Annotated in this window: 57 protein-coding genes and 1 pseudogene (2 of these 58 cut by a window edge); 47 read left to right on the forward strand and 11 right to left on the reverse strand. The window is 71.3% G+C overall.

Translation table 11 applies throughout. The features are described from left to right. The 20 genes and pseudogenes from rpsE to ACGFMK_RS05120 all read left to right on the forward strand — a co-directional run. A protein-coding gene (gene rpsE, locus ACGFMK_RS05025; protein WP_013222614.1) for a 30S ribosomal protein S5 crosses the window boundary here: on the forward strand, positions 1-140 show its 3' portion. The gene continues 508 nt to the left of window position 1, outside the view; only the last 140 of its 648 coding nucleotides appear in the window; its start codon lies off the left edge, out of view; the stop codon is at positions 138-140. A 1-nt stretch (position 141) separates the two neighbouring features. Continuing rightward, complete coding sequence (gene rpmD, locus ACGFMK_RS05030; protein WP_005166796.1) at positions 142-327, forward strand: 50S ribosomal protein L30; 186 nt, start codon at positions 142-144, stop codon at positions 325-327. Next, positions 324-770 (forward strand): 50S ribosomal protein L15, encoded by a 447-nt coding sequence (rplO, locus tag ACGFMK_RS05035; protein ID WP_323329526.1) that lies wholly within the window; start codon positions 324-326, stop codon positions 768-770. The genes rpmD and rplO overlap by 4 nt, the downstream gene beginning before the upstream one ends. 108 nt (positions 771-878) lie before the next feature. Beyond that, positions 879-1,508, forward strand: a complete 630-nt coding sequence (locus ACGFMK_RS05040) for a hypothetical protein (RefSeq protein ID WP_392758502.1) — start codon at positions 879-881, stop codon at positions 1,506-1,508. Between the two features lie 358 nt (positions 1,509-1,866). Then, on the forward strand, positions 1,867-2,811 hold the full coding sequence (locus ACGFMK_RS05045) for a hypothetical protein (protein WP_392758504.1): 945 nt from the start codon (positions 1,867-1,869) through the stop codon (positions 2,809-2,811). A gap of 45 nt (positions 2,812-2,856) precedes the next feature. Beyond that, positions 2,857-3,447, forward strand: a complete 591-nt coding sequence (locus ACGFMK_RS05050) for a hypothetical protein (protein ID WP_392758506.1) — start codon at positions 2,857-2,859, stop codon at positions 3,445-3,447. A 41-nt stretch (positions 3,448-3,488) separates the two neighbouring features. Beyond that, positions 3,489-4,118, forward strand: a complete 630-nt coding sequence (locus ACGFMK_RS05055; RefSeq protein ID WP_392758508.1) for a LysE family translocator — start codon at positions 3,489-3,491, stop codon at positions 4,116-4,118. 284 nt (positions 4,119-4,402) lie between these two features. After that, a complete protein-coding gene (gene secY, locus ACGFMK_RS05060) occupies positions 4,403-5,710 on the forward strand; it encodes a preprotein translocase subunit SecY (RefSeq protein ID WP_392758509.1) in 1,308 nt (435 codons plus the stop codon). Next, on the forward strand, positions 5,707-6,261 hold the full coding sequence (locus tag ACGFMK_RS05065; protein ID WP_323329532.1) for an adenylate kinase: 555 nt from the start codon (positions 5,707-5,709) through the stop codon (positions 6,259-6,261). Before secY ends, ACGFMK_RS05065 begins: the two co-directional genes overlap by 4 nt. A gap of 44 nt (positions 6,262-6,305) precedes the next feature. Next, entirely contained in the window at positions 6,306-7,082 is a 777-nt protein-coding gene (map, locus tag ACGFMK_RS05070) for a type I methionyl aminopeptidase (protein WP_392758511.1), read from the forward strand. A gap of 307 nt (positions 7,083-7,389) precedes the next feature. After that, the gene (gene infA / locus ACGFMK_RS05075; RefSeq protein WP_004558881.1) at positions 7,390-7,611 is read left to right on the forward strand and encodes a translation initiation factor IF-1; all 222 of its coding nucleotides are present in this window, start codon (positions 7,390-7,392) and stop codon (positions 7,609-7,611) included. 96 nt (positions 7,612-7,707) lie between these two features. Then, a complete protein-coding gene (rpmJ, locus tag ACGFMK_RS05080; protein ID WP_004558882.1) occupies positions 7,708-7,821 on the forward strand; it encodes a 50S ribosomal protein L36 in 114 nt (37 codons plus the stop codon). Between the two features lie 205 nt (positions 7,822-8,026). After that, positions 8,027-8,407: a 30S ribosomal protein S13 gene (gene rpsM, locus ACGFMK_RS05085; RefSeq protein WP_004558883.1), complete on the forward strand. Its 381-nt coding sequence runs from the start codon at positions 8,027-8,029 to the stop codon at positions 8,405-8,407. Continuing rightward, positions 8,404-8,589 (forward strand): hypothetical protein, encoded by a 186-nt coding sequence (locus tag ACGFMK_RS05090; protein WP_323329534.1) that lies wholly within the window; start codon positions 8,404-8,406, stop codon positions 8,587-8,589. The genes rpsM and ACGFMK_RS05090 overlap by 4 nt, the downstream gene beginning before the upstream one ends. A gap of 18 nt (positions 8,590-8,607) precedes the next feature. After that, positions 8,608-9,015: a 30S ribosomal protein S11 gene (rpsK, locus tag ACGFMK_RS05095; protein ID WP_004558885.1), complete on the forward strand. Its 408-nt coding sequence runs from the start codon at positions 8,608-8,610 to the stop codon at positions 9,013-9,015. 23 nt (positions 9,016-9,038) lie between these two features. Beyond that, positions 9,039-9,644 (forward strand): 30S ribosomal protein S4, encoded by a 606-nt coding sequence (gene rpsD / locus ACGFMK_RS05100; protein ID WP_364723166.1) that lies wholly within the window; start codon positions 9,039-9,041, stop codon positions 9,642-9,644. Between the two features lie 105 nt (positions 9,645-9,749). Continuing rightward, the gene (locus tag ACGFMK_RS05105; protein ID WP_004558887.1) at positions 9,750-10,820 is read left to right on the forward strand and encodes a DNA-directed RNA polymerase subunit alpha; all 1,071 of its coding nucleotides are present in this window, start codon (positions 9,750-9,752) and stop codon (positions 10,818-10,820) included. 44 nt (positions 10,821-10,864) lie between these two features. Beyond that, positions 10,865-11,288: pseudogene (gene rplQ, locus ACGFMK_RS05110) on the forward strand (50S ribosomal protein L17); the annotation flags it as partial. A 319-nt stretch (positions 11,289-11,607) separates the two neighbouring features. After that, a complete protein-coding gene (truA, locus tag ACGFMK_RS05115) occupies positions 11,608-12,441 on the forward strand; it encodes a tRNA pseudouridine(38-40) synthase TruA (protein ID WP_392758629.1) in 834 nt (277 codons plus the stop codon). Positions 12,442-12,513: 72 nt separating this feature from the next. Beyond that, a complete protein-coding gene (locus ACGFMK_RS05120) occupies positions 12,514-12,642 on the forward strand; it encodes a hypothetical protein (RefSeq protein WP_392758515.1) in 129 nt (42 codons plus the stop codon). Between the two features lie 223 nt (positions 12,643-12,865). Here ACGFMK_RS05120 and ACGFMK_RS05125 read toward each other — a convergent pair whose 3' ends face one another. Beyond that, a complete protein-coding gene (locus ACGFMK_RS05125) occupies positions 12,866-13,591 on the reverse strand; it encodes a hypothetical protein (protein WP_392758517.1) in 726 nt (241 codons plus the stop codon). Further along, on the reverse strand, positions 13,588-14,823 hold the full coding sequence (gene eccE, locus ACGFMK_RS05130) for a type VII secretion protein EccE (RefSeq protein WP_392758519.1): 1,236 nt from the start codon (positions 14,821-14,823) through the stop codon (positions 13,588-13,590). The genes ACGFMK_RS05125 and eccE overlap by 4 nt, the downstream gene beginning before the upstream one ends. Before the next feature lie 621 nt (positions 14,824-15,444). On the opposite strand from eccE, the gene eccB reads away from it, so the two are divergent. From eccB to ACGFMK_RS05145, 3 genes are all read left to right on the forward strand, one after another. Next, a complete protein-coding gene (eccB, locus tag ACGFMK_RS05135; protein ID WP_392758521.1) occupies positions 15,445-17,079 on the forward strand; it encodes a type VII secretion protein EccB in 1,635 nt (544 codons plus the stop codon). Between the two features lie 65 nt (positions 17,080-17,144). Next, a complete protein-coding gene (locus tag ACGFMK_RS05140) occupies positions 17,145-17,462 on the forward strand; it encodes a hypothetical protein (RefSeq protein WP_392758523.1) in 318 nt (105 codons plus the stop codon). After that, positions 17,462-18,565: a WXG100 family type VII secretion target gene (locus ACGFMK_RS05145; RefSeq protein WP_392758631.1), complete on the forward strand. Its 1,104-nt coding sequence runs from the start codon at positions 17,462-17,464 to the stop codon at positions 18,563-18,565. The genes ACGFMK_RS05140 and ACGFMK_RS05145 overlap by 1 nt, the downstream gene beginning before the upstream one ends. A 24-nt stretch (positions 18,566-18,589) precedes the next feature. Here ACGFMK_RS05145 and ACGFMK_RS05150 read toward each other — a convergent pair whose 3' ends face one another. Together ACGFMK_RS05150 and eccD are read right to left on the reverse strand one after the other, a co-directional pair. Beyond that, positions 18,590-20,224, reverse strand: coding sequence for a S8 family serine peptidase (locus ACGFMK_RS05150; protein WP_392758525.1), 1,635 nt, complete (start codon positions 20,222-20,224; stop codon positions 18,590-18,592). 20 nt (positions 20,225-20,244) lie between these two features. Next, positions 20,245-21,609, reverse strand: coding sequence for a type VII secretion integral membrane protein EccD (gene eccD / locus ACGFMK_RS05155; RefSeq protein WP_392758526.1), 1,365 nt, complete (start codon positions 21,607-21,609; stop codon positions 20,245-20,247). A 426-nt stretch (positions 21,610-22,035) separates the two neighbouring features. Here eccD and eccCa point away from each other — a divergent pair, with 426 nt between their 5' ends. The 5 genes from eccCa to ACGFMK_RS05180 all read left to right on the forward strand — a co-directional run bounded on the left by eccCa (position 22,036) and on the right by ACGFMK_RS05180 (position 29,579). Beyond that, positions 22,036-26,049 (forward strand): type VII secretion protein EccCa, encoded by a 4,014-nt coding sequence (gene eccCa, locus ACGFMK_RS05160; protein WP_392758528.1) that lies wholly within the window; start codon positions 22,036-22,038, stop codon positions 26,047-26,049. Positions 26,050-26,263: 214 nt separating this feature from the next. Then, positions 26,264-28,276, forward strand: coding sequence for a type VII secretion-associated protein (locus ACGFMK_RS05165; RefSeq protein ID WP_392758529.1), 2,013 nt, complete (start codon positions 26,264-26,266; stop codon positions 28,274-28,276). 14 nt (positions 28,277-28,290) lie between these two features. Further along, positions 28,291-28,647 carry a hypothetical protein gene (locus tag ACGFMK_RS05170; RefSeq protein WP_392758531.1) on the forward strand — a complete coding sequence of 119 codons (357 nt, stop codon included), beginning with the start codon at positions 28,291-28,293 and terminating at the stop codon, positions 28,645-28,647. Positions 28,648-28,899: 252 nt separating this feature from the next. Continuing rightward, positions 28,900-29,223, forward strand: a complete 324-nt coding sequence (locus ACGFMK_RS05175; RefSeq protein WP_392758532.1) for a WXG100 family type VII secretion target — start codon at positions 28,900-28,902, stop codon at positions 29,221-29,223. Between the two features lie 62 nt (positions 29,224-29,285). Continuing rightward, positions 29,286-29,579 (forward strand): WXG100 family type VII secretion target, encoded by a 294-nt coding sequence (locus tag ACGFMK_RS05180; RefSeq protein ID WP_392758534.1) that lies wholly within the window; start codon positions 29,286-29,288, stop codon positions 29,577-29,579. Positions 29,580-29,658: 79 nt separating this feature from the next. Here the strand turns inward: ACGFMK_RS05180 and ACGFMK_RS05185 are convergent, their stop codons facing one another. Continuing rightward, positions 29,659-30,372 carry a DUF4333 domain-containing protein gene (locus tag ACGFMK_RS05185; RefSeq protein ID WP_392758536.1) on the reverse strand — a complete coding sequence of 238 codons (714 nt, stop codon included), beginning with the start codon at positions 30,370-30,372 and terminating at the stop codon, positions 29,659-29,661. A 41-nt stretch (positions 30,373-30,413) separates the two neighbouring features. Then, positions 30,414-31,307: a hypothetical protein gene (locus ACGFMK_RS05190; protein ID WP_392758538.1), complete on the reverse strand. Its 894-nt coding sequence runs from the start codon at positions 31,305-31,307 to the stop codon at positions 30,414-30,416. 263 nt (positions 31,308-31,570) lie between these two features. Here ACGFMK_RS05190 and rplM point away from each other — a divergent pair, with 263 nt between their 5' ends. From rplM to glmM, 3 genes are all read left to right on the forward strand, one after another. Further along, positions 31,571-32,023: a 50S ribosomal protein L13 gene (rplM, locus tag ACGFMK_RS05195; RefSeq protein ID WP_323329550.1), complete on the forward strand. Its 453-nt coding sequence runs from the start codon at positions 31,571-31,573 to the stop codon at positions 32,021-32,023. 14 nt (positions 32,024-32,037) lie between these two features. Further along, entirely contained in the window at positions 32,038-32,607 is a 570-nt protein-coding gene (gene rpsI, locus ACGFMK_RS05200; protein ID WP_392758539.1) for a 30S ribosomal protein S9, read from the forward strand. Between the two features lie 188 nt (positions 32,608-32,795). Continuing rightward, on the forward strand, positions 32,796-34,130 hold the full coding sequence (gene glmM, locus ACGFMK_RS05205; RefSeq protein WP_392758541.1) for a phosphoglucosamine mutase: 1,335 nt from the start codon (positions 32,796-32,798) through the stop codon (positions 34,128-34,130). Between the two features lie 35 nt (positions 34,131-34,165). On the opposite strand, the gene ACGFMK_RS05210 is transcribed toward glmM, so the two are convergent. Beyond that, on the reverse strand, positions 34,166-35,056 hold the full coding sequence (locus ACGFMK_RS05210) for a cytochrome P450 (protein ID WP_392758543.1): 891 nt from the start codon (positions 35,054-35,056) through the stop codon (positions 34,166-34,168). A gap of 30 nt (positions 35,057-35,086) precedes the next feature. Between ACGFMK_RS05210 and ACGFMK_RS05215 the strand changes: the two genes are divergently transcribed. The 5 genes from ACGFMK_RS05215 to ACGFMK_RS05235 all read left to right on the forward strand — a co-directional run bounded on the left by ACGFMK_RS05215 (position 35,087) and on the right by ACGFMK_RS05235 (position 40,461). Next, complete coding sequence (locus ACGFMK_RS05215; protein ID WP_392758545.1) at positions 35,087-36,646, forward strand: fatty acyl-AMP ligase; 1,560 nt, start codon at positions 35,087-35,089, stop codon at positions 36,644-36,646. Then, positions 36,639-36,899: an acyl carrier protein gene (locus ACGFMK_RS05220; RefSeq protein ID WP_392758546.1), complete on the forward strand. Its 261-nt coding sequence runs from the start codon at positions 36,639-36,641 to the stop codon at positions 36,897-36,899. Before ACGFMK_RS05215 ends, ACGFMK_RS05220 begins: the two co-directional genes overlap by 8 nt. Before the next feature lie 150 nt (positions 36,900-37,049). Next, positions 37,050-37,361: a hypothetical protein gene (locus tag ACGFMK_RS05225; protein WP_392758548.1), complete on the forward strand. Its 312-nt coding sequence runs from the start codon at positions 37,050-37,052 to the stop codon at positions 37,359-37,361. Continuing rightward, the gene (locus tag ACGFMK_RS05230) at positions 37,361-39,949 is read left to right on the forward strand and encodes a hypothetical protein (protein ID WP_392758550.1); all 2,589 of its coding nucleotides are present in this window, start codon (positions 37,361-37,363) and stop codon (positions 39,947-39,949) included. The genes ACGFMK_RS05225 and ACGFMK_RS05230 overlap by 1 nt, the downstream gene beginning before the upstream one ends. A 44-nt stretch (positions 39,950-39,993) precedes the next feature. Further along, entirely contained in the window at positions 39,994-40,461 is a 468-nt protein-coding gene (locus tag ACGFMK_RS05235) for a hypothetical protein (protein ID WP_392758552.1), read from the forward strand. A 314-nt stretch (positions 40,462-40,775) separates the two neighbouring features. Here the strand turns inward: ACGFMK_RS05235 and ACGFMK_RS05240 are convergent, their stop codons facing one another. Continuing rightward, positions 40,776-41,600 carry a dienelactone hydrolase family protein gene (locus tag ACGFMK_RS05240; protein WP_392758554.1) on the reverse strand — a complete coding sequence of 275 codons (825 nt, stop codon included), beginning with the start codon at positions 41,598-41,600 and terminating at the stop codon, positions 40,776-40,778. 219 nt (positions 41,601-41,819) lie between these two features. On the opposite strand from ACGFMK_RS05240, the gene glmS reads away from it, so the two are divergent. The 8 genes from glmS to tsaE all read left to right on the forward strand — a co-directional run bounded on the left by glmS (position 41,820) and on the right by tsaE (position 51,262). Beyond that, positions 41,820-43,682: a glutamine--fructose-6-phosphate transaminase (isomerizing) gene (gene glmS / locus ACGFMK_RS05245; protein WP_392758555.1), complete on the forward strand. Its 1,863-nt coding sequence runs from the start codon at positions 41,820-41,822 to the stop codon at positions 43,680-43,682. 15 nt (positions 43,683-43,697) lie between these two features. Further along, entirely contained in the window at positions 43,698-45,134 is a 1,437-nt protein-coding gene (locus ACGFMK_RS05250) for an NAD(P)H-hydrate dehydratase (RefSeq protein WP_392758557.1), read from the forward strand. 79 nt (positions 45,135-45,213) lie between these two features. After that, a complete protein-coding gene (locus ACGFMK_RS05255) occupies positions 45,214-46,047 on the forward strand; it encodes a DeoR/GlpR family DNA-binding transcription regulator (protein WP_392758558.1) in 834 nt (277 codons plus the stop codon). After that, positions 46,037-47,467, forward strand: coding sequence for a xylulokinase (gene xylB, locus ACGFMK_RS05260; protein ID WP_392758559.1), 1,431 nt, complete (start codon positions 46,037-46,039; stop codon positions 47,465-47,467). Before ACGFMK_RS05255 ends, xylB begins: the two co-directional genes overlap by 11 nt. Positions 47,468-47,470: 3 nt before the next feature. Beyond that, entirely contained in the window at positions 47,471-48,562 is a 1,092-nt protein-coding gene (locus ACGFMK_RS05265; protein ID WP_392758560.1) for an ABC transporter ATP-binding protein, read from the forward strand. Positions 48,563-48,591: 29 nt separating this feature from the next. Then, positions 48,592-49,710 (forward strand): alanine racemase, encoded by a 1,119-nt coding sequence (alr, locus tag ACGFMK_RS05270; protein WP_392758562.1) that lies wholly within the window; start codon positions 48,592-48,594, stop codon positions 49,708-49,710. Then, entirely contained in the window at positions 49,707-50,804 is a 1,098-nt protein-coding gene (locus ACGFMK_RS05275; RefSeq protein ID WP_392758563.1) for an alpha/beta fold hydrolase, read from the forward strand. Before alr ends, ACGFMK_RS05275 begins: the two co-directional genes overlap by 4 nt. Then, the gene (tsaE, locus tag ACGFMK_RS05280; protein ID WP_392758564.1) at positions 50,801-51,262 is read left to right on the forward strand and encodes a tRNA (adenosine(37)-N6)-threonylcarbamoyltransferase complex ATPase subunit type 1 TsaE; all 462 of its coding nucleotides are present in this window, start codon (positions 50,801-50,803) and stop codon (positions 51,260-51,262) included. Before ACGFMK_RS05275 ends, tsaE begins: the two co-directional genes overlap by 4 nt. Positions 51,263-51,577: 315 nt before the next feature. On the opposite strand, the gene ACGFMK_RS05285 is transcribed toward tsaE, so the two are convergent. Next, on the reverse strand, positions 51,578-52,912 hold the full coding sequence (locus ACGFMK_RS05285) for a carboxyl transferase domain-containing protein (RefSeq protein WP_392758566.1): 1,335 nt from the start codon (positions 52,910-52,912) through the stop codon (positions 51,578-51,580). After that, entirely contained in the window at positions 52,905-54,329 is a 1,425-nt protein-coding gene (locus ACGFMK_RS05290; RefSeq protein WP_392758568.1) for an acyl-CoA synthetase, read from the reverse strand. The genes ACGFMK_RS05285 and ACGFMK_RS05290 overlap by 8 nt, the downstream gene beginning before the upstream one ends. Positions 54,330-54,487: 158 nt before the next feature. Here ACGFMK_RS05290 and tsaB point away from each other — a divergent pair, with 158 nt between their 5' ends. Genes tsaB through tsaD form a run of 3 tightly spaced genes read left to right on the forward strand, consistent with a single transcriptional unit; the run spans position 54,488 to position 56,675 of the window. After that, positions 54,488-55,153, forward strand: coding sequence for a tRNA (adenosine(37)-N6)-threonylcarbamoyltransferase complex dimerization subunit type 1 TsaB (tsaB, locus tag ACGFMK_RS05295; RefSeq protein ID WP_392758569.1), 666 nt, complete (start codon positions 54,488-54,490; stop codon positions 55,151-55,153). After that, the gene (rimI, locus tag ACGFMK_RS05300; RefSeq protein WP_392758570.1) at positions 55,150-55,629 is read left to right on the forward strand and encodes a ribosomal protein S18-alanine N-acetyltransferase; all 480 of its coding nucleotides are present in this window, start codon (positions 55,150-55,152) and stop codon (positions 55,627-55,629) included. Before tsaB ends, rimI begins: the two co-directional genes overlap by 4 nt. Then, entirely contained in the window at positions 55,629-56,675 is a 1,047-nt protein-coding gene (tsaD, locus tag ACGFMK_RS05305; RefSeq protein WP_392758571.1) for a tRNA (adenosine(37)-N6)-threonylcarbamoyltransferase complex transferase subunit TsaD, read from the forward strand. The genes rimI and tsaD overlap by 1 nt, the downstream gene beginning before the upstream one ends. A gap of 61 nt (positions 56,676-56,736) precedes the next feature. On the opposite strand, the gene wecB is transcribed toward tsaD, so the two are convergent. After that, position 56,737, reverse strand: partial view of a non-hydrolyzing UDP-N-acetylglucosamine 2-epimerase gene (wecB, locus tag ACGFMK_RS05310; RefSeq protein ID WP_392758573.1) — a 1-nt sliver only. It continues 1,151 nt past the right edge of the window; just 1 of its 1,152 coding nucleotides falls inside the window; its start codon lies off the right edge, out of view; the stop codon is cut by the window's right edge — 1 of its three bases falls inside, at position 56,737.

Here is a 56,737-nt window from a genome sequence, read left to right on the forward strand (position 1 = left end):
CGATCAACATCGTGCACGCGACCGTGGCGGCTCTGAAGGGTCTGCAGCGTCCCGAAGAGGTCGCGGCCCGCCGCGGTCTCCCGCTCGAGGACGTCGCTCCGGCCCGGATGCTGCGCCAGCGCGCGGGCCAGGGGGTCTGACATGACTCAGCTCAAGGTCACCCAGGTCAAGAGCAAGATCGGCACGAAGCACGCTCACCGCGAGTCGCTGCGCACCCTCGGGCTGCGCAAGATCCGCCAGAGCGTCGTGCGTGAAGACACCCCCCAGGTGCGCGGCCTGATCCACACCGTCCGCCACCTGGTGGAGGTCGAGGAGGTCAAGGCATGACGGCCATCAAGATCCACCACCTGCGCCCGGCTCCGGGCTCGAAGCGCGAGAAGATGCGCGTCGGTCGTGGTGAAGGCTCGAAGGGCAAGACGGCCGGTCGCGGCACCAAGGGCACCAAGGCCCGGAAGAACGTGCCCGCCGGCTTCGAGGGTGGGCAGATGCCCATCCACATGCGGCTCCCGAAGCTTCGCGGCTTCAAGAACCGCTTCCGCACCGAGTACCAGCCGGTGAACGTGGGCGACATCGCCCGCGTCTTCCCGGACGGTGGCACGGTCGGCGCCGAGGAGCTCGTCGCCAAGGGCCTCGTCCGCAAGGGCAAGCTCGTCAAGGTGCTCGGCAACGGTGACGTCAACGGCGTCAAGCTCAACGTGACCGCCGACGGTTTCTCCGGCTCCGCCAAGGAGAAGCTCGAAGCGGCCGGTGGCTCCGCCACCACCAACTGAGCTGTACCTCGTTCGAAGGCCCGCCTGGTTCGCCAGGCGGGCCTTCGGCGTTCCCGGGTCCGGCGGGCTGTCCTTGCCCGCCGGGTGTTTCGCCTGGAAGATCCCGGTGTGGACACCCTTCCCTCACCACCCGCCCCGGCGCCGCGGCGGGCGTTTCTCGCCCCGGGGCTGTACGCGCTGGCTGCTGTGCTCATGGCCGGCGGCCTGGTCCTGCCGCTCTTCCGAGCTGTCCACACCCTGTCCCAGGTGCAGGCCGGCGCCCTGGCCGTCATCACGACGTCGGCGTGGAGCACCAGCTTCCAGGTGACCACCGACGAGTCCCTCGACCGGCCCGGCGCGCCCTTCGGCGTCCCGATCATCGTCACGATGGTCCTGCTGGTCGCCGCGGCGGGCCTGCTGATCGCCCGCCGGCGCCCGGGAGCGTGGCTGGGGCAGCTGGGCACGGTCTTCGCCGCCGGAGTCGTCCTCACCATCGAGATGTACGGCCTGGGTCAGGGGGCGAGCGAGCAGTTCGACCGCGTCGACCTCACCACCGAGCTCGGCATGTGGCTGCTCATCGGCGGCACGCTGGTGGCCGCGGCCGCGGCGGTGGTCGCCCACCGCACGGGCGCGACTCACACCGAGAACTGGGCCGATCCGGCGGTGGCGTACGCCGACACGGAAACCCCGCCGTCCGGGTTCGCCGTGCCGGGCGAAGTCACGATCACGGTCGTGCCACCGGACCGGCCAGCCCGCTGAACCGGAGTTTCTTGCCGATAGCGGAATCCGCGCGGAAGATCACAGGGTGGACGAACCGTCGAAGGAGCCGAACCCGCCGGCCGAGCCCAAGCGGCCGGCGACCGGGGAGTCCGCCGGGGCAGGGACCGGAGGCGCTCGGCAGGCGTTCCCGGCGGAGGCGCCCCAGCCTGCGGTGGAGCCCGATGTGCGGCCGGGGGATGCTTCGCCGGCGTTTCCGGTGGAGCCGCCGGGGTCCACGGCGGCTGAGTCCGCGCAGGTAGAACCCGGCGTCGCGCAACCGAGGGATGCTCTGCTGGCGTTTCCGGTGGAGGCTCCGCGGCCCACAGCGGGGGAGCCCTTCGCGCCGGTGGAGTCCGACGTGGCGCGGCCGGAAAGCGGCTTGCCGTCGTTCCCGGGGGAGTCGCCGCAGCCCACGGCGGAGGAGCTTTTCGCCCCGGTGGAGCCCGACGTGGCGCGGCCGGAGGATGGGCTGCTGGCGTTCCAGACCGAGCCGTCGCGGCCCGCGCCACCGTCACCCACCACACAGCCGCCGCGGTCCGATGGCGATCGGACCCCGCCCACCGAGCCGGTTCCGGTCGCGATCCTGCCCGGCATGCCCGTCACCCCTTCGCGACTCGCTCCGGCCGAGCCCCAGCAGCCGATCGCGGCGGCCCAGGAACCGGTCGCCGGACCGCCGCGGGCCCTGGTGCCCGTCCTCGTGGCCTTCGGGGCTCTCCTCGTGCTGGGGGCGTGCTTCCTGCCGTTGTTCCGGATCGAGCAGCACCTCACCCCCCAGCAGACCTTCTTCACCCCCAAGCTGATCTTCACCGAGACCGCCTGGAGCAGCCAGGTCTCCGCGCAGGGGAACGAGACGGTCGAGCAGGCCGCCGCGCCCGTCGGGATTCCGCTGGTGATCGCCGTCATCGTGCTGGGGGCCGCGGCGATCTTCGGCTTCTCCCGGTGGGGACGGCTCGGGCACCGGCTCGCCGTGATCGGGGCGAGCTTCGCCGCCGGGACCACCCTCACCATCGGGATGATCGGCTACGGCTGGACGTCCGGCCTCGGCGACCAGAGCCTCGACGTCAGCCTCGGCCTGGGTCTGTGGTCCGTGATCGCGGGGGTCGTGGTGGTCGTCGTGGCGGTGGTGCTCGGCTACCTGCCGGCCCGGGCGCCGGACGACTGGTCCGATCCCGCCCTGGCCTACGCGGACACCCCCACCCCACCGGCCGGGTTCGCGTTGCCGACGGTCGAAGACGCCGACGGCGTCGCCATCACGGTCCTCCCACCGGAACCGCCCGAACCCCCGGAACCACCCGTCCGCTGATCCGGAATCCTTGCCGCGGCCGGAATCCGCCGGGAGGATCACCAGGTGGACGAATCGTCGCAGGACCCGGCCCCGTCCGTCGCCGAACCCACGCCACCGCGGCGGGTTCGCGAGTTCGTTCCCGTCCTCCTGGTCACGCTGGCCTCCGTGGCGACACTCGCGTCCGGGTTCCTGCCGCTCTTCCGCACCGAGCAGACCTCGGGCGACGGCCACGGCAACCAAGACGTGCTGCGCTACACCCAGGACGGCTGGACGACCGTCTTCGGCGACGTGGGCAGCCAGCCGTCCGAGCCGCTCGGGGTCGCGCTGCTCGCGGCCGCCGCGGCCCTGCTGGCCACCCTCGTCCTCGTGATCCGCCAGGTCGTGCTCGGCCGGGTGAGCGCGGTCGCGCGGGGCCTGACGCTCGGCGCCACGACCTTTCTGGCCGGCGTGGTCCTCACGACGGTGATGGCGTGCATCCCGGTGCCCGTGGAGCGGCACCTCATCCGGCTCGAGGCGAGCCCGGCGGCCGGGATGTGGCTGCTCTTCATCGCGGTCGCGGCCGCCGCGGCGGCCACGGTGCTGGGCCACCTGGCGTCGCCGGACCCCGGCGCCGCGCACGCGGACACCCCCGTCCCGGCGGAGGAACGTGGATAACCGCTCGCGGCCGCCGTTACCTTGAACATGGAGGTGGTTCCGTGTCCTGGGTGCTGGTCTTCTTCGGCGCGTCGGTCCTCATCGCCCTTACGCCAGGGGCGAACAACCTGCTCGGCCTGCACCACGGCATGACGCACGGTGTTCGCCGCGGGCTCGCCGGACTGGTGGGCCGGCTGGTCGCGTTCACGCTGATGATCACGGCCGTGGCGGCCGGGCTGGGGCAGCTGCTCGCCGCGTCGGAGACGGCGCTGACGATCATCAAGTGGGCCGGTGCGGCCTACCTGCTCTACCTCGGGCTGCGGGTCCTGTGGTCCACGATCCGCCGCGGCGACGACGCCGAGCCCGTCGAAACCACGGCCGTGCCGCTGTCCGCGTGGCGGGTCGCGCGCAAGGAGTTCGGCGTCGCGATCACGAACCCCAAGGCGATCCTCATCTTCACGGCGTTCGTCCCGCAGTTCATCGACCCAGCTCACGGGCCCTTTCCGGCGCAGATCGCGCTGCTCGGCGCGGTCTACCTGCTGGCCGAGTTCCTCGCCGGTTCGGCCTACGTCGGCGCCGGCGCGGCCGTGAAGTCGATCAAGCTTTCGCGGCGGGCCCGGCGCACCGTGGACCGCGGGACCGGGGTGGTCCTGGTCGGCCTCGCGGGTGTCCTCGCGACGTCGAACGCCTGACCCCGCGGTGCTCGGATCCGCCATGATCACGGGCTCGTGTGTCAAGGAATACAGCCAAGTCCGGGAAGTGGATCAACCCGCCGGAGCAACCTTGGTACGGAAAACGCACACGGACTGCGGACACGCCCTGTGAAGCTGTTAGAGTCGGCGACACGCTTCGGGACGAGTGTGCCCCGAAGCGTTCCTGGCTTGCGTGCCAGTAGTGCTGTGTTCCCGCCGGCCACCCGTGCCGGCCAAGCCGATCGTCGGTTAGGACAGCCGACGACGCCGAGGAGGTCCCCCGCGTGCTCAGCGCCTTCCGCTCGGCTCTCGCGACGCCGGATCTACGCAAGAAGATCCTGTTCACGCTAGCCATCGTCGCGGTCTACCGAATCGGTGCGACCATTCCGGCCCCCGGGATCTCGTACGGAGCCGTCCAGGCGTGCAGCTCCCAGGCGCAGCAGGAGGGCGTCTACCAGCTGCTGAACCTGTTCAGCGGTGGTGCGCTGCTGCAGCTGTCGCTCTTCTCGACCGGCATCATGCCGTACATCACGGCGAGCATCATCATCCAGCTGCTGACCGTGGTCATCCCGCGGTTCGAGGAGCTGAAGAAGGAAGGGCAGTCCGGCCAGGGCAAGCTGACCCAGTACACCCGGTACCTGACGGTCGCGCTGGCGATCCTGCAGGCCACCGGCGTGGTCGCGCTCGCGGACCGCAAGCAGCTCTTCCCGGACTGCGACTCGCCGATCATCCCGGACAACAGCGTCTACTCGCTGGCGATCATCGTCATCACCATGACCGCGGGTACCGCCGTCATGATGTGGCTGGGTGAGCTGATCACCGAACGCGGTGTCGGCAACGGCATGTCCGTCCTGATCTTCCTGAACATCGCGGCGCGCATCCCGGTCGAGGGCGGCAACATCCTCAGCAACGGTGGTGGCATCGCGCTGCTGATGATCTGCGTCTTCGGCCTGGTGATCATCGCCAGCGTCATCTTCGTCGAGCAGGGGCAGCGCCGGATCCCGGTGCAGTACGCCAAGCGCATGATCGGCCGCCGGATGTACGGCGGCACGTCGACCTACCTGCCGATCAAGGTGAACCAGGCCGGCGTCATCCCGGTCATCTTCGCGTCTTCCCTGCTGTACCTGCCGGACCTGATCAGCCGCCTCGTCGGCGACCAGAACAGCAACTCCGGCTGGCAGGTGTTCATCAAGAACTACATCGTGAACCAGTCCAGCTGGGTGCACATCGCGCTGTACTTCGCCCTGATCATCTTCTTCACGTACTTCTACATCACGATCACGTTCAACGTGGACGAGCGTGCGGATGAGATGAAGAAGTTCGGCGGGTTCATCCCGGGCATCCGCCCGGGCCGTCCCACCGCGGAGTACCTGAGCTACGTGCTCGGCCGGATCACCCTGCCGGGCTCGCTGTACCTGGGCATCATCGCGATCCTCCCGAACTTCTTCCTGTCGTTGACCGGTAGCGGGAACAACCAGAACTTCCCGTTCGGTGGCACGGCTGTGCTGATCATGGTCGGTGTCGGGCTCGACACCGTGAAGCAGATCGAAAGCCAGCTGATGCAGCGCAACTACGAAGGGTTCTTGAAGTGACGCGGCTGGTTCTCGTGGGTCCGCCCGGCGCGGGCAAAGGTACGCAGGCGGTGGCGCTGTCCGAGCAGTTGCGGATCCCGCACATCTCGACCGGCGACCTGTTCCGCGCGCACGTCGGCCAGGAGACCCCACTCGGCCAGGAAGCCAAGCGCTACCTGGACTCGGGCGAGCTCGTGCCCGACTCCGTGACGAACGAGATGGTCCGCGAGCGCCTCGCGGAGCCGGACGCGAAGATCGGCTTCCTGCTCGACGGCTTCCCCCGCAACACCAAACAGGCCGAGGTCCTCGGCGAGATCCTGGGTGACGCGGACGCGTCGCTCACCGCGGTCATCCAGCTGCAGGTGCCGGAGGACGTCGTCGTCGGCCGCCTCATGTCGCGGGGCCGCGCGGACGACACCGAAGACGTCATCCGCCGCCGTCAGCAGATCTACGTGTCGGACACCGCGCCGCTGCTCGAGTACTACGCCGACATCCTCGTGACCGTCGACGGCGTCGGCAGCGTCGAGGAGATCTCCGACCGCGTGCTGAAAGCGCTGCGCGACCGCACGTGAATCTCGGAGGATTGCGTGTTCTGCAAGTGCTCCGGCGTGGGCGCATGATCGAGGTCAAGACCGCGGACGAACTGCAGGCGATGCGGGCCGCGGGGCTCGTCGTCGCCCGTACGCTGGCGGCGGTGCGCGCCGCCGCGGTCCCGGGGGTCAGCACCGCCGAGCTCGACGAGCTGGCCGAGCAGACCATCCGGGACGCCGGTGCGGTGCCGTCCTTCAAGGGCTACCACGGCTTCCCGGCGTCCATCTGCGCGTCGGTGAACGAGCAGATCGTCCACGGCATCCCGGCGAAGACCCAGGTCCTCGCCGACGGTGACCTGATCTCGGTCGACTGCGGCGCGATCCTCGACGGCTGGCACGGCGACTCCGCCGTCACGCTGGCCATCGGGGACGTCGCCGACGCCGATCTGGCGCTGTCCGCGGCGACCGAAGCGGCGATGTGGGCCGGGATCGAGGCGGTCACCGCCGGCGGCCGGCTCACCGACATCTCCCACGCCGTCCAGTCGGCCGCCGAACGCGCGGCGAAGGACGACGGCGTCGACTACGGGATGATCGTCGAGTACGGCGGGCACGGCATCGGCCGCCAGATGCACATGGACCCGTTCCTGCCGAACGTCGGCAAGCCCGGCAAGGGCCCGCGGCTGAAGGCCGGCATGGCCCTGGCGATCGAGCCGATGCTGACCGGCGGTGGCGGCGAGACCCGCGAGCTGGACGACGGCTGGACCGTGGTCACGGCCGACGGCTCCCGCGCGGCCCACTGGGAGCACACAGTGGCGATCACCGAAGACGGTCCCTGGGTGCTCACGGCTCCCGAAGACGCCTGAGTCTCTTTCGGGGGTCCGGGCGGCGAAGCTCCGGACAGCGCTGACCTGCGCATTCACCCACTCGTGGTGATCGCGATCACGCCCACCTGCACGTTCCTCTAGCATGGTCACCCCCGGTTTGGGGGTCGCGACACGGGTTGCGTACACTGTCAAGTCGGCGCACTTATCGCGCCCGGATCCTGCGCGCTCGTGAATTCACGATCATGGGACTCGGGCACCAGTGTGCCACGCAACACCCAACCCAGCACTCGTGCTCGAGTTGATCAGGTGTAGCGACAGGCAATGCTGACAAGGAAATGCGGAGGACATGGCGAAGAAAGACGGGGCCATCGAGGTCGAAGGCCGCGTAGTCGAGCCGCTCCCCAACGCGATGTTCCGCGTCGAGTTGGAGAACGGTCACAAGGTCCTGGCACACATCAGCGGCAAGATGCGGCAGCACTACATCCGCATCCTGCCCGAGGACAGGGTTGTCGTGGAGCTCTCGCCCTACGACCTCTCTCGTGGTCGCATCGTCTACCGCTACAAGTGATCACGACGAGTCGCTTTCGGGGGTTCCGGGTGGCGGAGCCCCCGGCTCCGGGGCGAAGCCCCGGATGACAGAGCAGCTAACAGGAGAGCAGAAGACGTGAAGGTCCAGCCGAGCGTCAAGAAGATCTGCGACAAGTGCAAGGTGATCCGCCGTCACGGCCGGATCATGGTGATCTGCGAGAACCTGCGGCACAAGCAGCGGCAGGGCTGATCACTCGCACTCGACCAGAGTGGATTGACGGCTACACAACCTCCCCGCACCTGCCGGGTCACGCGAGTGACCTGGTTCACCCCCGGGCTTCAGGCCGGGGCCGGGACACCCGAAGCGCAAGCCGAGGGCACGACAGGCGAGTCGGTCCCGGAACCGGACGGGGAGCAGACCTGAAGATGAATTCAATGAAGGAGCATCAACGCCAATGGCACGACTCGCTGGCGTAGACCTCCCCCGCGAAAAGCGGTTGGAGATCGCGCTTACCTACATCTACGGCATCGGCCGTACCCGCTCGAAGCAGCTGATCAAGGCTGCCGAGCTCAACGCGGACACCCGCGTCAAAGACCTCAGCGATGACGACCTCGCGAAGCTGCGTACGTACATCGAAGAGAACTTTAAGGTCGAGGGTGACCTTCGCCGCGAGGTGAACGCCGACATCCGTCGGAAGATCGAGATCGGGTGCTACGAGGGCCTTCGCTGGCGTCGCGGACTGCCCGTCCGCGGTCAGCGCACGAAGACCAACGCCCGTACCCGCAAGGGTCCGAAGAAGACGGTCGCCGGCAAGAAGAAGGCTGGCAAGAAGTGAGCGTCCAGGGCAAGAAGGTCGTGCAGATGGGCGGCGCCCAGCGCCGTGGCACGGCTTGCGTTTCGCCCAAGGCGCTCTACGCCCGCCCGATGGCGCTCCGCAACCTGTACACCGACGCCGGGTCGATCATCCGGCGCGGACAGGCCGAAGCGGTCGCCGCTCACCAAGAGAACGCGCGCTAACAGGAGAACCCTCAGAACATGCCACCGAAGTCTCGTACCGCGGCGGGGGCCAAGAAGGTCCGCCGCAAGGAAAAGAAGAATGTCGCGCACGGCCACGCGCACATCAAGAGCACCTTCAACAACACCATCGTCTCGATCACGGACCCGACCGGTGCCGTGATCGCGTGGGCGTCGAGTGGTCACGTGGGCTTCAAGGGCTCGCGCAAGTCCACCCCGTTCGCCGCGCAGATGGCCGCCGAGAACGCGGCCCGCAAGGCTGCCGAGCACGGCATGAAGAAGGTCGACGTCTTCGTGAAGGGCCCGGGTTCGGGCCGCGAGACGGCGATCCGCTCGCTGCAGGCAGCCGGCCTCGAGGTCGGCACCATCCAGGACGTGACCCCGCAGCCTCACAACGGCTGCCGCCCGCCCAAGCGGCGCCGGGTCTGAGGAACGGGGAGGAGTAAGAAGAAATGGCTCGTTACACCGGCCCCGCGACGCGTATTTCGCGTCGCCTCAAGGTTGACCTCATCGGCGGCGACCAGGCTTTCGAGCGTCGCCCCTACCCGCCGGGCCAGCACGGCCGCGGGCGCATCAAGGAGTCCGAGTACCTCCTGCAGTCGCAGGAGAAGCAGAAGGCTCGCTACACCTACGGCGTTCTCGAGCGTCAGTTCGTCCGGTACTACAAGGAGGCCGTCCGGCGTCCCGGCAAGACCGGTGAGAACCTGCTGCAGATCCTCGAGTCCCGCCTGGACAACGTGATCTACCGCGCCGGCATCGCCCGCACCCGCCGTCAGGCGCGTCAGCTGGTGAGCCACGGCCACTTCCTGGTCAACGGCACGAAGGTCAACGTCCCGTCCTTCCAGGTCTCGAAGTGGGACATCATCGACGTGCGGCCGAAGTCGTTCGCGATGCTGCCCTTCGTCGTGGCCAAGGAGTCCTACGGCGACCGCCCGATCCCGGCGTGGCTGCAGGTCGTCCAGTCCAACCTCCGCGTGCTGGTCCACCAGCTGCCGGAGCGTGCGCAGATCGACGTTCCGGTTCAGGAACAGCTGATCGTCGAGCTCTACTCGAAGTAGTCCGGCCCCGGCTGGAGTACGGGCGGCGGCGCAACAGGTGCGCCGCCGCCGCGCCATCCCTTCGACGTCATATGGCGGGCGTCGTCTGGAAAGGAATTAGGAAGAATGCTGATTTCCCAGCGGCCGGCTCTCGGCGAAGAGACGGTCAACGAGACCCGCTCCCGGTTCACCATCGAACCGCTGGAGCCCGGCTTCGGCTACACGCTCGGCAACTCGCTGCGTCGTACGCTGCTGTCGTCCATCCCGGGCGCGGCCGTGACGAGCATCCGCATCGACGGCGTGCTGCACGAGTTCACCACCGTTCCCGGGGTGAAGGAAGACGTCACCGACATCATCCTGAACCTCAAGGAGCTCGTGGTGTCCTCGGAAGAGGACGAGCCGGTCACCATGTACCTGCGCAAGCAGGGCCCGGGTGAGGTCACGGCGGCCGACATCGTGCCGCCGGCGGGTGTCACCGTGCACAACCCGGATCTGCACATCGCGTCGCTGAACGGCAAGGGCAAGCTCGAGATCGAGCTCGTCGTCGAGCGCGGCCGCGGTTACGTTCCGGCCCTGCAGAACAAGCAGGCGGGCGCGGAGATCGGCCGGATCCCGGTCGACTCGATCTACTCGCCGGTGCTGAAGGTGACCTACAAGGTCGAGGCCACCCGTGTCGAGCAGCGCACCGACTTCGACAAGCTGATCCTGGACGTCGAGACCAAGCCGTCGATCACGCCGCGCGACGCGGTCGCGTCGGCCGGCAAGACGCTGGTGGAGCTGTTCGGCCTCGCCCGCGAGCTGAACGTCGACGCCGAGGGCATCGAGATCGGCCCGTCGCCGCAGGAAGCGGACACCATCGCCGCCTACGCGATGCCGATCGAGGACCTGGACCTCACCGTCCGGTCGTACAACTGCCTCAAGCGCGAGGGCATCCACACGGTGGGCGAGCTGGTCTCGCGCAGCGAGGCGGACCTGCTCGACATCCGCAACTTCGGCGCCAAGTCGATCGACGAGGTCAAGCTGAAGCTCGTCGGCCTCGGCCTCGCGCTGAAGGACAGCCCGCCCGGGTTCGACCCGACCGCGGCGGCCGCCAGCTACGACGGTGAAGGCTGGTCGGAGGGTGTCGGTGGCATCGCCGACGGGATTTCGGACGGCCACGACGATGGCCAGGACTACGCAGAGACCGAGCAGCTCTAGGGCTCTGTGCCTGGACGCTGCGAGCTGAACTAGTAGGAGAACCAATGCCCACCCCTACCAAGGGAGCCCGGCTCGGCGGTTCAGCCGCGCACGAGCGGCTGATCCTGGCCAACTTGGCCACGCAGCTGTTCGAGCACGGCAAGATCACCACCACCGAGGCGAAGGCGAAGCGGGTCCGCCCGCTGGCCGAGAAGCTGATCTCGAAGGCGAAGCGGGGCGACCTGCACAACCGCCGTCAGGTTCAGCGCGTCGTCCGTGACAAGGACGTCGTCCACAAGCTGTTCGCCGAGATCGGTCCGCACTTCGCGGAGCGTCCCGGTGGCTACACCCGCATCACCAAGACGATGGCCCGCAAGGGCGACAACGCCAAGATGGCCGTCATCGAGCTGGTGAACGAGAAGACCGTGACGAGCGAGGCCGAGCGCGCGCGCAAGACCAAGTTCGCCAAGGACGAGAAGCCGGCCGCCGCTGTCGAGGCCGCCCCGGCCGCCGAGGAAGCCGCTTCGGAGGCTCCCTACGGTGAGGGCAGCCACGCTCCGCTCGAGGACGGGACGCAGCCCGAGGGCTTCCCGATCAAGGGCAACGACGAGTCGAAGTACTACCACACCGAGGAAAGCCCGTACTACGAGCAGACCAAGGCCGAGGTGTGGTTCGCCTCCGCCGAGGCTGCCGAAGCCGCGGGCTTCTCGCTGCCGCCGTCGCAGCAGGACGACGAGTCCTGACGACGGAAGCCGTCCCGGACGAGCCCGCCATCCCCGCTGGGGACGGCGGGCTCGTTCGTCTGCGCCTGGACGTCTCCTACGACGGCACGGACTTCTCGGGCTGGGCCCGCCAGCCGGGCCGCCGCACGGTCCAGGGGGTGCTGGAGGAGGCCCTGCAGCGCCAGCCGCCGGGTGCCTCGGTGCCGAAGTCGGTGGTCGTGGCGGGCCGCACGGACGCCGGGGTGCACGCGAGCGGCCAGGTGATCCACGTCGACGTCGTGCCGCTGGCACCTTCCGCTTCGAGCCGGGTACCGATCTCCGCTGAGGGCATTCCGGACCTGACCCGCATGGCGGGCCGCTGGAACCGCCTCCTGCCGGGCGACGTGCGCGTCCTGGGCGCCCGGGTGGCGCCGGCAGGCTTCGACGCCCGGTTCTCGGCGATCCGCCGGCACTACCGCTACCGCGTCTCGGACGCCCCGTGGGGCGTGGACCCGTTGCGCCGCAACGACACCCTGGCCTGGAACCGTCCACTGTCGACGGACGCGATGAACGCCGCCGCGGAGTCGCTACTGGGCCTGCAGGACTTCGCGGCGTACTGCAAGCAGCGCGACACGGGCACGACGATCCGCGAGCTGCAGCGCCTGGTCTGGCGCCGGCTCGACGAGCACCTGCTGGAGGTCGAGGTCTCGGCGGACGCGTTCTGCCACTCGATGGTCCGCAGCCTGGTCGGCGCCCTGCTCCTGGTGGGCGACGGCCGCCGTGCGCGGGACTGGCCGGGCGAGGTCCTGGCGAGCGGCGTCCGCGACAGCGCGGTGGCCCCGGCCCACGGCCTGACCCTGACGGCGGTGGACTACCCGCCGGACGCGGAGCTGGCCGCACGGGCCGAGCAGACCAGGAACGTGCGCACCTCGATCGAGTGACAACGGCGAAGACGTCGACGGCGGATGAACTCAGATGATCTTGAAACGTCCTGGTCGCGAAGGGTTCAGTTGATGTCGACAAGTCTTCGCCGGGTCGCCGCGGGCCTCGCCGTGATCCTGGGTGCGGCCGGGGTGGCGGCGCCGATCCCGTTCCCCTGCGGGTACAGCTCGCAGGGCATGGACGCGCACTACCGCCTTTGAGCCAACACCTTCGCCCTGATCCACGTCGACTGGGACCACGGCAGCCGCAACACCACCTGCCTCGGCCCCTGGGACGAAACCACGCTCTGGCACGACGGCAACTACCGCCCGGTCAACGCGTCCTTCGTGAACACGCGCCGGACGCCTGGCGAAAAGCCGTGAGGGGCACCTTCATGGCCTTTAGAGCATGAAGGTACCCCTCACGGGCAACGGCGAGTGGCGCTCAGTCGCCGCGGCGGACGGGGCCCAGGAGCTGCTGCTCCTTGCCCGTCGTCACCAGCCGCAGCGGCCGCCACAGGTTGCGGCCCAGGGCCACCACCTGGTCGTCCTTCAACGTCGTCAGCTGGCGCATCATCTGGGGCGGCAGGCGCCAGATGCGGGCCGCCAGCTCGGCCTGGCCGGCCGGGAGGCGCTGCATCAGCACCAGGTCCGCCGCGTTGGCCGTCGCGCCCGCCTGCGGGTGCAGGTACGGGAGGACGTAGACCGTCGTCTGCCAGGGCGACCTCGGCGGGAACAGGTCCTGCGGGGTCGGGCCGCCGTCGGTGACCACCAGCAGCGGGGCGTCCTCCGACGGGCGTGGCAGCTCGACCGGTGAGAGCCGGCGGATCTGCACCAGCGGGGACGGCCGTCCGTCACCGCTGCCGCTGCCGGCGGCGCGGGACAGGACCTGCCACTCCGTCGGGCGCCCGGTCGCGACCACGACCCACGCGCCGACCGCCATCGCGCGCATCGCCACCTGGCGGGCCAGGTACAGCCCGCCCACCAGCACGATGCGGGTCGGGGTCGAGCGCAGCGCCGAGATCGTCAGCGGCTCGCCCTTGAGGCCCGAGCCGAGCACGATGCCGCCGCGGTCACCCGAGGGGCTGATCGCGTCGAGCATCGCGGGGTCGACGGTGAACTCCGGCGCCACACCGGTGTTCTGCCCGGCGTCGCGGACGCGGGAAGTCATGCCGTACCTCCGATCGGCAACGTCGCGGCGAGCGCGGAGACCTGCAGCCCGCGCAGCGGGGTCAGGTCCACCCCCAGCCGCTCGGACAGCCCCTTCAGCCGCTGGTCCGCGGCGTCGAGCTCACGCGGGTTGCGCGCGCTCAGCCGGACCACGCCGCGCAGCCCGATCTTGCCGTCGTCCGACGCCGGCGAGATCGACATCGCGACCGAGGCGGACAGCGCGCGGACGCTCGTCAGCGCGTTCAGGCTGCCGGCGATCTTGCCCTTCGGCCAGCCGGTGATCGCGTAGCTCGCGTGGCCGATACCGGCCGCGGTCACGCCGGACCACCGCTCCTGCAACGTGACCCGGGTGGGCGAGCCCGCGACCGACGTGAGCTCCGCGGCGGAAATGCTCGCCCGCAGCAGCTCGTCCGGGTCGAGGGGCCGGGTCGGCACGCCCTGGGATTCGAGGGCGTTGCGCACGCGGGAAAGCGCGCCGATCAGCGCGCGGTGGGCGCCGACGACGCCGCCGCCGCGCTCCCGGATCGCCGCCGGGCACCGCCTCGGGTCCAGCCGGATCGCGACCCACGTCGTCCGCCTCGCCGCCGCGGGCAGCGGCCCGAGCACCTCCATGTAGGAGCTCAACGCCGGCGAATCCGACGGCAGCGCCGCGCTGCCCGGGTAGCTGTGCCAGATCATCTGGATGGCGTCGAGGACCACGCCGCGGTCTTCGAGGCACGGCGCCAGCGCCGAGAGCGGCAGGCTCGGCGCGTCACCGGCCTGGGTGATCATCGCGGGGGCGGGCTCGACGAGCAGCACCGCCGTCCACGTGCCGTCGTGCCAGGCGAGGCCGACCTGCTGGCGCTCGTGGTCGACGCCGTGCGCGACGACGAGGTCCGGGACGGCGATGCGGAGCAGGTTCACGCGCGCGTCGTCCGCGCCGGTCACCGCGGTCTCCTCGGCCGCCATCGCCTCGACGGAGCTCGGCGGCAGCGGCTCGGCGACCCGGTCGTGGGACCGGAAGGAGTACCGCATCGTCAGGCCGAACCACTGGGTGAACCAGCGGCCGCGCCACCGCAGCAGCGCGACGATCAACGCGAACGCGAGGATGCCGATCCCCACGTACTTCAGGGACATGTCGATGGCGAGCAGGACCAGCCCGATCGCGAGGCCGACCTCGAGCACGACGAGGTTCGCCACGGGGAGCGGGCCGAGGTTGATCCCGGAGGAACGGCGCCGCGCGGGCGGGGCCATCCGGGCCGGGGCGGGTGCGGAGGGAGCGGAGCCCTCGGAGTCACCGGCGCCGGATCCCTGGGGACCACCGCCAGGACCACCCGGACCGCCGGGCCCACCAGGTCCGCCCGGGCCACCAGGTCCACCGGGACCGTTCGGTCCACCGGGACCGTTCGGTCCGCCGGGGCCGCCCGGTCCGCCAGGTCCGCCCGGGCCACCGGGACCACCCGGTATGGGCCGGGGTCCGGTGGAACCAGGACCGGGACCGCCGGGGCCGCGCGGAGGCATCGTGGGAACACCGGGTCCGCCGGGCATGCCGCCGGGGCCTCCGGGTCCGCCACCGGGGCCACCCGGTACGCCACCAGGTCCTCCGGGAACACCCGGGCCCATGGGTCTCCCCGGACGCGGTGGCGGGCTGGGGCGTCCCTGCCCGGGCGGCGGAGGCCCAGGCGGACCTGGCGGACGTGGAGGGTTGGTGACGGACATCCGCGCTTTCTCTTCCCCTCGTGCTTGCTGCGTACCCAGAAGCCGGGTCCCGGGGTGTCCGACCCTAGCTTGAGTTGGTAGAAATCCCACACCAGACGGTCCCCGTACGGCTATCCTGCGGAACCGTACCGCGACGGGGAGAGCTGTAGGTCGAGAATGCCATCAACACCCACGACTAAGTCTCAGGTCCAGGCGTACAAGTTCGTCCTGCGCCGGATGCAGTCGGCCCTGGTCCGGCGGGACGCCGTGATGTTGCACGACCCGATGCGCACCCACACGAGGGCGACGATCGTCGGGGTGGTGCTCGGCGCTCTCGTCGCGATCGTGTTCGTCGTCTGGGGCCTGCTCAGCCCGGCGCCGACGGTGCCCGAAGCCGGAAACATCGTCATCGGCGAGCAGTCCGGCACGGTCTACGTGGTGATGGGGAACCCGAAGACGCTCGTCCCGACCTTCAACCTCGCGTCCGCGCGGCTGTTGCTGCTCGCGCAGCAGAAGCAGACGAGCAGTGCCGCAGGCGGCAACGCGGTGGCCGCGCCCGCGGCGGCGGCCACCCCGGCGACTGTGAAGAATCCCACCGTCGTTTCGGATGAACAACTGAAGAACATTCCGCGCGGAAAACTGACCGGAATTCCGGACGGACCGCAGTTGATCCCGGGGGACACCCAGCGGATTTCCGCGAATTGGGCGGTGTGCGACCAGGTTCAGCTCGATCCGTCCCTGCCGAACCCCGATACGGGCAAGACCAACACCTACGTCTTCGGCGGCGTCGCGCCGAGTGGCCTCGGCACGGAACTGCGCGAGAACGAGGCGCTGCTGGCGGCCGCCGACAACGGCAAGACGTACCTGATCTACCGGCTGCCGAGCTCGCAGAACCGGCCGAACGCCAACACCGTCCGCGCCGAGATCGACGAGAACAACACGAACGACGCCGTCCGCACGGCGCTGGGGCTGCAGAAGCCGGCGCGGAAGATCACGCAGGGCCTGCTGAACGCGATCCCCGAGGTCGCCAAGCTGTCCCCGCCGGTGATCCCGGACGGCGCGCCGCCCGCCGACTTCGACGGGCTGGCCGTCGGCGACGTGTTCTCCACGCAGCCGACCGGTGACCAGCCGAAGTACTGGGCCATCACGACGGGCGGCATCCAGCAGGTGTCGAACGCAGTCGCCGACGTCATGCGCGTCGCGAAGCACGGCAGCGCGAGCCGGCTCCAGATCCTCGGCCTCGACAAGCTGGCCGGCGTCAAGGTCCTGCTGCCCGGCGACCCCGGCTACATCCCGGTCGACGACTTCCCGCGCTCGGTGCCGACGATCCTCGACGCGACGAAGAACTCGTCGGTCGCGTGCCTCGGGTGGTCGCTGGTGGGTTCCGGCACCAGCCAGGACGCGCACACCTCGGTGTACATCGACACGCAGCTGCCGGGCGCGAAGGCGACCGGCGACAAGTTCACGCCGACGACGGTCACGACGCCCGGCCCGAACCGCGTGCCGATCAACGGTTTCTACCTGCAGCCCGGCTTCGGCGCGGTGGTGCAGTCCGCCACCGGCAAGGACAGCTTCGGCAAGGGCGCGATCCAGCTGATCTCGGACCGCGGCATCCGCTACAGCGTCCCGGACGCCACGACCGCGGACGCGATCGGCCTGAACAACCGGCAGCCCGCGCCCGAGTCGATCATCGGGCTGCTGCCGACCGGAGCTTCGCTGAACACCCAGGACGTGCTCAAGCAGTTCGACTCGGTGCCGATCGACCCGAACGCCGGCTCGTTCCCGACGCAGACGCAGCAAGCGGGCGGCTGAGGGAACCACCGGGCCGCGGCGCGCGTCACACGCTCGACGAGTCTTTTCTGCGAGCGGAGGGTGCCGTGGCCGGCTTGAGGATGGACGGCGTTGCCGTCGCCGAGTACGCCAGGACGGCCGAGGAGGCCGCTGCCGACCTGGATTCGGCCGCGGCCGAGGTGGGCGGGGGAGGCGTCTCCGACGAGTCCTACGGCGCGCTGGGGGCCCAGATCGGCCTCGGAGCGTCGTACGGCCGCGCGTCGGGCGCCCTGCGGCAGCAGCTGGCTGACGGAGCGGGGGCGTTGCGGTCGGCCGCCGAGGCCCTCGGGCACGTCGCGACGCGCCACGGCAACCAGGACGCCGAAGCCGCGGAGCTCATCAAGCGCGCCGGGAGGCTCGAATGATGTTCGCCGAACCGGAGGGCTCCACCGACTCCATCCCGCACCCGCTGGCCAAGCGGGCCACCGCCGTGGCCCCGGTGGTGCCGGCCCTGGTGTTCGGGCCGGACGCGGACGGCGACGAGATCGCCGCCACGGCCGAGCCGTACCTGGCCTACCTCACCGACCTCTCGGGCCGGCTCGGCCTGATCGACCCCGTCGAGACGTACTTCCGCCCGCTGATCGGCCGGTGGAGCGAGCTCGGCGCCGAAGCCGGGCGGCTGCGCCAGGCCGCCGCCACGGCCGCCGAGGTGTCCGCCCGTCTCGACGACAAGCTCGGCCGCCTCGACGGCGGCTGGGAAGGCCGGGACGCGGACGCGTTCGTCGCGTACATCCGCGAGATCGGGGCGGCGGGCGGCGACCTCCGGGAAGCGCTGGAGGTCCTGGCCGGCGCGCTCGACGAACTGGTGACGACCCTGCGGCACGTCGCCGTCGATCTCGTCGAAGTGCTGGTGGACGCGGCGGATCTGGCGTCGGAGTCGATGACGCTCCCCAATGGCGGCACCCGCCGGGCGCGGTCGCAGCTGCAGGAGACGCAGGAGTCGGCGAAGGCGCTGTACGAGACCGCACGCGACGTCCTGGAGGCGTTCGACCGGCTTTGTGACGGTGTCGACGATCCCGACGCGGCTTCCCGGAGCGTCGAGATCAACCACCGGTACCCGCAGGAGCGCTTCAAGCTGCACGACGGGGCTCTCACCGACAACTCCGCCGCGGAGGGGGACGCGACAACGCCGTCTGCGGACGACGTCATGACCCCGTCGTCGGCGGAGCCGAAGCACACGGGGGTGGCGACGCCGGACGACACGCAGCAGCCCGCCGCCGCCGCGCCCCAGCCGGCACCGGCCCCGGACAGCTCGGCGAACGCCGGCGCGTCGGGCATGCCGATGATGCCGATGATGGGCTTCGGTGCCTTCGGCGGAGGTGGCGGCCAGGGCCGCCGGCCGTCGAAGAACCGGCCGATGATCAAGTCGTCGGAGCTGCTGGGCGAGCCCGGCCTGGTGGCGCCGCCGGTCATCGGCGAGGACGAAAACCCGCAGCCGAAGCCGAAGAAGCCGCCGGCGCCGCAGTAGCGGACGCGGGCCGGCGGCGTGGGGTCAGCGGCCGGGGCCGGTCTCGGCCGGGCGGTTGCGGCGGATCGTGCGCATCACGAAGAGCGTGATCAGCAGGGCCACGAGCCCGCCGCCGGTGCCGGCCAGCGCCACGATCATCGGGGTCGAGCTGTGGTCGTTGGCCGGGGGGAGCTGCGCCATCTGCGGGCCCGGGATCGGCGCCTGGTTCCCGTTCTCGGACGGCAGGCTCTGCGTCAGCGCCGCGACCGGGTCGATCACGCCGTACCCGACGAAGTTGTCGCGGCCGCCCGGCGCCGCCGGGTGCTGGGCGGTCTGCTTGATGCGGTTGACGATGCCCTTGCCGTCGAGCTGCGGGAACTTGGCCTTGACCAGCGCCGCGAGGCCAGCCACGTACGGCGCGGCGAAGCTCGTCCCCTGGATGGGGCTGGCCTTGTCACCGCTTTCGAACGTCAGGTTCGCCAGGCCAGGGGACCCTTCGGCGGGGTCGAGGGACGTGATCTGCGTGCCGGGAGCGGCGACGCCGACCCACGGCCCGTGCACGCTGAACGGCGCCACGCTGCCGGTCTCGTCGATCGCACCGACGGACAGCACGTCGTCGGCGAACCACGGCGGTGTCACGATCGTCTTGGGCTTCTTCGCGTCCGGCTGGTCGTTCTGCGGGCAGGTGTCCGTCGCGTTGCCGGCGGCGGCCACGATCACGATGCCCACCGACGCCGCGTAGTGCACCGCGGCCTGTACCTGCTGCTCGCCTTCGGTGATCGACCCCGTCGCCGGGCGGCAGTTGTCGACCGACATGTTGATGACGTCGGCGGCCTTGCGGTCGGCGATGCCGCGGATGATCTCGGCCAGCGTCTTCAACGTGCCCGCCGTACCGGCCTTTTCGAGCTGCCGTCCGCCGTTCGTCTGCCCGGGTGAGGTCTGGTCGCCGTCACCGGAGCCGCTTCCGCCACCGCCGTTGCCGGACGGCGGCAGCGAGGACCCGGAGCCGGTGGGCGGATTGGTGCTGGACGAGGGCGTGCCACTGGCGGTGTTGCTCGCCGGCGGGGTCGACGTCGAGGTGTCGGGCTCGTAGTTCTCGCTCAGCTGGCGGTAGGACACGATGGTGGCGTCCGGTGCCACACCGACGAAACCGACTTCGGGGTTGTCCGGCTTGCCGGCGATGATGCCGGCCACCTCGGTGCCGTGGCCGTCGCAGTCTTCGAGGCCCGGCTGGGCCTTCTGGGGCGTCGAGACGTACTCCCCGCCGGACTTGATCCGGTCCTGGAACCAGGGGTGCGGCGTCACGCCGGTGTCGACCACCGCGACCTTCACGCCGCCACCGGCGGAGTGGTCGGGGGTGGCGGCCTTGACGATCTCCTGCGCCTTGGAGATCTGCAGGTAGTCCTGACCCCACGGCCGGTTCTTCAGGACGACGGTCTGGCCGAGGACGGCACGCTGGACGCAGCCCTTCGACTGCTTGTACTTCTTGTCCGGCTGGCCCGTATCCGCGATGAGCTTGCTCATGTCCACCGGGGGCGGGGTCGCGAAGTAGCCGTCGGCGGGTGCCGTCTGCGCCCAGCCCGGCAGGGCCACGGCCAGCGGGGTCAGGAGGCCGATCGTGCCGGCCAGCAACGCGGTCGTGGTCCGGCGCGCCGGACCGAAGCGGTGTCCTACAGCCATCCGAGATTCACCTGGCCCGGTCACTTGAAGTTCAGGTGCCGCAGGGTGGTGTAGAGGTCCATCACACCGAGGGCGAGCGGGAGCACGGACGCGATGCAGAGCGCCTCGATGATCTCCACGGTGCGCCGCAGCGGCGGCGAGAACCGCTGGTTCGGGAAGATCACGCCGACCACGAGCGCGCCCGCGGCCAGCAGGATCAGCACGCCGAACACGATGAGCAGGCGGTTCTGCGGGCTCGACGTGACCAGCCAGCCGATCGCGATGCCGGTCGCCGAGACCATGCCCGTGGTGAGCAGGGCGATGGCCTGGCTTCCGTTGGCGTACGCGCGGGCGCGCAGCAGCAGCACGAGCGTCGCGACGACGCTGAGGATGATCCCGAACACACCGGGCGCGGTGGCGGCGATGACCGCGCACACCGCGACCGTGGCGCCGCAGCCGATCATCAGGCCGGTCATGTAGTTGTGCGCGATCGCCGTGCGGCGCTCGATCGCCCGGTAGTCGGGGAAGCCCGAGTCCTCCTTGAGCTCCTCCGCGCTGCCGGGAACGTGCGGCAGCGGCAGCTTCGCAAGCCAGATCGTGGCGCGCGGCAGGATCGAGATGCAGGCGAGGGTGACCGCGATGGTGCCGGCCGCGATGCCGGCGGCCGGGTGCGCGATGAGCGTGCCGAACAGGAACGCCAGGGCCCCGAAGGTGCCGGCGGTGGCGGCCGCGATGAACGTCGTGATGCCGGCGCCGATGACCATGATGCAGACCGACGCGACGATGATCACGAGGACCGCGCCGAGCAGCAGGTTCGCTCGCAGCGACAGGCCCGGCACGATGTAGAAGCCGCTGACGAACGCCAGTGGCAGGCCGCCCGCCGCGGCGACCAGCACCCCGGTCGCCTCGGCCTGGTAGGCCTTGGCGAGCGTCGCGCCGACCGCGACGCACGCGATCGCGCCGATGCCGCCCGCGATGGCGGCGCCGAGCGCGCTGCCGCCGTAGAAGGAGCCGCTCAGGAACAGCGCGACGGCGGCGGTGAACAGCGCCAGCCCGCCCGCGACGTGCCCGAAGCGGTTGGCCGTTTCCTTCGTCCACGGCCGGAAGCTGTCCGGCGACGACTCGGCGATCGCGTCGACGACGTCGTCGTACAGCGGCGGCGGCGGGTTCTCGTTGCGCTTGCGCAGCTGCAGCAGCTCACCGTCGACCACGCCGAGCGAGGCGAGCGTGCGGCTCGGGTCGAGCGGGGCGTCGCCGAGCTTCGCCAGCGCCCAGCCACCGTGGCGGGCGCCGCCGTCGGGCGACGACTCCTTGGCCATGTCCAGCAGCATCGGGAGGAGATCGGCCACCGCAACGTCGGCCGGCAGCGCCACGTCGATCCGGGTGGACGGCGCAACCACCGTCACCCTGCTGAAAACTGTCGTGCCCGTAGCCACTGCACTGCCCCCGCTCGATCGAGACTGCTCCCGGGGGAACTTATACCGGACCCGGGTGCGGACATCATCGAACGTCCGAAATTCACCGACGGCCGCCGGTCGCGCGGTTGGCCACTGGTCCAGTGGCAGGCGGCCGTGACGCTCTCGCCTCATGACCAGCACGCTTGTCGCCAAGGGTTAACCGACTGTGACCGAGAGTGTGAAAGTCGATCTTCCGCGACCGGTCATGACTGTCGGTGGTGCGCCGTACACTCGGCTGGCGAGGGCAGGGACGCGCTCACGAGGGCGAGTTCCGGTATCCGCCGGAATTGGCCCGCGGCGTTCGATAGGTTGGTCCGCGCACCTTGCGCACTAAACGGTGGCCGCCATCGTCGAGTTTGAATGAGGGGTCCTTCGATGAGCACGCTGCAGTTCAAGAAGTCGCCGCGGCTGGCGGCACCGCGCCCGCCGGGTGGCGAGGTGCACCTCGAGCCGCCGCCCGAGGTGCCCCGGGTCATCCCCGGCAACATCGTCATGAAGGCGCTGCCGATCGTCATGATCGTCGCGTCGCTCGGGATGATGGTCTTCATGTTCCAGGCCAGCAACCGGAACCCGATGATGATGGCCATGGGCGGCATGATGGTCGTCGGCACGCTCGGGATGATGGCCGGCGGCGGTGGCAAGGGCGGCGGCGCCAAGCGCGCCGAGATGGACGAAGACCGCAAGGACTACCTGCGTTACCTGGGCCAGATGCGCGACCGCGCCCGTGAGGCGATGGTCGACCAGCGGGCCGCGCTCGAGTGGGTGCACCCCGACCCCCAGTCCCTCTGGTCACTCGCGGCGAGCCGCCGGATGTGGGAACGCCGCCAGAACGACCAGGACTTCCTGCACCTGCGCGTCGGGCGCAGCTCGCACCGCCTCGCGACGCGGCTGGTCCCGCCGCAGACCGGGCCGGTCGACGAGCTGGAGCCGATCGCCACCCTCGCGCTGCGCCGGTTCGTGCGCGCGCACTCGATCGTGCCGGACCTGCCCACCCAGATCACCCTGCGCGGGTTCGCCGCGGTGAGCATGCAGGGCGACCGGGCGCTGACCCGCGGCCTGACCCGCGCGATGCTCGCGCAGATGGTCACCTTCCACAGCCCCGACGACGTGCTGGTCGCGGTCGCCACCGCGGGCCGCGCGAAGGAGGAGTGGGAGTGGGCGAAGTGGCTGCCCCACGCCCAGCACCCCACCATGTCCGACGGCATCGGCCAGCTCCGCATGATGGCCGGTTCGCTGGCCCAGATCGAGGACTGGCTCGACGAAGAACTGCGTGACCGTCAGCGGTTCTCCCGCAACGCCACCCCGGCGCCGGACCAGCCGCACGTCGTGATCATCGTCGACGACGCCGAGGTGACCCGCGAAGAGCAGATCATCCTCGAAGAGGGCCTGGTCGGCGTCACCCTGATCGACCTGTCCGACTCCATCGGCAACCTGGCCGCCCGCCGCGGCCTGCGCCTGGTCGTGGAAGCCGACCGGCTCGGTGCGCGCAGTGCCGGCGGCGTCGAGTGGTTCGGCCGCCCCGACACCCTCAGTGTGGTCGAGACGGAATCGCTGGCCCGGCTGATCGCCCCCTACCGCGTCGGTGGTGCGGCGGGGCAGGACGTCAGCGACGAAGAGCCGCTGCTGTCCAACCCGTCGCTGCTGGAACTGCTCGGCATTCCCGGCGACCCGATGACCTTCGACGTGCAGCAGGCGTGGCGGCCCCGCCCGATCCGCGACCGCTACCGCGTCCCGTTCGGCGTCGGCGAATACGGCCAGCCCGTCGAACTCGACATCAAGGAAGCCGCCGCCGAAGGCATGGGCCCGCACGGCCTGTGCATCGGCGCGACCGGTTCCGGTAAGTCGGAGTTCCTCCGCACCCTGGTGCTGGGCATGCTCGCCACGCACTCGTCGTCCACGCTCAACTTCGTCCTGGTCGACTTCAAGGGTGGCGCGACCTTCCTCGGCCTGGACAAGGCCCCACACGTCTCCGCGGTCATCACCAACCTCGCCGACGAGGTCACGCTGGTCGACCGGATGAAGGACGCCCTGGCGGGGGAGATGAACCGCCGGCAGGAAGCGTTGAAGAACGGCGGTAACTTCAAGAACGTCTGGGAGTACGAGAAAGCGCGTGAGAACGGCGCCGACCTCGACCCGCTGCCCGCCCTGTTCATCGTCTGTGACGAGTTCTCCGAGCTGCTGGCCGCGAAGCCGGACTTCATCGACTTGTTCGTCGCGATCGGCCGGCTGGGCCGGTCGCTGCAGATGCACATGCTGCTCGCCTCCCAGCGCCTGGAGGAAGGCAAGCTGCGCGGCCTGGATTCGCACCTGTCCTACCGGATCGGCCTGAAGACGTTCTCGGCCGCGGAATCCCGCGCCGCGATCGGCGTGCCGGACGCGTTCGAGCTGCCCTCGGTCCCCGGTGGTGGCTACCTCAAGTTCGACACCTCCACCCTGGTGCGGTTCAAGGCCTCCTACGTCTCGGGCCCCTACCGCCCGGCCGGCATCCAGGCCGCCGGCCCGGCCGCGACGGTGGTCCGCGCCGACAAGCGCCCGCAGCTGTTCGTCCCGGACTTCGTCGAGCTGCCTAAGGAACCGGAACCGGAGCTGCTGGACGCGGCGCCGGTGGCGGCGGCCCCGCAGTCGGAGGAGGCGGTCGAGCCGTCCGAGCTGGACGTGATCGTGTCGCGGCTGATCGGGCAGGGCCCGCCGGCGCACGAGGTGTGGCTGCCGCCGCTGAAGGACCCGAACTCGCTGGACACGTTGCTGCCGAACCTGAACCCGACCGACGACCGTGGTCTGTCCCCGGTCGGCTTCTTCGGCAACGGCCGCCTGCAGGTGCCCCTCGGCATCATCGACCGGCCGTACGAGCAGCGCCGTGACCCGCTCTGGGCCGACTTCTCCGGCGCCTCCGGCCACGGTGTGATCGTCGGCGGTCCGCAGTCGGGCAAGTCGACGATGCTCCGCACGCTGATCATGTCGATGGCCCTGACCCACACGCCGGAGGAAGCGCAGTTCTACTGCCTCGACCTCGGTGGTGGCACCTTGGCCGGTCTGGCCGACCTGCCGCACGTCGGCGGCGTGGCCGTGGCCCGGCGCGAGCCGGACAAGGCCCGCCGGATCGTGGCCGAGCTGACTACCCTGCTGACCGAGCGGGAGGGCCGGTTCGGGGCGCTGGGTATCGACTCGATGACCGAGTTCCGCAACCGCAAGCGCCGTGGGGAGATCCGGCCGGAGCAGGACCCGTTCGGTGACGCGTTCCTGATCGTCGACAATTGGCGAGCCCTGCGGGACGACTTCGAGGAGCTCGAGACCGCGATCACGCGGCTGGCCACGCAGGGTCTGTCCTACGGGGTGCACGTGTTCATCGCCGCGAACCGGTGGGCGGACATCCGCCCGGCGATCAAGGACATGATCGGTACCCGGTTCGAGCTGCGCCTGGGTGACCCGACGGAGTCGGACATCGACCGCCGGGTGGCGGTGAACATCCCGACCGGGCGGCCGGGGCGCGGGTTGACGCGGGAGAAGCTGCACATGCTCGGCGGCCTGCCGCGGATCGACGGGTCCAGCGACCCGGAGACCATCGCCTCGGGTGTGGCGGACGCGGTGGCGAAGATCCGGGCCGCCTGGCGCGGCCGGGTGGCGCCGCAGGTCCGGCTGCTGCCGGAGATGATCACCTACGAAGAGGTGCTCAAGCTCGATCAGCACCGCGACTCCAAGCTGATCCCGATCGGGGTCAACGAAGAGGACCTGCAGCCGATCTACCTGGACTTCAACGCCGAGCCGCACTTCTACGCGTTCGCCGACGGCGAGTCGGGCAAGACGAACCTGCTCCGGCAGATCGCGCGGGGTATTTCCGAGCGGTTCACCGCGAAGGAAGCGCTGATCCTGCTGGTCGACTACCGGCGCACGATGCTCGGTTTCGTCCAGGGCGACTCGCTGCTCGGGTATGCGGTGTCGGCGGCGCAGCTGGAGAGCATGGTCAACGACGTCTTCAACTCGATGACGCGCCGTCTGCCCGGCCCGGATGTGACGCAGGAGCAGCTGAAGACGCGGTCGTGGTGGAAGGGCCCGGAGCTGTTCATCCTGGTCGACGACTACGACCTGGTGGCGACCTCGACGAACAACCCGCTGCGGAAGATCTCCGACTTCCTGCCCCAGGCCAAGGATGTCGGCCTGCACCTGGTGGTCGTGCGCCGCACGGGTGGTGCGTCGAAGGCGATGTACGACCCGATCATCGGCAAGCTGAAGGAGATCGCGGCGCCGGGCATGGTGATGAACGGTTCGCGGGACGAAGGCGCCCTGGTCGGCAACATCAAGGCCAGTACGATGCCGCCGGGCCGGGGCAACCTGCTGACCCGCAAGGCCGGCAAGCAGCTGGTCCAGGTCTCGTGGATCCAGCCCGACTGAACAGTGCCGTTGGTTCCCGATCCGGCCACAGCCACGGCCGAAGGGTTTCGTGGAACGGTTGCGTCCTCCGGGGGCGGCGGCCTGCTTTTGGCCGGATCGGGAACAGTGCGGCGGGGCGCACGGCGGCGGAGGGTAGGTTCCTCCCCGAGGGTGCGCCCCGCCGGCTCGGCCGCGGTGGCGCGGGGGATCGCGACGAATACTGCGGGAGTTGCTGGTGACGGTCCGGGTTGCGGTGGACTTCGGGACGTCGAGCACCTGCGTCGTCGCCTCGGTGAACGGGCGCGACCCGCAGGTCGTGGTGATCGACGGCCAGCCGCTGATGTCCTCGGCGGTGTTCGCGGCGGCGGACGGCACGCTGTTCGTCGGCCAGGAGGCCGAGCGGCAGGCGGCGGTCGACCCGTCGCGCTACGAGCCGAACCCCAAGCGCCGGATCGACGAGGGTGAGCTGCTGCTCGGCGACAGCGTCCTGCGCGTCACCGACGTCGTGCACGCCGTGCTGGGCCGGGCGGTCGCCGAAGCGCGGCGCCTGGCCGGTGAGGCCGAGGTCGACCTGCTGGTGCTGACCCACCCCGCGGACTGGGGCGCCATCCGCACCCGGCTGCTGCGCCAGGCCGCGGGTGGGCTGGCGCGCGAGGTCGCGCTGGTGCCCGAGCCGGTCGCGGCGGCGGTCTACCACGCCGCGACGTTCGCGCCGCAGGACGTGACCAACGACCGCACCGTGGAGTTCAGCGGCCGTCCTGGTGACGCGCTGGCGGTGCTGGACCTCGGGGGCGGCACGGTCGACGTCAGCGTCGTCCGCCGGCTCCCACCGGAGACCGCGCGGGACCGGGCCGGCCGCCCGCAACGCGGCGGCTTCCAGGTCCTCGCCACCCGGGGCGACCCCGCCTTCGGCGGCGCGGACATCGACCAGGCGCTGCTGGAGCACGTCGGCGAGCTCGTCGCGGGTGCGGAGCAGGACGCCTGGCGCCAGCTCGTCGAAGGCCGCGAGATGGTCGACCGCCGTCGCCGCCGCGTCCTGCGCCAGGACGTCCGCGGTGCGAAGGAAACCCTGTCCCGGCACGCCTACACGGACGTGCCGATGCCGCCGCCGTTCGCCGACGCGCACGTCACCCGCGAGGACCTCGAGCGGCTGATCGCGGCGCCCCTGGGCCGCGCGGTGGAGCTGACCGTCGCCGCGATCGGCGACGCCGGCCTGCGCCCGAAGCAGCTCACCGCGATCTTCCTGGTCGGCGGGTCGAGCCGGATCCCGATGATCTCCCGGCTGGTGCACGAGCGCACCGGTGTCGTGCCGACGAGCCTCGACCAGCCGGAGACGGTGGTCGCGCGGGGCGCGCTGCGCGCGGTCCTGGTCGACCCGGACCGCACCGGTGCCCTGCCCGGCGAGGCGATGGCCCGGATGGGCGCGGTGCCGGGCGGCGCGCAGAGCCCGGCGGCCCAGCGCACCGAGGTCGTCCGTCCCGGCGACGTCGCCCCGCGTCCGGCCCCGCCGCGCACGCCACCCCCGTCGTTCAGCCCGCCGAACGCGAACCGCCCCGGGCCGCCGCCCTCGCCGCCCCACGGCCAGCCGGTGGCCCGCCCGTGGACGCCGGCGGCGGGCCAGGCCGCCCAGGGCGGCCCTGGTGGCCCGCCGGCGGCCCGTCCCGGTGGCGCGTCCGCGCCCGAGCCGCCCGCGAAGAACCGCAAGAAGCTGTGGGGCGTCGTGGCCGTCGCGGTGGTCGTCGTGGCCGCGCTCGTCGTCGGCGGGGTGCTCCTGTTCTCCCGTGACGACACCCAGGCCGAGACCGGTCGCACGCTCTCGCAGTACGACTTCAAGTTCGTCGCACCGAACGACTGGGTGCAGACCGACGACCGGGTCGCCGACCGCCAGGTCGTCGTCCACCCCCAGGAGTCGGCGGACGGCAACGACCTGCTCGTCGCGCAGGAGTTCGTCATGGACTACGACGCCACCGCGGACCCGCAGAAGCTCGTGGACTTCCTCAGGGGCGGCGCGGACCTGCACCCGGACCAGTACAGTGCGTTCAACCCGGCCCTGTCCTACGCGGGCCGGACCGTGATCGGCTACCACGAGGTCAAGAAGGACCGGCCCGACCTCCAGGTCGACTGGTACGTCGTGGCGAAGGGCCGGATCCGGGTCCACGTCGGCTGCCAGTACGCGAAGGCCGAGTTGCGGGACCGGGTCTCCGCCGCCTGCACGCAGGCCGTGCGCACGGTCGAAATCCTCAACTGAGAGGCGGGCACGCGGTGCCGTCCGAAGAATTCGAAAGTGCCGCGTCGTCCTTCCGCCGGATCGGCCAGGACGCGGTGACGCACGCCCGGCGCGTCGCCGGGAACGCGAAGGCGCGCAGCCGGCGCCACCACAGCGAAAACGTCGAATTGCTGAAGCGAACGGGACGCGGTGCGAAGTCCGGGGATCCGACGCCCGGCACGCTGCGCGCGGCCGCCGAGCGGTTCCGCCGCGCCCGCGGGTTGTCGCTCCCGGCGGTTCCCGATCCGGCCGATTCGGTTCCTTCGCTTTCGCAATCTCCCGCTCGTGCCGCTCGAACGAGTGAAGACGACGAAGACTTTTCCCAGATGCGAATCATGAAACGCGATCAGTGAGTTCGCAGCGCGCTCGCTGTGCGTGTGCTAACCCCGCTGGTGGAGAACACGTTTCCGGGTGAGGCGTCGCCGGATCGGGGCGATCCGCCGCAACGGGCGGCGATCGGTTCCCAAGTGGAGCGTTCACGCAAGCAACTACTTGCTGGCAAAGCACGACAAGGGGGAACCGGGCATGGCAATGTCTGCGTCGTAGGGCCGTACAAACGAACGAGCTTCGTACGGACAACCACTCTTCAGAAGGGGGTTCCAACCATGGCTGGATCCGGATTCACAGGGACAGTTGCCCAGTTCACCGACGCCGAGGGCAGGGTCACCGAGGTTCGCGCGGGCATGGACGCCAACCTGTCCACGCTGCGCGACCGCATCGAGGCCACCCGCGCCGGCTGGCAGGGCGACGCCCAGAAGGCGTTCGACAACGTCATGGCGCGCTTCGACGACGACGCTCGTCAGATGAACCAGGCCCTCCAGAAGATCGCGGAACTGCTCCGCGAGGCGGGCTCGAAGTACGAGAAGTCCGAGCAGCAGCAGCAGGAGATCCTCGGCGCCGTCAACCGCGGCTTCGACGCGCTCGGCTGATCTCCACCCCTCGTCTTTTCCTTTCATTCACCCAGAATTCTTGAGCACAAGAGGAGTGAACCATGTCTGATGGTCCCGGCATTCTCGTCAATTACTCCACCATCCGCGCGGCCGCGGACGACTGCCAGCAGACCGGTGGCGAGCTGCAGCAGGCGTTCGACCGTCTGAAGGACGACCTCAAGCCGCTGATCACCACCTGGACCGGTTCCGCCAAGGAGCAGTACGACCAGGCCCAGCGCACCTGGGACCAGAAGTTCGAGGACCTGAAGAACGTTCTGGCGCAGATCGCCGCCGCCCTGCCGCAGATCGCCGACGGCTACCAGCAGACCGACAGCGCCGTCGAAGGCCTGTTCTGAGCCGGTAGTCCCGGAAACCACGGCGGGCCCGCACTTCGGTGCGGGGCCCGCCGTTTTCCGTTCGCGGGTAAGGAAAAACTCAGTGCGGGGCGCCGACCTCGTACTCGGGACGGTCGTTGAGCACCCGCACGGTGACCTTCTTCGCCTGGCCGCCGATCTTCACGGTGCAGTCGAACGTGGTGCCGTTCTGCGCGGCTTCGTTCGACGGGCACTGCGCGTCCTTGACGTCCGGCTCGCCGTAGTTCTCGTTGAGGACCTTGACCACACCGTCCTGAAGGGACTCCTGGTCCAGGACGTCACCGCGGAACGCGCCGAGCAGCCACGCGGCGCCGCCGCCGAGCACGAGCACCAGGACGGCGATTCCGCCGATGAGCAAGGGCTTTTTCGACTTCGGCTTCTTCTCGGGCGCCGTGGCGAACGCGCCGAGGCCGCCGTACTGCGCCGGCTGGAACCCGCCGCCGAACTGCTGCGGGGGCTGCTGCTGCGCGGGCCGGCCGCCACTGGGAGTACCCGGCTGCGGCTGCTGCTGCCACGGGGCCGCGGGAGGCTGCTGTCCTGGCCACGGCCCGGAGAACGACCCGCTCGTGCCGGGCTGCTGCTGTTGTTGCTGCTGCGGGGACCACTGGCCGGTGTAGGACCCGGTGGCCGCGCCCTGGCCGTCGTTCTGCTGCCACTGCCCGGGGTGCGGGCCGGTCGCCTGCTGCTCCGGCTGCCACGCCGGCGGGGTGCCGGGGGCCTGCGGGCTGGCCGGCGGCTGCCACCACTGCGGCTGCGGCTCGGGCGGCTGGGTCATCGGAGATCACCTCGGGTCGGGCGGTGGGGAACGGCCATGGGTCAGCTGCCCTGCGCTTCGCCGAGCCGGCGGTAGAACTCGTCCATCGCCGCCCGGTCGGGCAGCACGGTGATCTGCGACGCGTCGGGCACCCGCGGCATGTCCTGCAGGCTCGCCTTGCCGGTGAACTTGAACTCGTACTTGAGCTCGACCTGGTGGCCGTCGCCGCCGAACTTGGCCTCCATGACGAACGAAACCAGGCTGCCGTCCGGGTTCAGCGTGATGGTGGTCGGCACCATGGCCTTCTTCAGTTCCGGCCCGACCTGGCTGGTGATGCTGGGCGGCAGGATCTCGACCTTGTTCTTGACGAAGACGTCGAACGGCACGTTGACGGTCAGCGCCGTCCGGCCGTCGCCGAGGCTCTTCGCCCCGCGGACCGCGCGCTTGTCGGCCTTGTAGGCGTCCACCGTCGAGTCGGCCATCCGGCACGGGGTCAGCACGCCGCCCCAGGCGCAGGGCACGACCAGGCCGGTCTCGGGCTTCGGCATCGACACCCACGCCGTCGGCGAGACGCCCTTCTGCACGTACATCGGGCCGAGGTAGGTGTACTCGACGGCGCCGTCGGCCGGGGTGTACGTGTCGATGATCTCGTCGGGGTTCTTCAGCGAGCGGTGCCGCACGGCCCGGCTCTCCGGGGTGCCGGTGCGGGCCGACGTCACGCCGCTGTGGACCCACTTGTCGTCGAACTTGAAGTAGGCGTCCAGCGAGTTGGTGATGTCGCGCGTGTCGGTGATGCTGTCCTCGAGCTTGCCGATGATCTGCTCGAACTTGCCGCCGACGTAGTCCGCCGCGTCGTCGCCCTTCGGCAGCGGCGTGCCCGCCTTGGCCTGGCCGCACGCGCTGACGAGCACCAGGAGGGCACCCAGGACGAAGATCGCCGTCGGTCGTTTGCTCATCGCCGTCCCCTGCTCGACTGTGCCGGTGCGCCGGCCGCCCGGATCGTCTCATCCTCGCGTGTCGAGGCCGCACGTGCAGGTACTTCGGCCCGAAAACCGGGTAGAGTCCGCACCAGCCGGACCTGTACCGGCGCTTCCACCCACCCCCGATGCGTGGCTGCGGCGAGCGTGGGGGTATCTTCATATGTCGTTGTGCGTTGCGGCGCATCAGCGCGCTAGGCCCGCACAGAACCCACACGCAATGTTGACGACGAGGTAGACCCTTGCCCACGTACAGCCCCAAGCCCGGCGACGTCACTCGTGCCTGGCACGTGATCGACGCCGAGGATGTCGTGCTCGGCCGGCTCGCGACCGAGGTCGCCACGCTGCTGCGCGGCAAGCACAAGCCGACCTACGCCCCGCACGTGGACACCGGTGACTTCGTCATCATCGTCAACGCCGAGAAGGTCGCGCTCACCGGAAACAAGCGCGAGCAGAAGTTCGCGTACCGGCACAGCGGTTACCCCGGCGGCCTGCGGAAGCGGTCCTTCGGTGAGCTGCTCGACAGCAAGCCCGAGCACCTTCTCGAGAAGGTCGTCAAGGGCATGCTGCCCAAGAACAAGCTCGGCCGCGCCCAGGCCAAGAAGCTGAAGGTCTACGCCGGCCCGGAGCACCCGCACGCCGCGCAGCAGCCGCAGGCGCGCGAGATCACCAAGATCGCGCAGGTCGCGCAGTGAGTGAGGAACAGTCTGTGACCAGCACCGAGCCCGAGACCGCCGAGGTCACGACCGAGGCGACCGAGACCGGCGCCGTCGAGACCAGCGAGACCCCTGCCGAGGCTCCCGCCGCCACCAGCGAGACGCCGGTTGCGACGAGCGAGACCCCGGTGGCGACCAGCGAGTCCGCCACCGCCCCGCGCCCGTCGCGGGCCGCGGGCGGCAACGCCCAGACCGTCGGCCGCCGCAAGGAGGCCGTCGTTCGCGTGCGTGTCGTCCCGGGCACCGGCGAGTTCAAGCTCAACGGCCGCACCCTCGAGCAGTACTTCCCGAACAAGGTGCACCAGCAGCTCATCCGTGACCCGCTGGTCCTGGTCGAGAAGCCGGATGCGTTCGACATCTTCGCCAACCTGCACGGTGGCGGCGTCTCGGGTCAGGCGGGCGCGCTGCGCCTGGCGATCGCCCGTGCGCTCATCGAGGTCGACCCGGACGACCGCCCGGCCCTCAAGAAGGCCGGCTTCCTGACCCGTGACGCGCGCGCCACGGAGCGGAAGAAGTACGGCCTCAAGAAGGCCCGTAAGGCCCCGCAGTACAGCAAGCGCTGATCGCGCCTCTGGCGCAACCCACCGGAGCGCCCATCCGTCCAACGGATGGGCGCTTCGGCGTTTCTTCAGGCCGATGTCGCATTTTCAGAGCTCGGAGCGACATTCGGGGGTGGGGGAGAGCGCCCGGGGACGGTCGCTAGGTTGTCGTGGTGGTTGCGCTGTCGCAGCCACTCTGAGGAGGTCGATCGATGGCACGCCTGTTCGGTACCGACGGGGTACGTGGTCTGGCCAACGCCGAGCTGACGCCGGAGCTGGCCCTGGCGCTGGCGGCCAGTGCCGCCCGGGTGCTCGCCGCCCACGACCGCTCGCACCGGCCGGTCGCGGTCGTCGGCCGGGACCCGCGGGCCAGCGGTGAGATGCTCGAAGCCGCCGTCGTGGCCGGGCTCACCTCCGCCGGGGCGGACGTCCGCCGGGTCGGCGTCCTGCCGACCCCGGCCGTCGCCTACCTGGTCGGCTCGCTCGAGGCCGATCTGGGCGTGATGATCTCCGCGTCGCACAACCCGATGCCCGACAACGGCATCAAGCTCTTCGCCGCGGGCGGGCACAAGCTCCCCGACGGCATCGAGGACGAGATCGAAGCCGGCCTGGCCTCGAACGCCGTCCGCCCGACCGGTGCCGGTGTGGGACGTGTCACGGACGTCGAGGACGCGCTCGACCGCTACGCCGAGCACCTGCTCGCGGTGACGCCGCACTCGCTCGACGGCCTGAAGGTCGTCGTCGACTGCGCCAACGGCGCGTCGTCCGCCGCCGCGCCGGAGATCTACCGCCGCGCCGGCGCCGAGGTCGTCGCGCTGTACGCGGAGCCCGACGGCGTCAACATCAACGAGCACTGCGGCTCCAACCACCCGGAGCGGCTGCGCGAGGCGGTCGTCAAGCACGGCGCCGACCTCGGCATCGCGCACGACGGTGACGCCGACCGCTGCGTGGCCGTCGACTCCGCCGGCGAGCTGATCGACGGTGACCAGATCATGGCGGTGCTGGCGCTCGCGCTGGCCGAGTCCGGTGAGCTGGCCAAGGACACGCTGGTCGCGACCGTGATGAGCAACCTCGGCCTGCACCTGGCGATGCGCGCCCACGGCATCACCGTGGTCACCACCGCGGTCGGCGACCGCTACGTCCTGGAGGAGCTGCGTTCCAGCGGCTTCGCCCTCGGCGGCGAGCAGTCCGGCCACGTCGTGCTCCCGGCGCACGCCACCACGGGTGACGGCCTGCTGACGGCGCTGCGCCTGATGAGCCGCATGGCCGAGACGGGCAAGTCCCTCGCCGACCTGGCCGCCGTGATGAACCGCCTGCCGCAGGTGCTGGTGAACGTCCCGGTCGCCGACAAGGCGGCGGTCGCGGGCTCGACCGAGGTCCGTGACGCGGTCGGCGCGGTCGAAGCCGAGCTGGGCGAGGAGGGCCGGGTGCTGCTGCGCCCGTCCGGCACCGAGCAGCTGGTCCGCGTGATGGTCGAGGCCCCGGCCCAGGCCACCGCCCAGGCCGCGGCCGACCGCCTGGCCGGAGTGGTCTCGGCCGTTTCGTAGCCTGCCGCGGCCCCTCGTGAGTGAGAAACAGTGTTCTAACCCTGTTTCTCACTCACGACGACTCGCGCCGAGGCCAGGCCGCGAAACACCGGGTGGGTCTTCCACCGGACTTCGCCGACCTGGCACCCGCCCGCCAGGAACCGCGACAGCGCCCGCAGCGCGATCTCGCCTTCGGCCAGCGCCACTCCCGACCCCGGGCAGGCGTGCCTGCCGAGGCCGAACGGGAGGCCGTCGGCCAGCGAGATCGCGACCGGGCCTGCGGCGCCGAAGCGCAGCACGTACCGGGCCGGGCAGATTTCCGCCGCCAGCTCACGCACGCTTGCCTGCGCGGAGCCCGAGGCCAGGGCCAGCCCGGCGGACGCCAGGAAGTTCAGTGAGTTCTCGTACGCCGCGTGCGCCAGCACCACCGGGTTGATCGCCAGCTCGTCGTCGTCGAGCCGGCCCTCCGCGTGTGCCGCGCGCAACGCCGCCAGGCCGCTGCCCGGCTCGGCCGCAGCCCGGCTGAGCTGCACCGACAGCCGGAACGCCGACGACTGGGCCGCGCGGTCCGTGCCGCCGAAGACATCGAGGTTGGCCGTCGTCCGCTCCAGGTGGTCCAGGAAGACGTCGTCGAGCGGCACGCCCAGCACCGCGGCGGTCACCAGGCCCGCGACCGGCCGCGCGAAGTCGCGCACCAGGTCGAACGACGTCCCCAGCCCGCCGACGACCGCCTCGATCTCCGTGCGCACCGAATCCGGGAACGGCTCCAGCCGGGTGATGATCTCCCGCAGCACCCCGCGCACCCGGGTGTGACCTTCACCATCGCGCAGCAGCACGCTGGGTGAGCCGGCGCCGGGATCCGACGTCAGCTCCGCCGACCGCAGGGCTCGCGCGGCGGCGTCACGGCCCTCGACCACCGCGATCCCGTGTCGTTCGAACTCGTCCATCGCCTGCAGACGGTAGGGCAGGATGAGGCCGTGCCGCCCGCAGACGTCCCGGAAGAGGTCCTCACCACGCCGCTCACGGACCTCCTGGTCCGCAACGCCGCCGAAGACCGGCCTGCGTTCACCTGCCGGGTCTTCCCGGGCCCCGGCAACCACACCGACCACACCCTGACGTGGCCGCAGGTGCTCGCCCGGGTCCGCGGGGTCGCCCGCGAGCTGCGCCGCGTCACCCGGCCGGGCGATCGGGTGGCGATCGTCGCCCGCCAGGACCTCGGGTACGTCGTGGGTTTCCTCGGGACGCTGTACGCGGGGCTCGTCGCGGTGCCGCTGTCCGTGCCGACCGGGCGCACGCACCGCGCCCGGCTCGAGTCGGCCCTCGCCGACGCCACACCATCGGTCATCCTGACCTCGAAGGACTTCCTGGACAGCCTGGCTTCCCGGCCGGAGGTCCTGCTGGCGGTCGACGACATCGCGTCCGACGACACCGAGCCGCCCGCCGCGGTCGCCATGACCGACCCCGCCTACCTGCAGTACACCTCGGGCTCGACGAGCCGCCCGGCCGGCGCGGTGATCTCGCACCGCGCGCTCGTGGCCAGCTGCTGGCAGACGACGGACTGCTACCACGCCGACGCGTCGACCCCGCTCGCCGGCTGGGTGCCGTTCTTCCACGACATGGGTTTGGTCCTGCTCATCGGCACCCCGGTCTTCCTGGGCGCGCGCTCGGTGTTCTTCACGCCGATGGAGTTCGTGCGCGACCCGCTCCGCTGGATCCGGCTGCTCGCCGGGCACCCGGGCGCGATCACGGCCGCGCCGAACTTCGCCTTCGACCTGGCCGCCGAAGCCGCCGGTGACCTCGAGGACGTCGACCTGTCGCAGGTGAACTCGGTGCTGAACGGCAGCGAGCCGGTCCGCGCGGCCACCGTGGAGGCGTTCGACCGGGCGTTCGCGCCGTTCGGGCTGCCGCGCGCGGCGCAGAAGCCGTGTTACGGGCTGGCGGAGGCGACGGTGTTCGTCGCCAGCGCGGGGGACGAGGGCCCGACGGTCACGGCGTTCGACGGCGAGGCCCTGGTGTCGTCGGGACGGCCGTACGGTCAGCGCGTCCAGATTGTCGACAAGGAGATCTGGGTGTCGGGGCCCAACGTCGCCGACGGCTACTGGGGACGTCCGGACCGCGGCGACGCCTTCACCGGGGACGGCTGGCTGCGCACGGGCGACCTCGGCTTCTTCCACGACGGTCAGCTCTACGTCACCGGGCGGTTGAAGGACCTGATCATCGTCGACGGCCGCAACCACCACCCGCAGGACATCGAGGCCACGATCGAGGCCGCGCACCCCGCCGTCCGGGCGGGCCGGGTCGCGGCGTTCGCGGTGCGGGACGGGCGCGGCGAGGGCGTGGCGGCGGTCGTCGGCGCCGCGGACCACGACGAGTCCGTGGCCACCGCCGTCCGCCGCGCGGTGTCGGCGGGCCACGACCTGCCGCTGCGCGGCCTGTGGCTGGTCCGGCCGGGCGCGGTGCCGCGGACGTCCAGCGGCAAGGTGTCCCGCGCCGCGGCCCGCGACCGCTGGTGGGGCGAGAATGGGCACCATGACTGACCCGGGTGCCTACGCCGACGAGATCCGGAAGATCGTCTGCTCCGCGCTGGAGATCCCGCCGGAACAGCTCGGCGACGCGACGCCGTTCGACGACATCGGCCTGACGTCCCGGCAGCGGATCCAGCTCCTTTCGCGCGTCGAGGTCCGCTACGGCGTCTCCGTCGATTTGGACGAGCTCGACCGGCTGGTCGACGTCCGCGGGGTCGCCGAGGTCATTTCGGAAGCCGTCGAGGCCCAGCGCGCCGCCGGCTGACCCCCGGAGTGCACTTTTCCGAAGTCCCGGCTGGCCACGCGGCCGAACGCTAGACTCTGTGTGCATCTGCGACGGCACCGATCGGCGTCCGGGCGCGTCACAGTCTCCGAACAGGTGCCAGGGACTGTGGGATCGAAGGGGGCAGCCACCATGCCAGACGGTTATACCGCGAGTTCGGAGGCGATGACGCGGGCGCAGGTCCGCCTCAACGACGTCGCCGACGACCCGGCGGGCGAAGCCAAGAAAGTCGCGCCGACGGCGATCGTCGCCGCGGACTTCGGCCGCGTCCACCAGGAGGGTTTCGGCAAGTACAAAGCCGGGATCGACGAAATCGGCGCGGGTATGACCGGGCTGTCGAACGCGCTGATGAACCTAAGCAGCGGCATCGGCACCGCCGGCGGGAAGTACACCGCGCAGGAAGCGGACGCGGGTGCGCAGGCCAACGCGGCGGGGAGCAGGTAATGGCCGAATGGGCTGACATCAAGAAGGTCCTCGACGACCCGAACGTCTCCATGGAAAAGAAGTCGGCGCTCATGGAGGCGTACGACAAGGACACCTGGAACTTCAACGACGAGGAAGAAAAGTACGCCAAGGAATACATCGACGGGTATTCCGACCGGAACTGGGCCACCACGCCGCTTTATCCCACCGGTTCGGACGGCGAGGTCGACGACCGGCTGAAGGAAGCCCAGCAGGAATCGCAGGCCAAGGGCAAGGAACAGCAGGCCCAGACCGATCGCAAGAACCAGGCGAAGAAGAACCTCGACGGAATCGCGAAGCCGACCCTCAACGCGGGCGCGAGGAGCTCCGACGAGCAGCTCGACCAGGGCAACGTCACGGTCGACTTCCTCGTGCTGTGGACCACCGACATCTGGAACAAGATCAAGGGCGGCACCGGCCAGCTCGACCCGCAGAAGGACCTCAAGGACAAGTTCCACGAGAACCGCGGGATCCAGTACCAGAAGTTCCTCACCGACGCCGACGACCTGGGCAAGGCGCACAAGGTCGTCGAGGACACGCTCTCCAAGAGCGACACCGAGCTCCAGACCCTCTTCGGCGAGTGGAAGGGCAAGGGCGCCAACGCGGCGGAGATCAAGTACGACGAGACGCTCAAGCCGCACGCCAAGGAGCTCTCCCAGCAGATCGACGGCGCCGCGAAGCTGATCCCGGAGACCGTGGGCCGCGTCTTCGACGCGGTCAAGAAGAAGGTCGACGAGGTCCTCGCGCTGCACCGCACGACGATCGCCCAGGCCGACATCACCATGGCCCGCGACGTCCTCAAGATCGCGAACGGCGAGACCGAAGAGTTCGACGACTTCATGAAGGTCGCCGGCTGGGTCGACGCCGTCAACGCGCAGAACGGCAACCAGACGAACCTCGCCGAGCGGCTGCAGAACGACGACTGCGGCTTCAACGACGAGAACAAGGACTACGGCCGCCAGGTCTGCCGCTACTGGCGCGACGGCGCGTTCACCACCGAGTACCAGAGCCTGATCAACGCGTTCAACGGCTCCTGCAAGTCCGCCAAGGACACGATCGACCAGCAGTGGGGCGCGCTCGACCAGTACATGTCCGGCTACACCAACCAGCTGACCGAGGCCAAGGGCACCGGCACCGGTGACGGCGGCAAGGACACCACGACCGGCGGCGGGGGCAAGAACAGCAACACCGGCGGTGGCGGTGGCCCCGCAGGTGGCGGTGGCCCCACGGGTGGCGGTGGCGGCCCGGCGGGCGGTGGTGGCGGCCCGACGGGTGGCGGTGGCGGCGCCACGACGCCGTCCGCGAGTGAGCCGCCGAAGCCGGAGGACGCCACGCCCAAGCCGGACGGCGCCGGCACGAACCCGGTCACCGGCAAGCCCCTCGAGGTCGACCCGTCGACCGGCGAGCCGTACCCGATCGACCCGAAGACCGGCGAGGCCATCAAGGACGCCGACGACACGGAGACCGTGTCGGTCAAGAAGGGCGACAACACGATCGAGATGTCCGAGCCCGACAAGCAGGGCAAGATGGACATCACGGTCGACGACGGCCAAGGCCACAAGAAGGACTACCCCCTCGACTGGGGCGACGACGACAAGGCCGACGCCAAGGGGGCCGACGGCAAGGGCGCTGACGGCAAGGACGCCTCGTTCGGGCCGCAGGGCAGCCAGGCCGGCAAGGACGGGCAGCCGTCGGCCGACGGCAGCTACAAGCCGGGTCCGGACGGCAAGATCCACATCCAGGACGGCAACCTGAAGATCACCGCCGAGCGTCCGGAAGGGCCGGACGGTCCGACGGTCGTCACCGTCGACGACGGCAAGGGCGAGCCGACCACCTACACCCTGGACTCGAAGGACGGCCCCAAGGCCGGCGACCTCAAGGCCGACGGCACCGGCACGTCCGGTGCGTCCGGCACCGGTGCGACCGCCGGTTCCGATGGTGCGTCCTCCGCCGTCCGGCACGACGCGGACGCCGAGTCGCCCCTGACGAAGGACCCGGCGCCGGCCAACCCGGACCCGGGCATGACGCAGGGCGCGGCGGCGGCCTCCGGCGGCGGTGGCGGGTTCAGCGCGCCGGGTGGCATGGACTTCTCGGGTGACCTCGGCACCGACGCGACGGCCGAACCGGCGCTGGCCACGGCCGACGCGGGCGTCGGCGGGGGCGGCGGCGACTCGACGACCACGGCCGGGGCGAGCGACTTCGGCTCCGCCATCACGGGCGGCCGGACGGCCGACTTCGCCGGCGCGGTGTCCCTGGAGCCGGGGGCCCAGACGGGCAGCGACGCGTCGCTGCCCTCGTCCGACGGGGGCGGGCTCGGCGCGACGCCGGTCGACCCCGGCATGCACCAGGCGGCCGCGAGCGGCTCGGCCAGTGGCATGAGCGGCATGGGTGGCATGGGCGGGATGATGGGCGGCATGGGCGGCGCGCCCGGTGGTGGCGGCGGTGACCAGCAGCGCGGGCCCAGCCAGTACCGCGTCGAGGGCGGCGTCTTCGAAACGAGCGGCGCGAAGGGCCGGATCAGCGGCTCGCTGGACGACGAGGGTGAGCGCTCGATCCGGTACGACCGGTGAGGGCTTTCGTGTGGGGGCTTTCGGGTGAGGGTTGAGGAGGGGCGATGACCAGCGCCGAAGAGAGGTACCGTGCGGCGATCTCCACGATGGACGCCGCGGCGCGCGAGCAGGACGAGCAGCGGGGGCTGCGGGAACGGCGCGTCGCGGAGGCCGCGGCGCAGGCGCGTGAGGGCCTGAAGACCGAGCTGGGTGCCGCGCAGAAGTACGCCGAGCACATGGATGAGCTCAACAAGCGCAAGCAGAGCGCGGGCGGCTGGGCGACGGAGAAGACCCTGGCCGACAAGGGCCGCGAGTCGCTGATGCAGTTCGGCGCCGAGGACGAGGACTCGACGCCGACGAACAGCTTCCCGGCCTACCAGGCCCCGTCCGCGGCGGAGCCACGCCCCGAGCCGGTGCCGCTGCCGTCGCCGGAGCCGCCCGCCGCGGAGCCCGAGCCCCAGCGCCCGCGCGGACGGCACGCCCGCCCGGTCGAGGACGAGGACGACTTCTCCAGCACGAGCTGGCTGGTCTGAGGTTCGCTGCTGAGAAAGGGGCCCGGCACTCGCCGGGCCCTTTCTTTGCGTCAGCGGGGAATTCGCCGTCGAAGAGCGAGCCGGCTGTGCCGGCCTGCGAAAGGGCCCGGCCCTTCCGCGTCAGCGGGCGGGATCGGCCAGGTGGGGCGTATGTCGATTCGGCTGCCGGAGCACGAGCTGGCCGGGTCCGGTCTGCGAAAGGGCCCGGTGCTACCGGGTCGTTTCTCGTGGCAGCGGGCGGGATCGTCCAGCTGGCCGTTCCGAACCGCGAAAAGGGGGCCCGGCACTCGCCGGGCCCCCTTTTCGCGTCGGGTCTAGTGAGCCGGTTCGTCCTCGCGTTCGATGGTCGCGCGCTTGATGTCCGCCTCCAGCAGGGGCCGGTACTTGTCGGTGCCGGTCAGGTGGGTCAGGAAGAACGCCGTGAACAGCGCGCGGGTGAGCTGCTGCGTTCCGCGGTGCGGCTTGCCGTGCATGATCAGCTGCGACCAGTGGCGGCCTTCCGTCACACCCAGGTGCGAGGCCTTGCCGAGCGTGCGCAGCTGGACGTCGTCGCCGCCCCAGTTGTCCGCGATCGCCTGTGCGTGCCCGACGGACGGCGCGACCAGGTCGTCTTCGGCGGCCAGGTGCAGGCCCGGGACGGTGATGGCGCGCGCGGCCTCGCTCGCCGGCGGGAGCGTCTGGGCGGCCGTGATGGTGGCGACCGCGCGGATCCGCGGGTTTTCGGCCTGCGCGTCCTGCGCCGCGGCCAGCACCGCCGAACCGCCGCCGGCGGAGTGCCCGGCGAGCCCGAGCTTCGCCGGGTCGACGCTGATGCCGTCCGGGCCGAGCCGCACGGTCGTGATGACGTCGAGGGTGGTCAGCAGGTCCGCGGCGAGCAGCCGGTGCGACGGCAGCGGCCCGCGCTGGGTGGCCGGCGCCGCGGCGACGATGCCCCAGCTGGCGAGGTGGTGCAGCAGCTGGCGGTACCGGTCGGGCGGCTGCAGCCAGCCGTGCCCGAAGGCGACGGCGGGCAGGCCCAGGCCGGCGCGGGGCGTGAACACCACGCCCGGCAGGCCGACCAGGGCGAGGTTGCCGCGAAGGACCTCGTGCGGACCCGGGTGCTTCAGCTCCGCGAGCAGCTGCTTGGGCTTGCTGGCCATGGCCGGAACCCTACTGCCCGCACCCCTCCCCGGCTCGCCCGCCGCCCCGGCGCCCCTCGAACCGCCCGTCCTGGAAGCGCGGAGCGGGAGCGGGTGCTTACGCAGCGTACGTCACCCTATTTCGATTGGTCCGGACCATGTTCGGCGACGTTCTTGCAGGTCGGGAGCGGTTCGCGTGCCCCGTCGATCGGCTGAATGTCCCTCGTTAGGCTGGTGCGCGTGTGTGGAATCGTGGGATATGTCGGGCACCGCCCGGCCCTGGACGTCGTTCTCGGTGGGCTCCGGCGCATGGAGTACCGCGGTTACGACTCGGCCGGTGTCGCGGTCCTCGACGGCGCCGGCGCGCTGAACGTCGAGCGCAAGGCGGGCCGGCTGGCCAACCTGGAGGCCGAGCTCGACAAGGTCGGCCGGGACCACTTCGCCGGCACCGCCGGCATGGGCCACACCCGCTGGGCCACCCACGGTGCCCCGGTGGACCGCAACTCGCACCCGCACCGCGACACCACCGGGCGCGTCGCGGTCGTGCACAACGGCATCATCGAGAACTTCGCCGCCCTCCGCGCCGAGCTGGAAGCCGACGGCGTCGAGATGGCCAGCGACACCGACAGCGAGACCGCCGCGCACCTCATCGCCCGCGCGTACACCGGTGGCGAGACCGCCGGGGACTTCGCGGCCTCCGTCGCCGCCGTCTGCCGCCGCCTCGAAGGCGCGTTCACGCTGGTCGTGACGCACGCCGACCACTCGGGCACCATCGTCGCCGCCCGCCGGTCGTCGCCGCTGGTCGTCGGCGTCGGCGAGGGTGAGCACTTCGTCGCCTCCGACGTCTCGGCGTTCATCGAGCACACCCGCGAGGCCGTCGAGCTGGGCCAGGACCAGCTCGTCGTGATCACGCGCGAGGGTTACGAGGTCACCGACTTCCACGGCGACGCCGCCCAGGCGAAGCCGTTCACCGTGGACTGGGACCTCTCGGCCGCCGAGAAGGGCGGCCACGAGTACTTCATGCTCAAGGAGATCGAGGAGCAGCCGGAGGCGCTGGCGAACACCCTTCGCGGGCACTTCGACAACGGCCGGATCATTCTCGACGAGCAGCGCATCTCCGACCAGGACCTGCGGGACGTCGACAAGGTCTTCGTCGTCGCCTGCGGGTCGGCCTACCACTCCGGCCTCGTCGCCAAGTACGCCATCGAGCACTGGTGCCGCCTCCCGGTGGAGGTCGAGCTGGCCAGCGAGTTCCGCTACCGCGACCCGGTCCTCGACCGCGCGACGCTGGTCGTCGCCGTGTCGCAGTCCGGCGAGACGGCGGACACGCTGGAGGCCGTGCGCCACGCGCGCGAGCAGAAGGCGCGCGTGCTGGCCGTCTGCAACACCAACGGCGCGCAGATCCCGCGCGAGTCGGACGCCGTGCTCTACACCCACGCCGGCCCCGAGATCGGTGTCGCCTCGACGAAGGCGTTCCTCGCCCAGATCGCGGCCAACTACCTGGTCGGCCTGGCGCTGGCGCAGGCCCGCGGCACCAAGTACCCGGACGAGGTGGCCCGGGAGTTCGCCGAGCTGGAGGCCATGCCCGCGGCCGTCCAGAAGGTGCTGTCCACTGTGGACCAGGTGCGGGACCTCGGCCGCCGGATCGCCGACTCGAAGGCGGTGCTGTTCCTCGGCCGTCACGTCGGGTTCCCGGTCGCCCTCGAGGGCGCGCTGAAGCTCAAGGAGCTCGCATACATGCACGCCGAGGGCTTCGCGGCCGGCGAGCTCAAGCACGGCCCGATCGCGCTGATCGAGGACGGCCTGCCGGTCGTCGTCGTGATGCCCTCGCCGAAGGGCCGCGCGGTGCTGCACTCGAAGCTGGTGTCGAACATCAGCGAGATCCAGGCGCGTGGCGCCCGCACGATCGTGATCGCCGAAGAGGGTGACGAGACGGTCCGGCCGTTCGCGGACGAGCTGATCGAGGTCCCGGCGGTCCCGACGCTGCTGCAGCCGCTGGTGTCCACCGTGCCGCTGCAGGTGCTGGCCGCGGAGATCGCCCGCACTCGCGGGTACGACGTCGACAAGCCGCGTAACCTGGCGAAGTCTGTCACCGTCGAATAGCGGGAGGCCTTCGCCGTGCAGGGAATCTGGACCACGGAACGGATTCGCGAGGCGGAGGGGCGGGCGTTCGCCGTCACGCCCGAGGGCGAGCTGATGCGGCGCGCGTCGTTCGGGCTGGCGGTGCAGATCGCGGACGTGCTCGCCGAGCACACCGGCACGGTGTCCGGCCGCCGGGTGGTGCTGCTGGTCGGCTCGGGTGACAACGGCGGCGACGCCCTGTGGGCCGGGGCTTTCTTGCGCCGCCGCGGAGTCGCTGTCACGGCCGTCCTGCTGGGTTCCCGCGCGCACGAGGCCGGGCTCGCGGCGTTGCGCCGGGCCGGGGGCCGTGTCGTGTCCGCCGAGGACGGTCCACAGTGGATCGCGCGGGCGGACGTCGTGGTCGACGGGATCGTCGGGATCTCGGCGTCGGGATCGCTGCGGCCGGCGGCGGCGCGGCTGGTTTCCCTGGTCGAGGCGCCGATCGTCGCGGTCGACCTGCCCAGTGGCGTCGACCCGGACACCGGCGCCGTCGACGGCCCGGCGGTGCGCGCGACCCGCACGGTCACCTTCGGCGCGCTCAAGCCGGTGCACGCGCTCGCGCCGTCGTGGTGCGGCGAGGTCGTGCTCGTCGACATCGGCCTCGAGCTGACGGACCCCGACCTCCAGCGGCTCGACATCGTCGACGTCGCCGCGGCCTGGCCGGTGCCGGGACCGCTTGACGACAAGTACAGCCAGGGCGTCGTGGGCGTTGCGGCGGGCTCGGCGACGTATCCGGGCGCCGCGGTGCTGACCGCGGGCGCGGCGGTGCGCGCGACGGCCGGGATGGTCCGCTACGCGGGCCACGCGGCGGACGTCGTCCGGGCGCAGTGGCCGGAGGTCATCGCGACGGGCACGGTCGCGGACGCCGGCCGCGTGCAGGCCTGGGCGGTCGGGCCGGGCATCGGCACGGGCTCGGAGGGCCGCGACGTCGTCCGGTACGTCCTCGGCCAGGGCCTTCCCGTCTGCGCGGACGCCGACGCCACGACGATCATCGCGAAGTCCCCGGAGGTCCTCGACGCCCGCGACCCGGACACCCCGCTGGTCCTGACCCCGCACGCGGGGGAGTACGAGCGCCTGATGGGCCGCAAGCCGGGCCCGGACCGCGTGACGGCCGCGCGTGAAGCGGCGAAGAAGTACAACGCGGTGGTGTTGTTGAAGGGGCACGTGACGGTGGTGGCGGCCCCGGACGGCCGCGCGGCGGTCAACACCCCGCGCGGCGCGTGGCTCGCGACGCCGGGCTCGGGTGACGTGCTGTCGGGCCTGCTGGGCTCCCTGCTGGCGGCGGGCCTGGACCCCTGGCTGGCGGCGGCGATGGCCGCCCACGTGCACTCGCTGGCGGGCGCGATCGCGGCCCAGAACGCCCCGACCTCGTCGTCGGCGCTGGTGCACGCGATCCCGGAGGCCCTGCGGGCGATCCGCTCACTGCTGTCCTAGCCGGGAACAGGCGACCGCCGTGCGAAGAGTTATCGAGTTCTCTGTTAACTCTGGGCCATAAATCTGGTAAGAAGGCCGTGTGAGCGGCGGCACAGCGTCTGGAGACCGGAAGACCCGGCCGTCCGACGCTGCCGTCGAGCAGCGGCGGCAGGACATCCTCGACCACGTCATCGAGCAGGGCGAAGCCCGGATCGACGACCTCACGGCCCGCTTCAAGGTCAGCTTGATGACCATGCACCGCGACCTCGACGACCTGGCCGAACGACGGCTCCTGCGCAAGCTTCGCGGCAAGGTCGAGGCCTACCCGGCGCTCACCATCGAGACCGCCGCCCGCTTCCGCGACACCCTGCACCACGGCGAAAAAGAGGCCCTCGGCGAAGCCGCCGCGAAGCACGTCCAGCCGGGGCAGACCGTCTTCGTCGACGACTCCACGACGCTGCTTCCGCTGGTCAAGCGGCTCGCCGAGATCGACGCGCTCACCGTCGTCACCAATTCGCTGCACGCCGCGCGGCTGCTCGGCCCGAAGGTCGACGTCGTGCTCGCCGGCGGGCGCTACAGCCAGGAGTACGACTCCTGCGCCGGGCCCGAGGTCCTCAACCTGCTGGACAGCATCCGCGCCGACGTTTCCTTCGTGTCCGTCACGGCCGTCGCCGTCGGGCGGCTCTACCACCCCGATCGGGACTACGCGGAGCTGAAGAAGGCCGCGCTGAAGGTCGCGAACCACACCGTCCTCGTCGTCGACCACTCGAAGTTCGGCCGGACCGCGACCTACGCGCACGGTGACGTCGGGGACTACGACCTGCTCATCACCGGGGAGACCACCCCGACCGAGGAGATCGAGGCCGCGCTGAACGCCGGTACCGCGATCGAGATGGTCGAACACGTCGAGGAGGGGCAGCCGTATGACAGCTGAGCTGGTGGCCGGCATCGATTCGTCCACGCAGTCGACCAAGGTCGTCGTGTGCGACGCCGGGACGGGCGAGATCGTCCGCACCGGTCGCGCGCCGCACCCGGACGGCACCGAGGTCGACCCCGCGGCCTGGTGGGAGGCCTTCGAAACCGCCACAACCGGCCTGCTCGACGACGTCAAGGCCATCGGCATCGGCGGCCAGCAGCACGGCATGGTGACCCTCGACGAGAACGACGACGTCGTCCGGCCCGCGCTGCTGTGGAACGACAACCGCTCGGCGCAGGCCGCGCTCGACCTGATCGATGAGCTCGGCGGGCCGTCCGTCTGGGCGAAGTCCGTCGGCTCGGTGCCGGTCGCCAGCTTCACCGTCACGAAGCTGCGCTGGCTGGCCGACCACGAGCCGGAGCTGGCCGATCGCGTGGCCCGCGTGATGCTGCCGCACGACTGGCTGACCTGGAAGCTCACCGGCGGCGACCCGGTCACCGACCGCGGTGACGCCTCCGGCACCGGCTACTTCTCGCCGTCCGACAACGCCTACCGCCTCGACGTCCTCGCGCACGCCTTCGGCGGCCGGACGCCCGAGCTGCCGACCGTGCTCGGCCCGGCCGACGCCGCCGGCCACACGAAGAACGGCGTGCTCGTCTCGGCCGGTACCGGCGACAACATGGCCGCCGCGCTCGCCCTCGAACTGCAGCCGGGTGACGTCGTCGTGTCGCTCGGCACCAGCGGCACCGTGTTCGGCGTCGCCGAGACCGGCGCGGCCGACGCCAGCGGCGAGGTCGCCGGGTTCGCCGACGCCACCGGCCGCTTCCTCCCGCTGGCCTGCACGCTCAACGCGGCCCGCGTGCTCACCTCGACCGCCGCGATGCTCGGCGCGACGCTGAGCGAGTTCGACCGGCTCGCTTTGCGGGCCGAGCCCGGCGCCGGCGGCCTCACGTTCCTGCCCTACCTGGACGGCGAGCGCACCCCGAACCTCCCCGGCGCCACCGGCTCCCTGACCGGCCTGACCCGGGCGAACATGACGCCCGAAAACCTCGCGCGCAGCGCCGTCGAAGGCATGCTGTGCGGCCTGGCCGCCGGTCTGGACGCCGTCCGCGCGCACGGTCTCGACGTCCACCGCGTGCTGCTGATCGGCGGTGGCGCGCAGTCGGCCGCCGTCCGCGCGGTCGCGCCGCTCGTGTTCGGCGTGCCCGTGCAGCTGCCCGAAGTCGCCGAGTACGTCGCCATCGGCGCGGCGCGGCAGGCGGCGTGGGCCCTGACGTCCAGCGCGGAACCCCCGTCCTGGCAAGGAAATCAGAAGACGCGGCTCGAGCTGGACGAGCCGACCGAGGCGCAGCGCGCCGAGGGCCACCGGATCCAGCAACGCCACCTCGAAGCGCGCGAAGCCGCGTACGGGGTCAGGCGCACTTTCGGAGAGGACTGACCGATGGCTTCCATCACCTACGACAAGGCGACCCGGCGTTACGCCGGTTCCGAGCGCCCCGCGGTCGACGCGCTGGACCTGGAGATCGCCGACGGCGAGTTCCTGGTGCTGGTCGGCCCGTCCGGCTGCGGCAAGTCGACCAGCCTGCGGATGCTCGCCGGGCTCGAGGACATCGACGACGGCGCCGTCTGGATCGGCGACCGCGACGTCACGCAGCTGCCGCCGCGTTCGCGTGACATCGCGATGGTGTTCCAGAACTACGCGCTCTACCCGCACATGACGGTCGGGCAGAACATGGGCTTCGCGCTGAAGATCGCCGGGCGCCCCGCGTCCGAGATCAAGCAGAAGGTGCTCGACGCGGCCAAGCTGCTCGACATCGAGGACTACCTCGACCGCAAGCCGAAGGCGCTCTCCGGTGGTCAGCGCCAGCGTGTCGCCATGGGCCGCGCGATCGTGCGCGAGCCGCAGGTCTTCCTGATGGACGAGCCGCTGTCGAACCTCGACGCGAAGCTGCGTGTCTCGACGCGTACGCAGATCGCCGCGCTGCAGCGCCGTCTCGGCGTCACGACCGTCTACGTCACGCACGACCAGGTCGAGGCCATGACGATGGGTGACCGCGTCGCCGTGCTGTCGGACGGCCTGCTGCAGCAGTGCGACACCCCGCGCGCCCTCTACGACCGGCCCGCGAACGCCTTCGTCGCCGGGTTCATCGGCTCGCCGGCCATGAACCTCGTCACGGCGAAGCTCACCGCCGACGGCGCCGAGCTGGGTGGCGCGCGCCTGCCGCTGTCCCGCGAGATCATCGCCGCCGCCGAGGGTGACACCGTGACGGTGGGCTTCCGGCCGGAGTCGCTGGAGGTGTCGGCCACCGAAGAGGGCTCGGTGCCGATCAAGGTGGAACTGGTCGAGGAGCTGGGCTCGGACGCCTACGTCTACGGCAAGCTCGCCGAGACCGACGCCGAGGGCACCAAGTCCAACATCGTCGCCCGCGTCGACCCGCGCACGCCGCCCGCCATGGGCGACACCCTGCACCTGCGCATTCGGCCCGACGAGCTGCACGTGTTCTCCGCCAAGTCCGGGGCGCGCCTGTCCTGACCTCGGGTCATGGGAAACTGGAGGGCGTCATGACGCCCTCCAGTTCTCCCCGCGCCCAGGTCGACATCGACCTCGACGCCATCCGCCACAACCTCACGCTGCTGGGTGCCCGCGCGCCCGGCGCCGAAGTGATGGCCGTGGTGAAGGCCGACGCCTACGGCCACGGCGCGCTGCCGGTGGCGCGCGCCGCGGTCGAGGCCGGCGCGAGCTGGCTCGGTACCTGCTCCCTCGGTGAGGCCCTCGACCTGCGCCGCGCCGGGATCACGGCCCGGCTGTTCAGCTGGCTGGACGTCCCGGAGGTCGACTTCGCCGCGGGCGTCGAGGCCGGCGTCGACCTGGCCGCCAGCTCGGTCGGTGAGCTACGTCGCATCGCCGCCGCCGTCCCCGCGGGTACCCAGGCCCGTGTGCACCTCAAAATCGACACCGGCCTCTCGCGCAACGGCTGCCCGCCGTCGGGCTGGGCCGAGCTGGTTTCCGCGGCTGCGGCCGAGCCGCGCGTGGACGTCGTCGCGATCTGGTCGCACCTCGCCTGCGCCGACGAGCCGGGCCACCCCTCGATCGACGCCCAGGCGAAGCGGTTCGCCGAGGCCTACGACGTCGCCCGCGCCGCCGGGCTCGACCCGAAGCGGCACCTGGCGAACTCCGCGGCCGTGCTGACCCGGCCGGATCTGCACTTCGACGTCGTCCGGCCCGGGATCGCGATGTACGGGCTCAACCCGGTGTCGCAGGCCGAAGACCTGCGCCCGGCCATGACGTTCCGGTCCGCGGTCGTGCTCGTCAAGCGGATCGAAGCCGGGGAATCGGTGTCCTACGGGCACACCTGGACGGCGTCGCACGACACGAACCTGGCCCTGGTGCCTGCGGGCTACGCCGACGGCGTGCCGCGCTCGCTGTCGGGCCGGATGGACGTCTGGCTCGGCGGGCAACGGCGTCCGGTCGTGGGGCGCGTCTGCATGGACCAGCTGATCGTGGACTGCGGTGCCGACGAGCCCGCGGTCGGCGCCGAGGTCGTCCTGTTCGGGCCGGGGACGAAGGGCGAGCCGACCGCGCGGGAGTGGGCCGACAAGCTGGGCACGATCGACTACGAGATCGTGACGTCGATGTACCGCCCGCGGGTGCGGCGCCGGTATCTGGGAGCGGGCTCGTGACACCTTCACGTCGACTGCTGGCCATCGCCGGCGGGGTCGGGGCCATCGCCACCGGGACCGCCGCCGCCGCTATCGTCGCCGCGCAGCAGCGGCGGCACAGTGAGGATCCGTACGTGGACGAGCCGCTGGGGGAGCTGAAGCCCGACCGCGCGTCCACGGTCGCGGCCGACGACGGCACGCCGCTTTCGGTCGAGGAGATCGACCCGGAGGACGGCGGAAAACCGGACCTGACCGTCGTGGGCGTGCACGGCTTCGCGCTTTCGCGGCGCTGTTTCCACTTCCAGCGACGCGACCTCGCGACGCTGCGGTTGCCGCGCGTGCGCCAGGTCTACTACGACCACCGCGGCCACGGCCTGTCCGGCGCGGCGTCGGCGGAGAACTCGACGATCGAGCAGCTGGCGCGCGACCTCGACGTCGTGCTGCGGTCCGTGGTGCCCGACGGGCCCATCGTGCTGATGGGGCATTCGATGGGCGGCATGGTGATCATGGAGCTCGCCGCGGAGTTCCCCGAGCTGTTCGAGGAGCGCGTCGAAGGGGTCGCCTTCATCGCGACGGCGGCCGGCGAGGTCGGGGCGCGCGGGCTGCCGCGATCGCTGCTCTCGAAGTACAACCCGCTCACACGCGCCGCGGGCGGGCTCGCCGGCTGGCAGCCAGGGCTGGTGGAGTTCGTCCGCGCGGCGGGCGGCCAGCTGACCCGGCAGGCCGTGCGGCGGCTGGCGTTCGGCAGCCGCGACGTCGCGCCCCGGCTCGTCGACTTCATGCTCGAGATGCTGGAAGTGACGCCGGTGCGTGGCCTGGTGAACTTCGTCGACACGCTCGGCAGCCACAACCGCTACGCGGCGCTGGCCGGGTTGAAGCACGCGGAAGTGCTGGTCATCGGCGGTGATTCGGACCGCTTCACACCGTTCGCGCACGCCGAGCGGATCGCGTCCGAGCTGCCCGACGCGGAGCTGGTGCGCGTGCGCGGCGCCGGGCACATGGTGCTGCTGGAGCAGCCCGAGCTGGTGAACAGCCACCTGATCGACTTACTGCAACGCTGTTCCGGTGTGGACGGCGAAGACTCGTCCCGGCGGAACTGGTGGTGGCAACGTTGACGTTTGTGTTCCCGACGCCCGAAGAAACGATGGAGTTCGGGCGGTCTCTGGGCCGTTCCCTGCGCGCGGGGGACCTGGTCCTGCTCGCCGGCCCCCTCGGCGCGGGCAAGACCACGCTGACCCGCGGCATCGCGGACGGCCTCGGCGTCGGCGGCCGCGTCAGCAGCCCGACGTTCGTCCTGGCCCGCGTCCACCCGTCCGGCGTCGCGGGAGTCCCGTTGGTCCACGTGGACGCGTACCGCCTCGGCGGCGACCTGTCCCAGCTGGACGACCTGGACCTGGACACGGACCTGGAACGCTCGGCGATCGTCGTCGAGTGGGGCGAGGGTTCGGCGGAGCGCCTGTCGTCGGACTACCTGGTGGTGCGGCTGGACCGCCGCGAGGACGACGTCCGCGAGGTGAGCTTGGAGCCGCACGGGACCTGGGCCGACCGGGTCCCGGAGCTGGCCCGCTCGTGACGCACGCGCCGTCCGGCTTGCCGAAGGCGACCTGAACCACATCGTCCGCTGGGCCGATCCGGGGCCGCCGGAGAAGTACTTCACGTTCTGGATCGCGCCGGCGACGCTCGTGTTCGAGCAGGCGTGGCACATCACCGGCGAACTCGGGCCGATCCACGAGTCGCCGGAGATCGTGGACCTGCACCGCCTCGCCCCGCCCGGCGGCAGTCCGGAGCCCGCGTGGCACATCGAGGGCCGGAACTTCGACCTCCGGCTGCGGGCCCGCGGTTTCCGGCAGTACCTGCGCCCGCCGCCGCAGCACGTGGCGCACGGCCTTCACGGCATTTCGGCCGGGCTGACCACCGCTCGGGCCACCCCCAGCTGCACCAGGTCCTGCGGCCGCAGGCGCAGCTGGTTGGCCAGGGCCGGGACCTCCGACGCCGGGCGCTTCAGGATCGCCGCCGCGGCCTCTGGTGACGTCACCGAGAAGTACGCGTCCGGGGTCACCCAGGTCGAGCCCGGGGCCGCGAACGCCAGTGCGCCGCCCGAGCCGCCCTCGCCGATCACCAGGGTCGTCACCGGAGCGACCGCCGTCGCGACCGCCTCGAACAGGTCCGCGATCGCGCCGCCCGCGCCCGCTTGCTCGGCGGCCGCGTCGTTGGCCGCGCCCGGGGTGTCGACCAGGGTCAGCACCGGGATGGCCAGCCGGGACGCGAGGCGGACCAGGCGGGCCGACGTGCGGAAGCCCGATGGCAACGTCGGCGTGCCGCACTGGGCCGCGTACGCGATCGTGCGGCCGTTGCGCCAGCCGAAGCCGCAGCGGACGCCGGGGTCGACGCCGCCGCAGCGGTCGCCGCTGATGTCCTCGCGCCAGTCGAAGTACGCGTCGAGGTACTCGACGGCCCGGGCCCGGCGCGGGGAACGCGCGGCCTGGACCGCCTCCCAGCCCGTGTCCGGCAACGAGGCCTCGCGCAACGCACCTGGCGGTGGTGCCGCAGCATTCGACGGGGACGTCAGCAGCCGCAGCCAGCGTTCCAGCGCCGTCCCGAGGTCCGCCGGTTCGACGATGGCGTCGACCTGGCCCCACGCCAGCTTCGCCTCGGCCGTGTAGGCCTCCGGCGAGCCGGACGGACGCACCCGCGAGCCCGCGAAGCCGACCTGGGCCTCGGGCAGCGCGAGGATGACGTCGGCGCCCGCGCCGAGCGTCGCCCAGCCGCCGCCGGTCGTCGGGTCGCGCAGCACCGCGATCTGCGGGACACCCGCCGCGCGCGTCCGGGCCGCCGCCCGGGCCACCCGCTGCAGCTGCATGAGCGCGCGCATCCCCTGCTGCATGCGGCTGCCGCCGGTCGCGACCAGCGACACCACCGGCAGCCGCGCGTCGCGGGCGTGCGCGAACGCCGCCTCGATCCGGTCGCCGGTGCGCTGCCCGAGCGAGCCGCCGAGGAAGCCGAACTCGAACGCGATGACGACGGCTTCGGCCTCGCCGATCTTCGCCGTCCCGCAGACGACCGACTCCTTTTCGCCGGTGCGCTCTTCGGCGGCGGAGCGTGCTTCGCGGTAACCCGGCCAGTCGATCGGCCCGTCGGCGGGCTCTTCGCGCAACGGCGTCGTGAACTCCTCGAAGCCGGTCGAAATCGCGTCGACGACCTCGCGCGCCGGCCGCCTAGTCACCGAGCGCCCGCTTCATGACCTTGCCCATGTCGTTGCGCGGCAACGCGTCCAGGTACCGGACGACCCGCGGGCGCTTGTGCGGCGCGAGCAGCCGGGCGACGTGGTCGGCCAGCTCGTCGGCCGACGGCCGCGCGCCCTCCGGGACGATCCAGGCGACGATCCGCTCGCCGAGGTCGTCGTCCGGTTCGCCGGTGACGGCCGCCTCCGCGACGCCCGGGTGCTCCAGCAGCGCGTTCTCGATCTCGCCCGCGCCGATCTTGTAGCCGCCGCTCTTGATCAGGTCGGTCGCCTTGCGCCCGACGATCTTGACGTACCCGTCGGCGTCGCGGGTGGCCATGTCGCCGGTGCGGAACCAGCCGTCGGCCAGCGCGGCCGCGGTGGCGTCCGGGCGGTTGAGGTACTCGGTGAACAGGTTCGGCCCGCGCACCTGGATCTCGCCGACGGTCTCGACGTCGTCGATCACCTCGCCGGCGTCGCCGATCAGCCGGAGGTCGACCCCGCCGAGCGGGACGCCGACCGTGCCCGGCTTGCGTTCACCGTCCGCGCGGACGCTCGTGTTCATCAGCGTCTCGGTCATGCCGTAGCGCTCGACGACCTGCTGGCCGGTCGCCTCGGTGATCCGCTGGTGGTCGTGCACCGGCAGCGCCGCCGACCCCGAGACGAGCAGCCGCGCGCCGCGCAGCGCGTCGGCCAGCGCGCCGTCGCCGCCGACCTCACCGGCGATGCGGTGGTACATCGTCGGGACGCCGAACATCATGGTCGCGCCGGCCTTCAGCTCACGTGCGACGCCGTCGGTCGAGAACCGGCCGAGGTGGCGGACCGAGCCGCCGCGGCGCAGCGGGCCGAGGATGCCGAGGATCAGGCCGTGCACGTGGAACAGCGGGAGCGCGTGCACCAGGACGTCGTCGGCGGTCCACGCCCACGCGTCTTCGAGGGCGTCCAGCGTGGTCGCGATCGAGCGCCGGGGGAGGACGACGCCCTTCGGCGGCCCGGTGGTGCCCGACGTGTAGACGATCAGCGCGGGCGCCTCGGCGTCCGGCTCTTCCTTAAGCGGTGTCGCCGGGCCGGTCAGCGGGATGTCGCGCCGCGGCAGGCCGGCGAGCCCGGCGGGCAGCTCGACGCCCGGCTCGGCCAGCACCAGCTGCGGCTCGCTGTCGGCGACGATGTGCGCGAGTTCGCGCTCGCCGATCTTCGGGTTGACCGGCACTGCCGGGACGCCGGCCAGCAGCGCGGCCACGACGGCGACGCTGGTGTGCAGGGTCGGGGTCGCCCAGACGGCGACGCGGCCGCGGGGGAGTTCGGCGGCGAGGCTGCCGGCGACGGCGGCGAGCTCGGCGTAGGTGAGGGCGTGATCGCCGAAGCGGAGGGCTTCTTTGCCCGAGGCTGACGTGAGGGCGGGGAACAACGGGTCGGGCACCGCGGGGACCTCCAGCTCGGGGGACTCGCTCCTGCGAACCCCGATTTGCACGTTACCGTGCGGATCTGCCCCTCGCAGCGACCGGTTTCACAGCAGGGCCCGGGCCCGCGCAGGGTCGCTAAAAAGGACATCCGGGCCTGGTCGTAGGCTGGGACACCGTGTTGGTACTGGCGATCGATACCTCGACCCCGGCGGTCACCGCGGGCGTCGTCGCGGTGGACGGCGACCGGGTCGAGACGCGCGGCGACCGCGTCACCGTCGACCCGCGCGCCCACGGCGAGCTGATCACGCCCCACGCCCTGGCCTCGGCCGAAGCGGCCGGCGTCACCCTCAAGGACCTCGACGCGATCGTCGTCGGTGTCGGCCCCGGGCCGTTCACCGGCCTGCGCGCCGGCATGGCCACCGCGGCCGCCTTCGGCCACGCGCTCGGCGTCCCGGTGTACCCGGTCTGCAGCCTCGACGCGATCGCCGCCGACGTCGTCCCGGACGGGAAGCCGTTCCTGGTGCTCACCGACGCCCGCCGCCGCGAGGTCTACTGGGCGGCCTACGACGCGTCCGGCGTCCGCACGGACGGCCCGGGCGTCCAGCGCCCGGCCGACCTCGAGACCGGCGTCAAGGCGGCGGCCGGCGACGGCGCGATCCTGTACGGCGAAGTGCTTGACGTCCAGCCGATCGAGCCGCGGTTCCCGTCGGCCGCCGGCCTGGTGAAAGCCGCTCGGAGCGCGTTGCTCGCGAAGGAGACGCCCGCCCCGCTGACGCCGCTGTACCTGCGGCGCCCCGACGCCGCGGAGCCGTCGGCGCCGAAACGGGTGACCACGCCGTGAGACTCGATCCCCTGCGCCGCAAGGACATCACCCGGTGCGTCGAGATCGAGCAGATCCTCTTCCCCGGTGACGACCCGTGGAGCGCCCGCGCGTTCCACTCCGAGCTGGACATCGGCCACTTCTACCTGGCCGCCCGGCCGGACGACGGCGACGAGGTGCTCGGTTACGGCGGGCTGGCCGTCGTCGGGCGGCGCCGCGGCGAGTACGAGGCGACCGTGCACACCATCGGCGTCGCGCCCGAGTACCAGGGCCAGGGGATCGGCAAGGCGCTGCTGCGGGCCCTGCTGAACCGCGCCGACGAGTTCGAGGCGCCGGTGTTCCTCGAGGTCCGCACGGACAACACGACCGCGCTCGGCTTGTACGAGACGCACGGCTTCGAACGGCTCGGCATCCGGAAGCGCTACTACCAGCCTTCCGGCGCCGACGCGTACACGATGGTCCGCCCGGCGCGGACGCGAGACGAGGTGGCGGGCTGATGTCGCGCATCATCATGGGCATCGAGAGCTCGTGCGACGAGACCGGCGTCGGCCTGGTCCGCCTGCACGACGACGGCGCGGTCGAGCTGCTGGCCGACGAGGTCGCTTCGAGCGTCGAGCAGCACGCCCGGTTCGGTGGTGTCGTGCCCGAGGTCGCCAGCCGCGCGCACCTCGAAGCGATGGTCCCGACGACGTCGCGCGCGTTCGAGAAAGCCGGGCTCTCACTGTCCGATGTGGACGCCATCGCCGTGACGGCGGGGCCGGGCCTCGCGGGCGCGCTGCTGGTCGGCGTCTCCGCGGCGAAGGCGTACGCGACGGCGCTGGACGTGCCGCTCTACGGCGTCAACCACCTGGCCGGGCACATCGCGGTGGACACGCTGCAGCACGGCCCGTTGCCGGCACCGTGCCTGGCGCTGCTGGTCTCCGGCGGCCACACGCAGCTGCTGCGCGTCGACGACATCGCGTCGTCGATCACCGAGCTGGGGTCCACTGTGGACGACGCGGCGGGCGAGGCGTACGACAAGGTCGCGCGCGTGCTCGGCCTGCCGTACCCGGGCGGCCCGCCGATCGACAAGGCCGCGAAGAACGGCAACCCGTCGGCGATCGCCTTCCCGCGCGGCATGACGGGTCCGCGTGACGCGAAGTTCGACTTCTCCTTCTCCGGCTTGAAGACGTCGGTGGCGCGCTGGGTCGAAGGCGCTCAGCGGCGCGGCGAGGAGATCCCGGTGGACGACGTCGCGGCGTCGTTCCAGGAGGCCGTCGCGGACGTGCTGACGGCGAAGGCGATCCGGGCGGCGAAGGAGCAGGGGATCGGCACGATCGTCATTTCCGGCGGCGTCGCGGCGAACTCCCGGCTGTCGTCGCTGGCGGCGGAACGCTGCGCGGCGGCGGGCATCGAGCTGCGTGTGCCGCGGCCCCGGCTGTGCACGGACAACGGCGCGATGATCGCGGCGCTGGGCGCCCACGTGGTGGCGGCCAAGCGCCCGACGGCGCCGCTGGACTTCAGCGCGAACCCGGCCCTCCCGGTCAACGTCATCTCGCTCTAGGGCCGCGGGTGTGTGTTAAAAGGTGTTAGAAAACTGTTTCTCACTCACGACGAGTCTGGGCC

Origin of the sequence: Amycolatopsis sp. NPDC049252 (assembly GCF_043197175.1) — a bacterium.
Lineage (GTDB): Bacteria > Actinomycetota > Actinomycetes > Mycobacteriales > Pseudonocardiaceae > Amycolatopsis.

What these genes read in the sequence shown, in the direction of transcription:
- ACGFMK_RS05125 (WP_392758517.1), bottom strand. Translation starts at nt 13,591, where the DNA reads ATGACTTCCCGCGTCCGCGACGCCGGGCAGAACACCGGTGTGGCGCCG.
- ACGFMK_RS05190 (WP_392758538.1), bottom strand. Translation starts at nt 31,307, where the DNA reads ATGAGCAAACGACCGACGGCGATCTTCGTCCTGGGTGCCCTCCTGGTG.
- ACGFMK_RS05235 (WP_392758552.1), top strand. Translation starts at nt 39,994, where the DNA reads ATGACCAGCGCCGAAGAGAGGTACCGTGCGGCGATCTCCACGATGGAC.
- rpsK (WP_004558885.1), top strand. Translation starts at nt 8,608, where the DNA reads ATGCCACCGAAGTCTCGTACCGCGGCGGGGGCCAAGAAGGTCCGCCGC.
- infA (WP_004558881.1), top strand. Translation starts at nt 7,390, where the DNA reads ATGGCGAAGAAAGACGGGGCCATCGAGGTCGAAGGCCGCGTAGTCGAG.
- ACGFMK_RS05210 (WP_392758543.1), bottom strand. Translation starts at nt 35,056, where the DNA reads ATGGACGAGTTCGAACGACACGGGATCGCGGTGGTCGAGGGCCGTGAC.
- ACGFMK_RS05175 (WP_392758532.1), top strand. Translation starts at nt 28,900, where the DNA reads ATGGCTGGATCCGGATTCACAGGGACAGTTGCCCAGTTCACCGACGCC.
- ACGFMK_RS05240 (WP_392758554.1), bottom strand. Translation starts at nt 41,600, where the DNA reads ATGGCCAGCAAGCCCAAGCAGCTGCTCGCGGAGCTGAAGCACCCGGGT.
- tsaD (WP_392758571.1), top strand. Translation starts at nt 55,629, where the DNA reads ATGTCGCGCATCATCATGGGCATCGAGAGCTCGTGCGACGAGACCGGC.
- rpmD (WP_005166796.1), top strand. Translation starts at nt 142, where the DNA reads ATGACTCAGCTCAAGGTCACCCAGGTCAAGAGCAAGATCGGCACGAAG.
- ACGFMK_RS05220 (WP_392758546.1), top strand. Translation starts at nt 36,639, where the DNA reads ATGACTGACCCGGGTGCCTACGCCGACGAGATCCGGAAGATCGTCTGC.
- ACGFMK_RS05120 (WP_392758515.1), top strand. Translation starts at nt 12,514, where the DNA reads ATGTCGACAAGTCTTCGCCGGGTCGCCGCGGGCCTCGCCGTGATCCTG.
- ACGFMK_RS05225 (WP_392758548.1), top strand. Translation starts at nt 37,050, where the DNA reads ATGCCAGACGGTTATACCGCGAGTTCGGAGGCGATGACGCGGGCGCAG.
- ACGFMK_RS05145 (WP_392758631.1), top strand. Translation starts at nt 17,462, where the DNA reads ATGTTCGCCGAACCGGAGGGCTCCACCGACTCCATCCCGCACCCGCTG.
- rpsM (WP_004558883.1), top strand. Translation starts at nt 8,027, where the DNA reads ATGGCACGACTCGCTGGCGTAGACCTCCCCCGCGAAAAGCGGTTGGAG.
- xylB (WP_392758559.1), top strand. Translation starts at nt 46,037, where the DNA reads ATGACAGCTGAGCTGGTGGCCGGCATCGATTCGTCCACGCAGTCGACC.
- ACGFMK_RS05230 (WP_392758550.1), top strand. Translation starts at nt 37,361, where the DNA reads ATGGCCGAATGGGCTGACATCAAGAAGGTCCTCGACGACCCGAACGTC.
- ACGFMK_RS05180 (WP_392758534.1), top strand. Translation starts at nt 29,286, where the DNA reads ATGTCTGATGGTCCCGGCATTCTCGTCAATTACTCCACCATCCGCGCG.
- eccE (WP_392758519.1), bottom strand. Translation starts at nt 14,823, where the DNA reads ATGGCCCCGCCCGCGCGGCGCCGTTCCTCCGGGATCAACCTCGGCCCG.
- alr (WP_392758562.1), top strand. Translation starts at nt 48,592, where the DNA reads ATGACGCCCTCCAGTTCTCCCCGCGCCCAGGTCGACATCGACCTCGAC.
- eccCa (WP_392758528.1), top strand. Translation starts at nt 22,036, where the DNA reads ATGAGCACGCTGCAGTTCAAGAAGTCGCCGCGGCTGGCGGCACCGCGC.
- ACGFMK_RS05265 (WP_392758560.1), top strand. Translation starts at nt 47,471, where the DNA reads ATGGCTTCCATCACCTACGACAAGGCGACCCGGCGTTACGCCGGTTCC.
- ACGFMK_RS05105 (WP_004558887.1), top strand. Translation starts at nt 9,750, where the DNA reads ATGCTGATTTCCCAGCGGCCGGCTCTCGGCGAAGAGACGGTCAACGAG.
- map (WP_392758511.1), top strand. Translation starts at nt 6,306, where the DNA reads ATGATCGAGGTCAAGACCGCGGACGAACTGCAGGCGATGCGGGCCGCG.
- eccB (WP_392758521.1), top strand. Translation starts at nt 15,445, where the DNA reads ATGCCATCAACACCCACGACTAAGTCTCAGGTCCAGGCGTACAAGTTC.
- rplO (WP_323329526.1), top strand. Translation starts at nt 324, where the DNA reads ATGACGGCCATCAAGATCCACCACCTGCGCCCGGCTCCGGGCTCGAAG.
- rpsD (WP_364723166.1), top strand. Translation starts at nt 9,039, where the DNA reads ATGGCTCGTTACACCGGCCCCGCGACGCGTATTTCGCGTCGCCTCAAG.
- ACGFMK_RS05185 (WP_392758536.1), bottom strand. Translation starts at nt 30,372, where the DNA reads ATGACCCAGCCGCCCGAGCCGCAGCCGCAGTGGTGGCAGCCGCCGGCC.
- ACGFMK_RS05150 (WP_392758525.1), bottom strand. Translation starts at nt 20,224, where the DNA reads ATGGCTGTAGGACACCGCTTCGGTCCGGCGCGCCGGACCACGACCGCG.
- glmM (WP_392758541.1), top strand. Translation starts at nt 32,796, where the DNA reads ATGGCACGCCTGTTCGGTACCGACGGGGTACGTGGTCTGGCCAACGCC.